Raw genomic sequence first — 57671 nt, 5'->3', positions numbered from 1 at the left:
TTTCTGAGAGGGCTTTTGGAGAAGAATGAACCCTCTCCTTCCTCATCTGCAGTCTCACCGTACATTTTCACAGAGCCACCAATGGGCAGCGCTTTTAAAGAATACAAGGTATTCTTACCTTGCTTCTTGAAGATCCTGGGACCCATACCTACAGAAAACTCTTCCACGGTGACACCATTGAGTCTGGCAACAATAAAATGACCGAATTCATGCCCAAGGACCAGAAGACCAAAGGCAAATATTGATAATACTAAATACATGTTCTCACCTCTTCATTTTGTTACGGACAAACATTTTAACTTCATCATGGGCAGAAATCACTTTTTCAAGCGAAATCTCACCAAGATTTCTATAGGCATCCATGGCCTGTTCCACTACTTCTACAATTTCATGGTAGTGTATCTGGTTCTCCAGAAATAACGCTACCGCTTCTTCATTGGCACTGTTCATTACTGCGGTCTGTAGACCTCCCCTTTTACCAGCTGTATATGCCAAGTCCAACGCTCTGAACGTTTCCCTATCCGGAGCTTCAAAAGTCAGCTTTGATATTTCTAAAAGGTTCAAGGGTTTTGCCACGGAACGTGTTCTGTGTGGATAATTGAGTGCATACTGTATGGGCAGCCTCATATCAGGCGCCCCAAGCTGAGCAATGACACTGTTGTCCACAAACTCCACCATGGAATGGATGATGCTTTCAGGATGGACCAGTACCTCAATCTGATCATAGTCCACATCAAAGAGCCATTTAGCCTCGATGACCTCGAGCCCTTTGTTCATAAGGGTGGAGGAGTCAATGGTTATTTTCGCTCCCATCACCCAGTTCGGATGTTTTAAGGCCATCTGGCGAGTGACGGTTTTTAAAAATGCCTGATCTTTCCCTCTAAAAGGGCCCCCTGAAGCAGTCAGGATAATCTTTTGTATTTCTTCGTGCTTTGATCCCTGAAGACTCTGAAAAACTGCAGAGTGTTCAGAATCCACCGGTAGAATATGCACATTGTGCTTCTTTGCTAGAGGCATAACAAGTTCTCCCGCAGCTACCAGTGTTTCTTTATTTGCAAGCGCAATGTTCTTTCCATTCTCAATGGCAGCTATGGTTGGCTTAAGGCCCACCATTCCCACAAGTGAAGTCACGACAGTATCTGTATCTGGAAGTGTCGAAATGTGGATGAGACCCTCAGAACCAAACGAGATTTCTCCCTGAAAGCCGATGGATTTCAACAGCTCTTCCGCTTCCACCATGATCGATTCATCTGTCACTGCCACAGCAGATGGATGGAACTCTTCAATAATATCTTTCAACACCGAAAGATTTCTATGTACCGTAACCCCTGAGAGCACAATATCTTTTTCTTTTCTCAAAACATCCAGAGTTTGCGTTCCAATGGATCCGGATGCGCCTATAATCGCAATATTCTTCAAATGGGATAACCCCTTTCCTTTTCTAATCTGGTTGAACTTTATTATACTAGAGAATTATTAAGAAATTCCTACAAAAAAATGATACTTCAGTTCAGCTCACCTAGAAACTGACTCCAGATGCTCTATTATTCTAACACAAATCTTCACTACACTCCATGAGGATACTCTGAAGGATAGATCGTTCTGTCCTTCCAGTTCTATGAAATCAAAAAAGCCCGAAGATAACTTCGGACTCTTTACACGTCATACAAAAATGTCATTACTTGGTTCTTTTCAGAAGAAGGGTCAGAATATAGTTGTTCAGCGAGCGGTTTTCTTTTTCAGCTTCCTTCAACAGTTCTTCCTTCAGTTCGACAGGTAATGTAAACAGTATCTTGGTTTTAGGCTCTTTTTTCATAAGCTCCCTCCTCTTTGTACATATGACAAATTTACTGTTGTATATAATATACCTCTAACCTCGGGACAATACAATATATATTATTTAAAATTCTTATGAACATCTTTAATTTTTTGGTATCAAAATGAGAAAAGAGCCATGCCAAAGGAATGACTCTTTTTTATAGATGGATGTGTAGCCATGAAATAACGGCATCACGTCATGTTCTATAAAACATATGTTGTATAGACATACACAATGAGGGCGACAAATAAGATTGAATCAAACCTGTCAAGCACTCCACCGTGCCCTGGGATTAGCTTGGGATAATCCTTCTCCCCTGCATATCTTTTGATAGCAGAAGCTGCCAGATCTCCGATTTGTCCAAAAAACGCCCCCATTAAGCCAATGATGGCAAAATGAGCAATATTCGCTCCGGATTCTGCAGAAATAAAATATCCGAGAATCAAAGCGCCAATGGTTCCCCCAAGTAAACCTCCAACTGCTCCTTCTACAGTCTTTTTGGGGCTCACTCGCTCATTGAGCTTATGTTTCCCAAACAGTCTTCCAGAATAGTAGGCCAAAGTATCACAGACCCATGAAATTACAAAAACAAGAGGAACGTAGTACATCCCCTGTTCTTTATCACCCAGCAAAATCAGAAAACTGAACAAAACTCCTGTATATACAAATCCTGAGACAGTAATCCCTACGTCCGCAATATTGATCTTTTCATCAAAGACCATATAGATAAACAGAACCGCTGTCATAAGCGCTATAAGAACACCCACATGCGCCAACGGATCGGGAACAAACAGCACAACCGCATAATAGGAGAGCAGCACACTGTATCCTATGAAGGATACCGGACTATGACCTTTCTTACGGACCACATGAAAATACTCAAAGAGTCCACGAAAAGACAGAAATAGTACAGCTGCTTTCAAATACCATCCACCCAAAAAAATCAGAAGTAGAAATGGAGCCAGAATCAGTGCTCCTATATATCGATTATTCACCCTTTACTCCCCCAAATCGGCGGTCTCGTTTCTGATAATCTGAAATCGCCTGTCTCAGATGTGCTTCTGTGAAATCCGGCCAAAAAATCTGATTGAACCATAATTCGCTGTATGCGCCCTGATAAAGCAGAAAATTTGACAACCGGAGTTCCCCGCTGGGTCTTATGATCAGTTCCGGGTCCGGCTGACCTTTTGTATACAGAAATTCTTTGAAAGACTCCTCTGTGAGGTCCTCCATGGAAAATCTGTGCTCTTCCACAGCCACAACAAGTTCTCTGATGCCATGAAGAATCTCCTCACGTCCACCATAGTTTAATGCGAGATTCATCTGTACCCCAGTATTATTTTTCGTAAGTTCCCAGGCTTCTTTCAGTGCTTCTTGAGCCTTCAAGGGAAGTCTTTCTGTATTCCCCACATAGTTCACCACGACGTTGTTGTCATGAAGCTCTTTCAGCTCATTTTTCAAATATTCGATCAGAAGAGACATCAGGGCATTCACTTCCTCTTTTGGCCGTTTCCAGTTTTCAGTGGAAAAAGCATAGAGGGTCAGGAACCTGACCCCTAAGCGATTGCATTCTTTTAGTATTCTTCTTATAGTCTCTACTCCCGCCTTGTGACCCATGGTTCTTGGCAGATTTCTCTTCTTCGCCCACCGGCCATTGCCATCCATAATAATGCCGATATGCTTCGGGATTCTTTCCATATCCAGTACTGCATCAATTGCTTCCACTGTACCCGTCTTCTTAAAAATACCAAACATGTCTTACCTTCTTTCAAATGGAAACTATACAGTCATGATCTCTTTTTCTTTATTCTGCAGAATCTTGTCTACTTTCTTGATGAACTCATCCACTTTCTTCTGAACGTCTTCTTCGCCCTTCTTCACTTCATCTTCAGAGACTTCTTTTTTCATTCCCTTGATCTTTTCAATGACATCTCTTCTAATGGATCTGATGGCAATCTTTGCCTCTTCTCCTTTTTTATGTACCACCTTTACCAGATTCTTTCTGGTTTCTTCTGTCAGTTCAGGCACAATTAGGCGAATGACGGATCCGTCATTGTTCGGATTGATGTTCAGCTCAGACATATTGATGGCTTTTTCGATGGCCTTCAAAGCAGATTTTTCCCAAGGTGTAATCATAAGCACTCGTGGTTCTGGTGCTGAGATGTTCCCCACCTGACTGATTGGTACCATGCTTCCATAATACTCAACTTCGATCCGGTCCAGCATGGTAGGATTGGCCCGTCCAGCTTTTAATGTGGCAAGTTCAGCCTCCAGATTACTGATGGACTTCCCCATCTTTTCTTCCATGGTTTTCATTAAATCTTTAAACATAGTCGATCCTCCTATTATTTATTATTCAGCTTATTCATTACAGTCGATAATAGTACCATTGGCTTCACCCATTATGGCTTTTAAAATATTTCCTTCACCATCAAGACCAAAGACAATGATTGGAATTTCGTTGTCTTTGCACAGTGTGATTGCTGTAATGTCCATGACTTTCAGATCTTTTTCAATGACATCGCGGTATGTTAACTTGTCAAACTTCACCGCTTCCGGATAAACATTGGGATCCATATCATAAACTCCGTCCACTTTCTTAGCGAGCAGTATACATTCTGCATCAATCTCCGCTGCACGAAGTGCTGCTGCAGTATCTGTTGTGAAGTAGGGGTTCCCTGAACCTGCCGCAAAAATTACTACCCGGCCTTTTTCCAGATGCCTGACAGCACGCCTTCTGATGAAAGGCTCCGCAATCTCCCGCATTTCAATGGCAGACTGCACTCTTGTTTCAATACCGAGGTCTTCTAATGAGTTCTGCAATGCAAGTGCATTGATACAAGTGGCAAGCATTCCCATGTTGTCCGCTGTCACCCGGTCCATTCCACTTCCTTCGCGTCCTCTCCAAATGTTTCCTGCACCAATGACTGCTCCCACTTCAACGCCCATGTCCACAAGACCTTTGATTTCTTCGGCAATTCTCTTGGCTACAGTAAAATCTATGCCAAATCCATTTTTACCAGCCAATGATTCGCCAGATAGTTTCAGCATGACTCTTTTGTATTTCGGTTCACTCATAATAACCTCCGTATATTGCATTATAGTACCATTCTAACAATTATTTCAAAAAAAGAGAACACCAAGGTGTTCTCTTTTTCATTCTTTCGAATCCTTGTTTTGCTTTTTACTTGTTTTGTCCCATCTGAGCAGCTACTTCAGCAGCAAAATCTACTTCTTCTTTTTCGATTCCTTCGCCCTTCTCAAATCTTACAAACTTTACAAGCTTGATGTTTCCATACTTCTTGGACTCTTCCTTAACAAATGCCTCAATGGAGAGATCAGGGTTCTTAACGAACATCTGATTCACAAGACATACTTCCTTGAAGAACTTGTTGATTCTTCCATCAACCATCTTGTCAACAATCTTTTCTGGCTTGCCTTCATTCAGAGCCTGCACACGATAGATTTCTCTTTCTCTTTCAATGGTTTCTGCATCTACAGAAGAGTTGTCAAGGAACTGAGGATTCAGCGCAGCCACATGCATTGCTACATCCTTTGCCACAGCAGAAACTTCCTGTGTAGCATTTTCAGCATCAACCTGAACCAGAACACCAATCTTTCCACCCATATGAATGTAAGAGGATACAAGTCCTGCTGGAGCTTCCATCTTCTCATATCTTCTCAGATTCATGTTCTCACCAAGCTTAGCAATGAGAGCGGTGATCGCATCTTGGATGGTAGCTTCGCCGTATGGAAGTGCTTTTACAGCATCCAGACTGTCCACGTTGTTTTCAGCTACAGCCTTGGCAATATCATTGGCAAGAGCTACAAAAGCTTCGTTAGCGGAAACGAAGTCTGTTTCACAGTTCAGTTCTATAATAGAAGCATTCTTCAGATCATCGGATACATATGTTGCAATGACACCTTCAGCAGCAACTCTTCCAGACTTCTTAGCAGCGGAAGCAAGCCCCTTTTCTCTCAGGATATCAATAGCCTTTTCTAAATCTCCTTCAGCCTGGGTCAGAGCCTTCTTACAGTCCATCATACCAGCGCCGGTCTTTTCTCTTAATTCTTTAACAGCTTGTGCACTAATCACAGTTTATTCCTCCTAAATTTCATTTCAAACATTGGTCACTCTATAAGAAAAGGTAAATGGAAAACCACCTACCTTTTACTTTTTACTCTGCTATTTCTTCACCCTGTCTAGCTTCAAGAATGGCATCTCCCAGTCTTGCTGTAATCAGCTTAACCGCTCTGATGGCATCATCGTTTCCAGGAATGATATAATCAATTTCGTCTGGATCGCAGTTTGTATCAACAATAGCAACGATTGGAATATTCAGCGCTTTTGCTTCTGCAATTGCAATTCTTTCTTTTCTTGGGTCAACGATGAAGATTGCTCCGATGTTGTTGACATCAAGATTCTTGATACCGCCAAGGTTTCTTTCTAGTTTTTCAAGCTCGTTCATAAGAGCTGCTACTTCCTTCTTTGGAAGAACGTCGAAAGTACCATCTTCCTGCATAGCACGGATTTCTTCCATTCTAGCAATTCTCTTCTTGATGGTGCCGAAGTTTGTCAGCATACCGCCAAGCCATCTGTTGTTTACAAAGTGCATGTTTGCTCTGATTGCTTCTTCCTGAATTGCTTCCTGAGCCTGCTTCTTTGTTCCAACAAAAAGAATATCCTTACCTTCTGCTGCGACTTCTCTAATGAAATCATACGCTACGTCGATAAGCTTCACAGTTTTCTGAAGATCGATGATATAGATCCCGTTTCTCTCTGTGAAAATGTATGGAGCCATCTTAGGGTTCCATCTTCTGGTCTGGTGACCAAAGTGAACACCAGCTTCTAAAAGCTGTTTCATTGAAATTACTGCCATTTTTTTACCTCCTGGTTTTTAACCTTCCATCCACTTCATTTCTCAGAGAAACCCTTCCGGGCAACCTCTCTGAAATCAGTGCATGTGATTATTTTTATCCTAAAGTAGTATACCATAAGCTTCTCTCAGAAGCAACAAAAACCAGTTTAAAACTGGTTTTTGTCTGAAAATCATTATTTCATCATAACATCTACTTAATTATTTACGGATATCCAGTTTTTCAAGAAGTTTATCATTTAGAATTGTGATTCTGGTACCTTTCATTCCTAGAGATCTGGATTTGATTACACCAGCGCTTTCCAGCTTTCTCAGGGCATTGACAATAACAGACCTGGTGATGCCAACTTTGTCCGCAATTCTGGAAGCAACGAGAAGTCCCTCATCTCCATCCAGTTCTCTGAAAATATGGTTCACAGCTTCTTTCTCACTGTATGAGAGAGTCTGAATCGCCAAATCCACCACATCATTCTTCCTCTGGTCTTCTTCGCTTTCCAGTTGTTTTGATCTGAGAATCTCAAGACCAATGATTGTTGCGGAATACTCAGCAAGAACGATATCCTCATCCGTATATTCTCCTTCAAGAGATACAAGAATCAGTGTACCCAACCGTTCACGGTTTCCGTTGATTGGCACGATGGTCGTAATCTTATCCTTGCCTTCATATTCCTTCTCAATGTTCAGCACATACCGCTCATCTGCACTTAGATTCACCAATGTTTCACCGATTTTGAGTAGTGTATCATTATAATCATCACTGTATTTCATTTCTTCCAATACAGATGAATACTCATCTTTTGTTGTGAATGGATATGTGAACTTATGACCTAAGATCTTACCTCTTCGGCTGACCACATACACATCGGAATGGAGCTCCTCGCTTAAGATTTCGCAGATATCATCAAAAACAACAGGTTCAGTTCCTGATTTTTGAAGGATCTTATTGAGTTTTCTAGTCTTATTTAATAATGACATCGTTATCCCCCTTACTCCTATGCTAATATTGTGAATATTTTGAATTGTTATCGGTCCATCAAGATGATATCACAAATTAAAGGATTATTCAATAATTTTGCACAATTCAAAATCCTTTTTTCTTTACACAAACATTTATAAAAATGATTTAATTTTCGATTTCCCGATGAACATATAACAATTTCTTACCAATACCTTGCTTGGATATCAGATTGGTTTGGTGAATAAATTCAAAATGCGCCGAAATTAAGATGATTTTCTATAGTGCAATGAATTATATAAACATTTCTACGAAACCAAAAAAAACAGAATCCTAAATAAATTCACAAATTTTCAAAAAACACAGACTTGTAGAGTATATACTCTTTTTCAGCCGAATGCAATGAAAAAAGGAAAAGACGCACCGCTGGATCTTTTCCTTTCCCTTTCCCGTTCCCTTTCAGATATTGTGAAGACTTCATTAGTCTTCTTCGTTCGCTTTTTCAACCTTTTTCTTAAATCCGCATCCTTCTGTATCACAAGCCAAGTAAGTTCCATCTTTCTTGGAATACTTCTTGTAAAGAAGACCATTACACTGAGGACACGGTTCTTTCACGGGTTCATACCAGCTGACATAATTACATTCAGGATATCTGGAACACCCAAAGAACTTCTTTCCTTTTCTGGATTTCCTCTGCAGAACGTCACCTTCATTGCAGAGTGGACATTTAACATCCAGCTTCTCTACGATGGCTTTTGTGTTTTTGCAGTCTGGATATCCAGAACATGCAAGAAATTTTCCAAACCTTCCATTCTTAATGACAAAATGTTTCCCGCACTTATCGCAGATTTCATCAGAAATCTCATCCTCAATGGTAATCTTGGAGACGGAGCTCTCTGCATGATCAATATCTTTTTTCAGTGGAGTATAGAAACTCCCAACAACCTCTTTCCATGTTTCCTTGCCTTCTTCAATCAGATCCAGTCTGGATTCCATATCAGCAGTGAACTCCACATCCACAATATCTTTAAAGTAAGAGCTCATAAGATCATTAACAATCTTCCCTAAATCTGTAGGTAGGAGACTCTTTTTATCTCTTTCCACATAAAGCCTGTTCAGAAGTGTTGAGATTGTAGGTGCATATGTGGAAGGTCGACCAATACCAAGTTCTTCTAAGGTCTTTACAAAACTAGCTTCCGTATACCGCGCTGGAGGCTGTGTAAAGTGCTGATTGAGCTTAATTTCCTTGCTGTTAAGAACTTCATTCTCATCAAGTTCCGGTATTGCCGTATTCTCCTCTTCCTCTTCACTTTGGTAATCATAAAGCTTCATAAAACCATCAAAAGCTACTGAAGAACCACTGGCTCTAAACTTATAATCTCCATTAAGGACTTCAAGAGATATGGTATTCAGTTTGCAGCTGGCCATCTGACTGGCTACAAATCTTTCCCAAATGAGCTTGTAGAGCTTGTACTCTTCTGATTTGAGGCTGTCTTTCACCTGTTCTGGTGTTAAATGCACATTGGAGGGTCTGATGGCTTCATGAGCATCCTGTGCATTCTTTTTCCCTTTATACACCCTTGGTGTAGCGGGGTAATAGTTCTTGCCAAAATTCATTTCAATGAACTCTTTTGCTGCAGTCTGAGCCTCATCTGATACCCTAGTGGAATCTGTTCTCATATAGGTGATAAGACCGACGGATCCATGCCCCTTCACCTCCATACCTTCATAGAGCTTCTGAGCAACACTCATGGTCCTTCGGGTTTGATAATTCAGCCGTTTAGATGCTTCCTGCTGCAGGGTTGACGTTATAAATGGCGCCAATGGATTCTTAAGTTTGGTGCTCTTCTTTATGCTGGAAACGACAAAAGACCCACTCTTCAGATCATTTTCAATCTTCTTTGCCTCTTTCTCAGTTTCGATTTCTACCTTCTTATTCTTATACTGAGTAAGTTTTGTTCGAATGGTCTTCTTTCCCTTTAGGAGGTCTGCCTCAATACTCCAATACTCTTTGGAGACGAACTTCTCAATTTCCTTTTCTCTGTCACAGATGAGTTTTAGCGCAACAGACTGAACTCTGCCAGCACTGAGTCCCCATTTGACGTTTCTCCATAGAATGGGACTGATTTCATAACCCACAAGTCTATCCACAACCCGTCTCGCCTGTTGGGCATCAAAAACCTTCTGGTTGATGGGCCTCGCATTCTTGATGGATTTCTTCACCGCATCTTTCGTGATCTCATTGAATTCAATTCGAATATTTTCTTCTGGATTGAGCTTCAATATTTGAGCAAGGTGGAAACTAATGGCTTCCCCTTCACGGTCAGGGTCAGTTGCAAGATAGACTTTATCTGCTTTTTTGGCTTCTTTTCTGAGCTTAGCGAGCAGATCCCCCTTGCCCCTGATGGTGATGTATTTGGGCTCAAAATTATCCTCCACATTTACGCCAAGCTGGCTTTTAGGAAGATCTCGAATATGTCCCATGGATGCTTCCACAGTATATCCCGCTCCCAAATACTTCTTGATGGTTTTTGCTTTAGCTGGTGACTCAACGATTACTAATTTCTGACTCATACATTCTCCCTTAAAGGTATATTCAAACACTACATCAATGGAATATCAAAGTTTTTCATTCATATTCCAATTATTCACCTTACTGGTGAACTTTGTGAATTAATTCCATATTCTATACCATGAAATTTGAAATGTCAAAAGAATATTTATCTGAATATCATGAGTACCCTCTTAAACCCCATAAAAAACCACACTCCCCCTTTAGGCTTCCATCAGGAATTTACCTGCCAGTAAGGCGCTTTCTGAAGTCCTCAGAAAAATCCCTACTATTATATAGTATACCGGCTCCCAGTTCTATGAGATGGTTACACCCCTGTCCCCATGGGGATAAAGCTTCGTGGGGAACTGCATGAACATCTCTATTGATCTCCACGCCATAGGTTGCTGTATGTAAAGAACCACTCTTCATCGAAGCTTCTGTGACAACTATAGCATCCGATAACGCGGCTATGATTCTGTTTCTCATGGGAAATGTCCATTTTTCCGGTTTAAAACTAGGAGGATATTCAGACAACATCAGTCCGCTCCTTGAAACCATTCTAAAAAGTTCTGCATTTTCTTTCGGATAGTCCACCCCAAGTCCACAGCCCAAAACACATATGGTACTGTTTCCAGCTTGAAGAGCCGCTCTGTGGGCTGTTGTATCTATCCCTCTGGCTCCACCACTGATTATTGAGATATTATAAAGAGAAAGCTCGTTTACGATGTTCCTAGTCATCTTCACACCATAGGAAGAAGGCGTTCTAGATCCTACAACTGATACAGCGGCATCTTTCAGCAGCTTCTTCTCTCCTCGATAATAAAGCAGTAACGGTGGATTCGATAAATCATATAGCTTGTCTGGATAATCTTCATCTCCGATGAGGAGAAACGCCTCAGTCCCAGTATGTATCGCTCCAGAAGATACCGAATCTCCAAACATCATTTTTCTTTTCTCCACATAGGTGCCGAAGGAAAACGCTGCAAAGAGCCGCTGCTTCCTAGGTAGAGACTTATAAAGTTCACGTTCCACAATAAAACCTCCACATTGATATAGTCGCAAGTACTTCTATTATCAGGGAGGTTCGATGTTTTATTCAGTTTACTTTCGCGCGGTCATTTCAGGATATTAGAAAGGAAGGAGATTCTGTGTATAGGGGTTGCTCCAATTTCCTGCAACGCTTCCAAATGATCTTTGCTTCCATAACCTGCATTATGTTCAAATCCATACTGCGGATAGTATAAGGCATAATTTTCCATCAGCCTGTCCCGATGCACCTTGGCAATGATGGATGCGCAGGCAATCGAGGCGCTGATTGTATCCCCTTTCACAAGAGCAATATTCTCCCCCTGATAGTCCTTGATCTTATAACCATCTGAAAGAACCAGCTCCGGATTCACCGATAAGGTACGAACCGCTCCGCGAAAGACTTCATGATTGCAGTATGAGATCCCAAGGCGGTCAATATCAAGATTGCTCATTTCATAAACACTGTACGATAAGGCTTTCTCTTTAATCATCTCCGCAAGGATTTCCCTGTTCTTTTTTGATATTTTTTTTGAGTCGTCTATCCCCAAAATCATTTCTGTAAAACTATCATCCATAGGCAGAATTACAGCTGCAGCCACAATCGGCCCTGCCAGAGGTCCTCTTCCCACTTCATCCACGCCGCAGACAATTTTCCCGTATGAAAGATCATGCTGGTACAGCGCTTTTACACGAAGGATCTCTTTCTCTTCAGCTTCCTTGGATTTTTTCAAACTTTGTCCTATCCCTTGAACTGCTTTCCTATGGTCTTCAAGAAGAGCTGAGATCCATTCTTCTCTATTTTCTAAAACCAAATCCGCGTGATCTTTGATGTATCTTTTTATGGCCGCTGCGCTCTCTTTCAATATCTCTTGCTTATTCATGTTCTGGCCACTCCAAAGAGATCTTGCCAAGCTTGCCACTTCTGAACTCATCCAGCAGCATCACCGCTACACGTGTATAATCAATTTCTCCGCCTTTGATGATGCAGCCTCTTTTTCTCGCAATCATTTCCAGATTCTCTAGGGACTCTTCACTAACAGACTCCAGTCCATACCGGTCCATGAGCCTCTTCCCATAGTGATTTGAAAGTCTTTCCACCAGTCGCAAAGCAAGGGTTTCAATATCCATGATCTCATCCTTGATTGCTCCTGTGAAAGCCAGATTCAGTGATGTTTCTTCCTCAAACTTAGGCCATAGAATTCCAGGGGTATCCAAAAGCTCGATTCCATCCTTAGTCTTGATCCACTGCTTGTTCTTCGTCACACCTGGTCGGTCTCCGACCTTGGCAATGGAGTTCTTCGCCATGCGGTTGATGAAAGAGCTCTTTCCCACATTAGGAATCCCGACCACCATAACTCTGATGTGGTAATTCACAATCCCACGTTCCCTGCTTCTCTCCAGCTTTTCTTTCAGAAGCTCATTCAGTGCGGGCTTGATATTGTTCAGCCCTTTTCCGGTGAGAGAATTGACTTCAAGTACCATGGTGGAGTTGTTTTCAAGCTCCTTTTTCCATTTCCTTGTCACTTGGTCTTCCGCCATATCCGATTTATTGAGCAGAATAATTCTGGGTTTTCCTTCCACGAGTTTTTCTATTTCCGGATTGGAGGATGAAGAAACAATTCGCGCATCACGAATCTCTATCACCGCATCCACCAGCTTCAGATTAGCAGAAATTTCCCGACGGGTTTTCACCATATGGCCGGGGAACCAGTTGATTTTTTTCATGTCCATAAAGATCACTTCCTTTACTGGAGATGAAACCAGTATCTTGCAACCTGGTTCTCTCCGTCTTCCATTATATTTTCAAGGATTCCACCGCACTTTTCTATGGTCTTTTCAGACGCGGTATTTCCTACAGAGCAAGTGACTAGAATCTTTCTTAGTCCTCTTTTCTTAGCATAGTATAGCATTTCTTTGAGCATATATGTGGCATATCCCTTTTCTCTCTCGTCTGGATGAACACCATAACCAATCTGGCCACCAACAGCAAAGAGATATGCATTCAAAGAATGTCTCAAGGTGCAGGCACCAACAATGGTGTCGTCTCTATAAAGAAACCACACTTCCTGAGTGACAAAAGGCTCTTCCGCAACTGTTTCAAGTTCTCTTGTATCTTTCAGCCAGTCCTCGAAAGACAAAGTCCCAAGCCTTGCTGCTTGAGGGACAAGTTTAAGGTTTCTCTTTCCCCAGGCATCGTTATATCTCAGAATCTCTTCCTTCATAGTCTCATCGGGTTTTAATAACCGCAGCATGGTCTACTCCTCCACATACATTTACTTCTATTATATGCGATTTTCTTCCGATAAAACAAAAAAGAGACTAAAAGCCTCTTTTTTATCATCTTATCTAGCGTTTTTAACCTTTGCAGCCTTACCAACTCTGTCTCTTAGGTAGAACAGCTTAGCTCTTCTTACTCTACCCTTTCTGACAACTTCAAGCTTGTCTACAGATGGTGAATTTACAGGGAAAGTTCTTTCTACGCCAACACCATAAGCAAGTCTTCTCACTGTGAAAGTCTCACGTACTCCACCGTTCTGAACCTTGATTACTGCGCCTTCGAATACCTGGATTCTTTCCTTGTCGCCTTCCTTGATTTTAACGTGGACCTTAACGGTGTCTCCTACGTTAAACTTAGGTAGTGCAGTCTCTCTCAACTGCTCTGCTTCAATCGCTCTGATTAATTCGTTCATGTGCATTCCCTCCTAAAGATAAATTGACGTTCATACAGAAGCATTTCTTCCCAGTGGAACGCCCGTACTAGCACAAACTATATATTACCACAAACAACAATACCGTTACAAGTAAAAATCATCATTTTTCATGATCTTTAGAGAATTTTTTTATGATTTTCAGGTCATCTTTAGACAGCTGATGTCTTGCATACAGATCGGGTCTTTTCTCTCTTGTAATCATCAGCATCTGGTATCTTCTCCACTGTCTGATGTTCTCATGATGCCCCGAAAGCAGGATCTCCGGAACCTGCTCGCCTTCATACACTTCGGGTCGTGTATACTGCGGATACTCCAGAAGGTTCTCTGAAAAACTTTCTTCCACAGAACTTTCGTCTCTGCCAAGAACACCTTCCCGAAGTCTCAGAATGCTGTCAATGATAGGAATGGCTGCCATCTCTCCTCCAGTGAGAATGAAATCCCCCAAGGAGATTTCCTCATCTATGTCCTCATACAGCCTTTCATCAATCCCTTCATAATGACCACAGAGAAAAATAAGCTGATCCTTTTCGGCCAGCCGTCTTGCTGTATTCTGATCAAATGTCTTGCCCTTAGGTCCAAGAAAAATTACAGGTCCGCCATTGGCCTTTTTGATCTCCTTCAGTGCGTCCCGTATGGGCTGAACACTCATCACAAGACCGCTTCCCCCACCATAAGGGTAATCGTCCACTTTCCTGTGCTTGTCTTTTGAAAAATCTCTGATGTTCACAGGATTTATTTCGAAAAGACCCTTCTCTTTGGCGCGTCCTATGATACTTTCATTGAAGAGAGAAAACATTTCAGGAAACAACGTCAGAATATCAATCTTCATCGGACCATACCCTGATTGGCTTAATGATGATCTTCTCCGCTTCCACATCCACAGACAAAACCACATCCCTTATGGCAGGAATGAGCAGCTCCTTAGGCTTCTTGATCCAATACACATCATTGGCTCCAGTCTGAATCACATCCGCTACTTTGCCAAGTTCCAGCCCTTCTTCGTCATATACTGTGCAGTCTTTGAGGTCCTCAATGAAATACGAATCCTCTTCAAGTTTTACAGCTTCCTCACGGGGAACAACAAGAAGCTTCTTCCTCAGCTTCTCTGCCTCCTCCACGCTGTCCACACCTTCCAGCCTTAGAATTGCACGATCATGACCTACCGTCACATACGAAACTTTGACTTCCTGTCCGTCAATAAACACTCTCTTCAATTTTTTAAAACGCTGAATGTCATCTGTTAGAGGAAATACTTTGACTTCACCCTTGATGCCATGCGGCTTTGTGATTTCTCCTATGGTTAGAAACTTCTTCATAGACACCTCATTATGTTTACATGAATGATGCAGAAATAGTGCAAAAGCCTACTTATTTCTAAGCAGGCTAAAAAGCAATAGCTGTTATACTATTTCTACATGAACTTTTTTGTTTTCCTTCATAGAAGCCGCTTTCACGACAGTTCGGATGGCTTTGGCAATCTTACCTTGCTTGCCGATGACCTTCCCCATGTCCTCTGGATGGACACGGAGCTCCATGGTAAGCGTACCATCTTTCTCCACTTCAGTGACGGAAACTTCTTCGGGGTGATTCACTAATTCCTTAGCGATGAACAGAACTAATTCTTTCACGTCATTCCCTCCGATTACTTCTTGATTCCAGCCTTGTCAAATAGTTTAGCTACAACATCTGTAGGTTGCGCACCTTTGTTTAACCATTCTGTTGCCTTTTCAGCATCAATCTTGATTTCCTTTGGTTCACTTACTGGATTGTAGAAACCGATCTCCTCGATGAACTTACCATCTCTTGGGCTCTTGGAATCTGCAACTACCAGTCTGTAGAAAGGAGCCTTCTTGCTTCCCATTCTTCTTAATCTAATCTTTACTGCCATTATATATTCACCTCCAAATTTTATGGTTGTTAAAAGGGTAATTTACCAAAAAGACCTTTTTTACCGCCTTTTTGCATACCGCCCATTTGTTTCATCATTTTCTTCATATTGTCGAAGCCTTTGATGACTTTATTGACATCTTGTATGGTTACACCAGCACCTTTAGCAATTCGCTTCTTCCTGGATGCATGCTCCAGAAGCTTCGGGTTACGTCTTTCTTTCTGAGTCATGGATTGAATGATGCTTTTAGTTTTCAGCATTTCTTTCTCTCCTTCCTCCAGATTGACTCCCTTCATTTCCTTGCTGTTCATTCCTGGAAGCATTTCCATGATTTTATTCAAAGGTCCAAGTTTTTGCATTTGCTCAAAGGCTTTGAGATAGTCTTCATAGTTGAATTCCTTGCTCATCATCTTCGAACCAAGTTCCCTAGCCTCTTTTTCATCAATGGAGGACTGAGCCTGCTCAATAAGAGTCAGAACATCACCCATACCAAGGATACGGCTGGCCATACGTTCCGGATGGAACACTTCCAAATCGCTCATTTTTTCGCCGACACCGGAGAACTTGATCGGCTTCCCAGTCACTTCCCGGATGGAAAGAGCTGCACCGCCTCGCGTATCACCATCAAGCTTGGTCAGAATCACACCTGTGAGATTCAGCGCATCATCAAAACTCTGCGCTACATTCACAGCATCCTGTCCAGTCATGGCATCCACTACAAGGAGCGTCTCCATAGGTCTTACAGCGGTTTTAATGCCTTTCAGCTCATCCATGAGGGTCTCGTCAATATGCAGTCGGCCTGCTGTATCTATGAGCACCACATCACAGCCTTCTTTACGGGCATATTCCATGGACGCTTTGGCAATGTCCACAGGGCTTACTTTATCGCCCATGGCAAATACCGGGATATCAATTTGTTTTCCTACAATCTGCAGCTGTTTGATGGCCGCAGGTCTGTAGATATCTGCTGCTACAAGAAGTGGCTTTCTGTTCCTCTTTCGAAGATGAAGTGCAAGTTTTCCCGCCATCGTGGTTTTACCTGCACCCTGGAGTCCAACCAGCATGAATGCTGTGATGGATGAGTCAAAACTAAGTTTTGCCTCACTGCCTCCCATGAGCGCGGTCAGTTCCTCGTTGACAATTTTGACAACCTGCTGTCCTGGTGTAAGGCTCTCAAGAACCTCTGCACCAGTAGCCTTTTCACTGACATTCTTCACAAAGGTTTTTACAACCTTGAAGTTTACGTCCGCTTCCAGAAGGGCTAGCCTTACTTCTCTCATGGCTTCTTTGATGTCATTTTCTGTCAGCTTGCCTTTTCCACGGAGCTTTTTGAACGCTTCCTGGAGCCTATCCGCTAAACTGTCGAAGGCCATGTAATTCCCTCCTTATAACTCCACAAGGAGTTTCTCAATTTCACTGCAATAACAATTCTTCTCTTTTAAAAGTGTCCTCAACTGATCTTTGACTTCCTCATCCTTTACAGAATTGGCTAGAAGATTAAGCTTCTCTTCATAGTCTGTCAAAGTTCTATAACACCTTTTGATCAGGTCATGTATCGCTTGTCTGCTGGTATTCTGATTTTCCGCAATCTCTGACAAAGACAAATCCATATTATAGTACTGTTCTAAAATAAGTCTTTGCTTTTCTGTCAGAAGCTTTCCATAAAAATCCATCAACAAGGATATTTCAATACGATCGTCCATAACCTCACCTACCACATGGACTAGTTTACCGAAAAAGATTTTAGCTGTCAAGTACTTTTACTTAACAGCCAGAAATTTATTTTATGTGCCTTTATTTTATGTGTTAATGTTTCGGTTCCCGATATCCACATCCAGAATGGAGACTAAATCAGTGCGTCCGCAAATGCTTTCGCATCAAAGTCCTGAAGATCTTCAATAGCCTCACCAACACCAATATAGACAACTGGTATTTTTAAGCTTTCTTTGATGGACAGAACAACACCACCCTTTGCTGTGCCATCAAGCTTTGTCAGGATAATTCCGTCAAGCTGGGCCACCTTCTGAAACTCCTTCGCCTGAATCACCGCATTTTGGCCACTGGTGCCATCCAGCACCAGCAGGGAATAAATGTTCGCATCTCCAAATTCCCTATCGATGACTCTTCTGATTTTTTCAAGTTCATTCATGAGATTTTTCTTGTTATGCAGTCGGCCTGCGGTGTCACATAGAAGAACATCCGCATTTCTTGCTTTAAATGCCTCCAGCGCATCATAGACAACAGCCGCTGGATCTGAGCCTTCCTGATGTCTCACAATGTCAACCTCTGCACGCTTTGCCCAAACTTCAAGCTGGTCGATGGCTGCTGCTCTAAATGTATCCGCTGCAGCCAGAATCACTTTTTTCCCCTCGTTCTTGTACTTGAAAGCAAGCTTTCCTATGGAAGTAGTCTTCCCTACACCATTGACTCCGATAATAAGAAGAATTGTAGGCTTCTTCACCTCAAAAGTTTTCTCCTCATCTTCCATGAACTCTGAAATCACTTCTTTCAGCACATCTCTGACCTTATCCACTTCTGTGACTTTCTGAAGCCTTATTTTCTTTCGAAGCCTCTCAATGAGCTCCATGGAAGTTTCATATCCCACATCTGATGTGATAAGAACTTCCTCCAGCTCCTCAAAAAGATCCTCATCTATGGTCATAGCAAGACCTAGAACCTCATTCATTTTTCCTGTGATATTCTCACGTGTCTTCGTGAGTCCATTTTTTAGTTTTTCAAAAAAATTAGCCATTTTCCCTCCTTGCAGCTGACAGGTCCATCGAAACGATCTTCGAAATCCCCTTCTCTTCCATGGTGACGCCGTACAGTGCATCGGCAGACTCCATGGTTCCTTTTCTATGTGTGATCAGTATGAACTGAGTTTCCCTGGCAAACTCACTTAAGAATTCAGCAAATCGGTATACATTCGCATCATCCAGCGCAGCTTCAATCTCATCCAAAATACAGAAAGGTGTGGGCTTCATTCTCAAAATCGCAAATGTCAGGGCGATGGCAGAGAGCACTTTTTCTCCACCGCTCATGAGTGTAATGTTCTGAAGCTTTTTCCCCGGCGGCTGAACACTGATCTCAATAGGCGCCTCCAGAATATCCCCTTCGCCCAGAATAAGTTTCGCATTTCCTCCCTGAAAGAGTCTTCTGAAGGTATCATTAAAATTCTCATTCATCACTTTGAAGTTCTCAGTGAACAACGTTCTCATCCTAAGTGTCATATCCATGATGATTTCCTTCAGTTCCAGTTTGGCTTTTTCCAGGTCTTCCTTCTGGCTGGATAAGAAGGTGCGATGCTCACTGACCTCTCTGAACTCTTCAATGGCCGCCACATTCACATGTCCCAGCGAGGAAATTTCTTTACGGAGAGTATTCATCCGCTTTCTGAAAAGATCTTTGTCTTCCATGGGAACTCTTTCTTCCTTCGCTTCTGCCAGAGTAAGATTCAGCTCATCATTGATTTTATTAAGGAGATTCTGATTTTCTTTCTCCAGTTTCTCCAATGCATCTTTCACTTTGAAAAGTTCCTTGTCAATGACATGATACTCTTCATCCAAAGTCCTGACCGTGGCGCTGAGATCCTTCATTTCAGCTTTGTCCCGAACTTCCTCCATGGCCATTTCATCCAGGATTTTCTCCATGCACTGAAGCTCATTCTTTACTGCTTCCACAGTTTTTTTCATAAGAGCTATGGCATTCTGTCCCTCTTCAATCTCTATGAGAAGTCCCTCATTTTCTTTTTCCAGTTCTGATTTGGAGGACTCCAGGGTCTCAAGGCTGACTTTCAGTTTATCTATCGCCTCCCGCTTCCCCTTATATGCCTCTATCAGCGTCGCTTCCTGGACAGAGGCTTCCATTACTTCCTGCTTGAGGAGGTCATATTCGCTGTATTCTTTTGTACGTTTGTCTTTCAGCTCTTTCAGGTAATCTTTGCTTTTCAGTCTTTGGGTCAGATGTTCCTTGATTTTCCCCTCAATTCTTTCAAGCTCTCCATCGAGAAGAACAAGCTCTTCTTTTTGTGAAGCCAAGCTTCGCTCTGCTTCTTTTAAAATGCCAGCAAGACGGTTAAGATCCTTCACAAACCCTTCTCGTCTTTCCTGGAGCTTTGTTTTCTCCATTTGAAGATCCTGAATCACATAAGAGGCTTCACGTTCTGCCTTGAGCTTTTCCTGGTAGATTTTTTCAAAACCCTGCTTTTCAGCAAGTTCTTCCAGACGCTTTTCCTTCAGTTCCGAATTTGCTGCCAGGAGATCCTCAAGATCTTTCTTCCTGGAAAAAATCCCTGAAGATTTTTTATAGATACTGCCTCCGGTCATGGAACCGCCGGCATTGATGATATCTCCTTCCAAGGTGACAATTCTGTGGGTATACCCCATCTCCTTAGCAGATGCCAATGCCTCTTCCATATTACGTGCAACAAAAATCCGTCCAAGAAGATTCGCTGCGATCCCCATAAATCCAGCATCAAATTCTACGAGATCCAAAAGATTGCCCAGAAGTTTTCCTTTTTTCAGGACAGGATCCTTGGCCTTCGTCCCTTTAATTACATTCAGCGGAAAAAACGTAGCCCGGCCAAAGGATCTTGCCCGAAGCAGATCAATAAGCACCTTGGCATCCTGGTCCGTTGGCGTGATGATGTTATTGACCTGAGATCCCAAAGCCACTTCCAGAGCTTGTGCATATCCATCCTTCGGTTTTATGACTTCGCCAACAAGATGCACTTTTGTGGCCAGTCTATGGGAAGACCCTTTCAAAAAGGTCATAAGAGACTTCACGGATTTTGTATAGCCTTCATAATGCTCCTCTAAGTTCTTGAGAAGATTCATCTGAGACTCTTGTCCCTTCAGCTCATACTCCATGTTTTTAATGACAGACTCCAGTTTTGTCATCTCTTCTGTCACTTTCTTCGTATCATCTTTTCGTGCAACCAGGTCTTTCTCATACAGTTCAATCTTTTGCTTCAGCTCGAATATCTCAGCTTCTGTCTCTGACTTCGCCATTTCATTCATCACTTTTGAAGCCTCGTAGCTCTCCATGACAGACTCTGTATGTTCAATTCTTCCCTGCAGCATATCTCTCTGACGATACTGTTCTTTGGACTCCTCCTGAAGCGTTCGGATTTTTTCCTCAGCATCCTCTTCCTCTTCGCGAAGACCTCGCTGTGCATCCTCGCTAAGCTTCAGACTCTCTTCCAGCACCCGGATTTTTCTTTGCTGCTCATCCAGTCTCAAGCGCACTTCTTCTTTGAGGTTTTTACTGCCGTCAAGCTCCTGGTGCAGCTCTTCCATCTGGGAAGTTTCTACAGAGATTCTCTCCTTAGCCAGCTCAATAGCTTTCTCATTTTTCATCAGAAGAGATTTTTTATCCTCAATACGCTGTGACAGCAGGGAGATCTCTTTCTCCGAGGAATCCATTTGCTCTCTTTTTTGATAAAACACTTCTTTCTTTTCTGTTTCTAAAGCTTTTTTCTCATCCATGGATGATTCCAGCGCATTTTGCTTCTCTACCGCTTCTTCACGTTTTCTGCTGATCTCTGAGAAGTTCTTCTCTGCAAGGAGAGACCTCTCCTCAAGGACTTTCTTTTCATTCTCAAATTCTTCCAGGTCTGACAGAATCAGCGAAATCTGTATACTCCTCTGCTCTTTGCTAAGGACGAGAAATTTTTCAGCTTTTACCTTTTCTCGTTCCAGGGGACCGATTCTCTCTTCATAGGTATTGAGAATATCCTGAACCCGAAGAAGGTTTTGTTCTGTATTCTCGAGCTTCTTCTCTGACTCCTCTTTCCTGCTCTTATACTTCACTATACCTGCTGCTTCTTCAAGAAGAGCTCTTCGGTCATCCATTTTGCCGCTTAGAATGGCTTCGATCTTTCCTTGTCCAATGAGAGAGTACCCCTCTTTACCGATTCCCGTATCCATGAAGAGTTCATGGATGTCTTTGAGCCTGCAGGTGGTATTATTGATCAAATACTCACTTTCACCAGACCGGAAGAGTTTTCTTGTGACACTGACTTCAGAGAAAGGAATAGGCAGCTTTCGCTCACTATTGTCAAGAAGAAGTGTGACTTCTGCAAAACCAAGTGGCTTTCTGTAGTCTGTGCCTGCAAAAATAACATCCTCCATTTTTCCGCCGCGTAGAGACTTCACTTTCTGCTCTCCAAGCACCCATCTGACAGCATCAGAAATATTAGATTTTCCTGAACCATTGGGTCCTACGACGGCAGTAATCCCGTTATTGAAGTTGAGGAGTGTTCGGTCCGCAAAAGACTTGAATCCCCGGATTTCTATAGACTTTAAATACACGTGCTACACCCCTTTCCAAGCTGTCTGATTTGTATGATGTCTTCGACTTTATCAGGAACTATGGTCACTTTCACGTTTTTCTTTTCCTGAACCATTCTGAAATACTTCTTTTTTCCAGCATAGAGCTTTGACAGATCCCGCTCACCTATGATTACTTCCAAGGATTCCTCTGACGTTTCTAAAATTCTTTTCATGAGAAGATACGATTCACAGAGTTCTCTAAAGGCAGGATGGAAAGGTCCTGCAAGGATTTCTCCTCCCTCATTGATCTCCTCTGTCGTCTGAAGCCCTGCGCGGATCACAAGAACCCCTTCTTCCCTGCACCTCTTCATCATCAGTGCTGCAGTTTCCACAGCCTCGTCCAGCGTATAGGGTACATAGAGGCCTTGGTTGTACATATCCGCCATCTCTGTATCTTTCAGTACCAGTGCTGGATAAATGCGCATCAGGTCAGGTTTCAGTAAAAGAACCTCCTCCAATGATCGGATATCCTTCTCTTTTGAGTCGGAAGGCAGTCCTAACATGAGCTGATGCCCCAGGATCATTCCAAACTTTTTCACAAGTTCTGATGCAAGTTTCACACTTTTTTTAGGATAGGATCTATTGGAGGCTAGAAGCACCTCTTCATCCATGGACTGAACTCCCAGTTCCACAACATCTACAGTATAACTGGCGAGATGCTTCATCGTCGCAAGATCAATATAGTCCGGTCTGGTGGACAATCTGATTTTATCCACCTTGCCACACATCTTAGCATTTTTTGCCGCTTCAAGAAGCTCCTGCTGTTTTCTGAGATCAATGGCAGTAAATGTACCACCGAAAAAAGAAACCTCAACAGTCGTTTGATCCCTGTCTATGGTTTCCAGATAAGCATCTATCGTCTCTTTCACATATTTACCAGTAATTTTATTGTAGTCTTCTCTTAGCTGACCTGTGATTTTTGCCTGATTGCAGAAAATGCAATCATGAGGACATCCCACATGAGGAATAAAAATCGGAATGATTCGATGTCTATTCATGGCTTTCCTCAGCACGTACATATTTCTTCAGTGCATCTTTAGCTGCCAGCTGTTCTGATTCTTTCTTGGAATAGCCTTCGCCTTTTCCCATGGTGATGCTGTCAATGACCACTTTTGAATAGAATTTTCTGCGGTGTGGGGGACCCTCATAGCGAATCAGCTCATATTTGATCTCAATCTCTCCATTTTCCTGCAGTATCTCCTGAAGACTTGTTTTGTAATCCAGAACAATCTCATTCTTGTTGGCCAAATCAACAATCTCCATGAAGTGCCTAAGCACAAAACTCTTCGCCTCATCCATCCCCTGATCCAGATAGACCGCAGCGATCACCGCTTCCACCGCATCCGCTAGCAGTGCTGCCCGTTCTCTTCCTCCGGTGATCTCCTCACCTTTACTCATTCTGATATGCTCGCCTAAATGCCATTTTACCGCAACTAAATGAAGTGAAGCTTCACAGACAATGAGTGCCCGGAGCTTGGTCAGTTCTCCTTCTGTTTTGTTCGTAAAGTTTTTATAGATATACTCCGTTATGGCAAGCTGCAGCACTGCATCTCCAAGAAATTCCAATTTTTCATTATACTGCATATTTTTATGCTGATTGGCATAGGATGAATGTGTCAAAGCTGTTTCCAACAGATCCTTCTTGTGGAAAAACACACCAATTCTCTTCTCAAATTCCATCTCAAACTCCTTTAATAGAAGTTCATTCGTCAAGCTTCATAAAGCCTCACGAATAAACTTGTAATCCTTATTATTATACAAAAAAATTAAAGTCCCGTATATAGGCGAAGCCTCTATACAGGACCCGGTAAACAGGATGATTAGTCTTCACCGACTACTGTTACGAGATAGTTTACAACGTCTCCAACAGTCTTTGCCTGTTCTGCCTCATCATCAGAAATTTCAATGTCAAACTCTTCTTCCAGAGCCATTACGATCTCAACGATATCCAGGGAGTCTGCGCCAAGATCCTCAAATGTTGCTTCCATAGTTACTTCGTTTTCATCAACACTTAGTTTATCCACAACGATTGCTTTAAGCTTTTCAAAAATCATATCAATTCACCTCCATCAATTTGTATAATAGTAGAAATGCACGCTCGATGCAACATAAAAATGGATTATTTCAGATTTCCCTTGAACTTTTCCAAGTAATCTCTATCATAGAAGTTTTTCGCCTGCCTGATGGCATTCTTGAAAGCCCTTGCATCTGAAGTGCCATGAGCCTTGATCACAATCCCGTCAACACCCAAAAGACTTGCCCCGCCTTCTTCTTTGTAATCATTCTTCCGCATGAATTCTTTTAAGCTGGGTTTCACGAGAGCTCCTCCAATTTTCCCTCTGGTTGTACTCATCATGGCGCCTTTAATCATGGACATGAGGTTTTTCACAACACCCTCATACATTTTCAGCACTACATTTCCTGTAAATCCGTCGCAGACAAGAATCTCAACATCACCATCTGTGATCTCTCTTGGTTCAACGTTGCCAACGAAACGAATTCCTTCTTCCGCCTTAAGCAGCTGATAAGCGGCTTTCGTCAGTTCATTTCCCTTCTCTTCCTCTCCACCAATGTTGATAAGGCCGACCTTTGGATTCTTGATTCCTTTCAGAGACTCAAAGTACGCAGTTCCCATCTTTGCGAATTCCACGAGATTATAAGGCTTCACCTCTGCGTTGGCTCCCAGGTCAATAACCATGAACGGACCATTTTTGCCAGGCATCAACGCTGCAAGTGCAGCACGGTCCACTCCTTTGATTCTTCCAATGACAAGGAGGCCACCAGCCAGAATAGCGCCTGTAGAACCAGCAGAAACTACCGCATCTGCTTTTCCCTCTTTCACAAGATCCATGGCCCTTCGTAAAGAGGAGTCTTTCTTTCGTCGGATACCAAGGACAGGTGATTCATTCAATGTGATTACTTCTCTGGCATCCAGAATTTCAATTTTTTCTTTATCATACTCGTACTTCTTAAGTTCTTCTTCAAGCACTTCTTTGGGACCAGTCAGAATAATGCTGACACCATACTCCTTTACCGCTTCCACTGCTCCCTTAACAGGCTCCTGTGGTGCAAAGTCTCCACCCATTCCATCTAAAGCAATAATCAAACAAACCACTCCTTCAATTACTGGTATCACCCAGTATTACCGTATTATACTTTTATCTTACTATTCTCGACAGTATACTGAATCATAACAGCATTCTCTTAAGAAAAATTTAAACTCTTTGAGAATCAAAATGCTAAAACACAAGAAAACCCGTCTTCTTCAAAAAGAAAACGGGTATAAAAAAAGGAAAGTCAAAGACTTTCCTATTCAACTTCAGTTGCCACAACTTCCTTACCGTTGTAGTATCCGCAATGTTTGCAGACTCTGTGTCCAAGTTTCATTTCATGACACTGTGGACATTCAACAATACCAGGTGCACCTACTTTGAATGTTGAAGCTCTTCTACGGTCTCTTCTACCTTTAGAAAATTTTCTAGCTGGATTTGCCATTATTACACCTCCTTAAACATGTCCTTGAGGGCTGATAATCGAGGATCCACCTCTTCATGGGTACAGTTGCACTGACCCTCATTCAGGTTTTTTCCACAATCCTGACAGAGTCCTTTACAGTCTTCTTTACATAGAACTTTTAAAGGCAATGCCAAATAGATGTTATTCATGACAACATCTCTTATATCGAGAACATCTCCTTCCTCTAAGGTGATGACGTTCTCGTCTTCTTGTTCATCTTTAGAAACTTTTTCATCCACCATAAGGTCCAAGTCCACCTCAAAAGGTTCGAGGCATCTGGAACAGACATGCCTAAGACGTGTTGATACAGACAGCTTAAGTTCTGCAACACCCTGTAGCACATTTACTTTCCCTTTGATCTGGATGGGTTTCAGAATTTCAATGGTCTCGTTGTTATAAACAAGATTCTCTTTGTGGTAGGCAAAATCGATATCCTTGTTTATGGATTTCACGCTTGAATCCTGCAGTATTATTTCCATTTTGAATTCTCCTGTCATCCGCGCTTTACAGATGTTCATTTGTTTGAGTTATACTTCTCAAGCAAACACATATAATTATATAAAGTCAAATTTCAAAAGTCAAGGTTTTTCTCAATCCACCCCGACAGATGACCTTTGATTTCTCAAGTATACGATAATTATTTCAAGAAGTAAACAGCTCCATCTCGGGTTCTGTCCAAAAAACCATATTCAATGAGATATCTTCGAAGGAGAACATGGTCCTCATATACTCTTGAAAGAATCCTGTTCACCTCTTTTTCAGAGTATGTCACCCCTTCTTTGAAATACGTGCTGATTCTTCGAAGGACAATAATCTTCTTTTTCTCTCTGGCTGGAAAAGACAAGAGAGCACCTTCATCGGTAAAATAGGTTTTTAGTATTTTTTCCTGCTCCTGCAGATTTGTCTGGTAGCGGTCATCTAGCATTGTAGCGCCTTTATGAGGCATAACTTCATCACCGTGCTTCAGCTGGAGCTTTTCCATGACTGTAAGGAACATTCTTGCCTGCTTCTCTTTTTCTCTCAGACGGAACCGATGGTTTCTCACCGTGCTTTGAGAAATACTCATCCTGGATGCAATCTCTTCATCTTTCATCCCTGCATAAAGCAAGGGAATCAGAGTTTCCTGAACTTCTGTGAGACCTGTGGCAGTCCTTGGAAGTTTCAGAATCTCTTCTACGATATCATGCTCATCTTTGTGCAGTTTAAAAGCCCATTCTGCAGTATAGAATTTCTCTCCAATCGGATAGACCTGACCTTTGTGGTATCTCTTGTTGCAAAAACCACAGACCCATTCTGTTTCAGTTTCCATATCTTCAAACATATTGATCATCTCCATCATATATTTCAAACAACAATTATTTTTGTTTGTTTTGAACTAGATATTACAGGTCTTGTTTGGAAATGTCAATGAAAATTAAAAGACGCAGGTAAATCCTGCGCCTTCTCATTCAGATCTTATTTCAGCAGAGTCAGTGTATCTCTTGCAATCATCAGTTCCTCGTTGGTAGGAATAATAATGATCTTCACTTTAGAATCATCTGTAGAGACAATTCTCTCCTGGCCTCTTACTTTGTTCTTTTCTTTGTCCATCTTGATCCCGAACCATTCCATGTCCGCTATGATTTCTTCTCTGGTTTCTGCCGCATTTTCACCAAGTCCTGCAGTGAAAATAATCGCATCCACACCATTCATTGCTGCCATGAAATACCCGATATATTTCTTTACTCTGTAATGGAACACATCCAGAGCAAGTTTCGCTCTTTCATTGCCTTCAGCTGCTGCATCTTCAATATCTCTGAAATCGGAGGAAACGCCTGACAGACCTAAAACACCAGATTTTTTGTTCATGATGTTATTCACTTCTTCATAGCTGTATCCCTTCACATCCATCAGGTATGGGATGATGGCTGGGTCAATGTCTCCACATCTTGTTCCCATTAGAAGTCCTTCCAGTGGGGTGAATCCCATGGAAGTATCCACAGAAATTCCGCCATTTACAGCAGCGACGGATGAACCGTTTCCAAGATGACATGTAACAAGCTTCAGACCCTTGATATCCTCACCTAGAATTTCAGCGGCTCTCTGTGACACGTACTTATGGCTGGTGCCATGGAAACCATACTTTCTGATGTGGTTCTCTTTGTAGAGTTCATAAGGAAGACCATATAAGAATGCTTTTTCTGGCATGGTCTGATGGAATGCTGTATCAAATACTGCAACCATTGGTGTATTTGGCATCAGTTCCTTACACGCATTGATACCAATGATGTTTGGTGGATTGTGAAGTGGTGCAAGCTGTGAGAACTCTTCCAGGTCCTTCATCACTTCATCAGTGATGATTACAGATGCGGAATACTTTTCTCCACCATGAACTACTCTATGTCCAACTGCACTGATTTCATCCGAAGATTTGATCACTCCCTGAACATCATCCAGCAAAGTATTGATCACATGAGAAATCGCTTCCTTATGGTTCTTCATTGGAACAGTCAGTACGTACTTTTCCCGTCCATCCACTTTCTGGGTCAGCTTTGATCCTTCAATGGCAATTCTTTCCACAAGACCAGTGGCCAGAGAAGCTTCGTTCTCCATATTGATTAACTGGTACTTCAGTGATGAACTACCACAATTGATTACTAATACTTTCATCTAATTAACTCCATCCTTATCATCTTTATTTTATTATTGGTTTTGTGCCTGAACTGCCGTTATTGCAACGACATTCACAATGTCTTCTACACTGCACCCTCTGGAAAGGTCATTGATTGGTTTCGCAAACCCTTGGCAAATCGGTCCGATGGCATCCGCACCCGCGATTCTCTCCACCAGTTTGTAACCGATATTTCCTGCCTGAAGATCTGGGAATACCAGTACATTAGCTTTACCAGCCACCGGTGATGCAGCCGCTTTCTTTTTCCCTACAGACTCAACAATAGCCGCATCCAGCTGAAGTTCTCCGTCAATGGAAAGGTCAGGTCTCAGTTCCTGGGCTTTCTTTGTTGCTTCCTGTACTTTGCTTACCAGTTCATGCTTCGCACTTCCGTAAGATGAGAAAGAAAGCATGGCAACTTTAGGCTCAAATTTCATGAGCTTTTTCGCTGATTCAGCAGTAGCTATGGCAATGGCTGCCAGTTCATCCGCATTTGGATTAGGATTCACAGCACAGTCTGCAAAAAGCATCTGTCCATCCTCTCCAAAGGTCTTATCTTTCAGAATCATGATAAAGAAAGAGGATACAACGCTGATTCCAGGTGCTGTTTTAATGATCTGAAGGCCTGGTCTCAAAAGGTCTCCTGTGGTGTGCACCGCTCCAGACACCATACCGTGTGCATCATCATTTTTCACCATCATGGTTGCATAGTACATGGGATCAAGAATGATGTTCTCAGCCATGGTCTGTGTAACACCCTTCTTCTTTCTCAGTTCGTAAAGCTCATTGGCGTAGGCCTTGGTTCTCTCGGACGTCTGAGGATCTTCAATGGTGATGCCTTCAATATTCACGCCAAACTTCTTCGCATTTTCCTCAATTTCATTTCTGCTGCCCACAAGAATCACATCCGCAATTTTCTCATTGTGAAGGATTTCTGCAGCTTTTAGATTTCTCTCTTCATTCCCTTCTGGAAGTACAATCTTCTTCAAGTCACTTTTTGCAAGTTCCTTCATTTGGGATACAAAATCCATAATAATCTCCTTTCAATTTATACATTACTTTTTAAACAACATACCTTATAATATAATACATCTTTTAAGGTATCCTTTTCAAGGCAAACGACCTAAAATGAAGTAAAAATACAGTGAGGAGACAATCTATGAATATTGCCGCCATCATCTCAGAGTATAATCCATTCCACAAAGGCCACGCCTATCAGATTGAAAAAACACGGGAAGCGGCTGGTGCTACCCATATCATCGCACTGATGTCAGGGAATTTTGTCCAAAGAGGTCTCCCTGCCATCGTTGATAAGTACAGAAGAGCAGAAATGGCACTGCTCGGAGGAGCAGATCTCGTTCTGGAACTCCCGGTGGTCTATGCTTTATCCTCTGCGGAATTTTTCGCAGAAGGTTCCGTCAGGATTCTCAACAGTCTACATGGCGTAGATCTTCTGTCCTTTGGATCAGAAGAAGGTGAATTGTCAAAACTGGAGAGAATTGCAAAAATCTTAGCAATGGAGCCCTATGAATACCAGAACATTCTAAAAAAGCATCTTTCTGAAGGCTATTCATTTCCGAAAGCCCGTAATGAAGCGCTGATGGAGCTTCTGCCAGACATCTCCATGGACTTTATCCAAAGTCCTAATAATATTTTAGGCATTGAATATATCAAAGCGATTTATCGGACAGACTCAGCCGTCAAGCCCTTTACCGTAAAGCGAATGGGAAAGGGTTACCATGATGAGGACCTGGAGGATCAGGTATTCGCTTCCGCTACAGCACTTCGGAAAACCATCTACCAGAATATTCCTCTACAGGGTCATGTGCCTGAACCAGTAGACCAGTATATGAAGCAGCTTTCCCAAGAGAGGTATCCCTATGTCGCATTAGATGATTTTATTGATCTCGTTAAATACAGACTGATCACCAATGGCCATACCCTTTCCAATATCCCTGAAGCCAATGAAGGCCTGGATCAGAGAATACGAGAAGTCTTCAGACGATGCACCTTTGATTCTATGGATCAGTATATAGATGAAATCAAAACTAAAAGATACACACGAACGAGAATTTCAAGAATTCTACTGCAGTTTCTCTTGGGAATGGATTCATATGCACTGCAGTCACTGCGCAAAGAAACACCACCATCTGTAAAAATACTTGCCAGTAATGAGTTGGGCAAGGAAATTCTTGCAAGTCTTCGGAAGAAAAAAGAGATCGAGCTACAGCATAATTTCGGACGCACTCTGAATCCATACCAAGAACTTGACCTTAAAGCATCTGAAGTATATGGACTACGAAACACAAGCTATTCCTTTTCATGGGATTTCAAAGGATACCCCTTTTAAAGGTTTATTTTTACCTTTAAATATGGTATAATCAACCGCATAATAACAATAATAAGGGGGATTCCTATGTCATACCAGAACACTTACAACCGATGGCTCCAGCTCACTGAGGAAAAGAAAGTAGTAGAGCAGAAATTGAAAAACACCACAGAAGAACAGCAAGAAAAAGACAGTCAGCTGCATACCTTTCTTTCCACGATGAAGAAGGAATTGAAGGATGTGGAGAATTTAGAGACATCTACCTTATCCACACTATTTACTAAAGTTACAGGAAAGTTTGAAGAAAGACTGATCAAGGAACAGGAAGAATATCTACAAGCAAAGCTCCACTATGATGACAAAAAAAATGAACTGGATCATCTGAATGAGAAGGAGAAACGTCTTCAGTACGAACTTTCAAAACTCAATCAGGAGATTTCCGCTATAAAGGAGAGTCTCCTTCAGGACTATCCGGAAGGAGTTCAATTTTCCAAAGAACTGGAGAAAAGAAAAGAGCACCTATTTCATCTTCAAAGGGAGCTCGAAGAAGCTCTGGATGCCGTTCATCGTGTGATGGAATATGCAGAGATGGCCATTCAGGAATTTTTAAGCGCCAGAGGATGGTCCACTTACGATACCTTCTTCGGTGGTGGGCTCCTTGCTGACCTCGCTAAATACAATAGACTTGATGAGGCAAATAAAGCCATATCGAAGATCTCTGCAGCATCCAAAGAGATGAAAAAAGAACTTCGGGATGTGGAGATGACTCTGGAACACAATCTGGAAACCGTAAGTGGAAGCGATCAGTTCTTTGATATTGCTTTCGACAACATCTTCAGTGACTGGAGTATACGAGGTAAAATCGAAACAAACCTCAGCGCCATGAACCAGTATCTCGACGAGTTGAAAAAGATAGAACTGCAGCTCAAGAACGCTTTAATGGATATTCACGAGAAAGTTCAGATGCTCTAATTGACATTTTTGAGTATTTTAAAAAACAAAAGGAACCATTTACGGTTCCTTTTTGCATTTTATTCTTAGAATCCTACTTATCTTACCAAGGAGGATTGCTCTGCTAACATGGAGATGACCTCTTCCTCGTTCATGCCCAAGGAAACAGCAAGTTCCTCACACACGAGATTCCAAGCATTCTTGAAGACCTGTTCATCTGACATGGAAACTTTTTTGCCTAGAGTTTTCTTTTTTTCTTTTTCCTGCCAAATGATGCTGCTTAGGAGCAGCCACTGATAGAATGAACCAGATTTCAATCTCTCCTGGAACATTTTTCCGCGTTCCTTCATATCAGATTCCCAAATATCCTCACTTTCTCTCATATCTTCCATGAACTTCATCAATTCAGATTTATTGACAAGTGATCTCATCCTGGCTGCTCCTCTTGAAACAGGTATCATTATTTTTGAATACTCATCCCTCACAGGATGCAAAATGAAATACTCTTCTCCACGTTGACTCCCCTCCGATTCCTTCCTGATATCGGCTACTTTGCAGACCCCAGTCAATCCATACATGACATAGTCATTTTTTGAAAACATATTCACCCTCCTCACACCATTTAGCAAACGTACACATTCTACAGAGTGCCATGAACGTCAAACAAGATGAACATATACTATGTATTTGCACACCACTATCTATTAATCCATATATTAACGCTTGTTATTTAACTCATATATTATTATATCACAAAACTGATTAAATGTCCAAAATTCAAGCGCCTGATTGTTTTCATTTTAAAATCAAACATGAATATCTAAAGAGTATTGGAAGAAAATCCCAGCCTGCTCCGATAAACAAAGCCTCCAGAACACTGGTTCTGGAGGCTTCCGGCGCTATTTCATTTCTCTCAGCTCTTTGATATTTTCTTTGATTGTTGTAGATGTAGTATGAAAACTCTTGTTGTACTCCTGTACGAATCCTTCAAAGAGATTCTTGAAGTTCAACATCATCTGCTGGTTTCTCTCTTTGATTTCCGAATCCAAGTCTGAAAGCAGGGAATCAGCATAATCCCGCGCAGATAGTTTTACAAGTTTAGCTTCTGTCTGAGCCTTGTTCAGAATCTCTTGAGCCTTTATTGTGGCTTCCTTGACGATGTCATGGTTGTTCACTTTTTCCTGCATCATCCGGTCCACTTCAGCTTTTGTTCTTTCATACTCCGTCTTGGCTTCGGTCAGAATACGGTCTTTTTCAGCAAGAACCCATTGGGCAGTCCGCAGATCTTCAGGAATGACCTGTACAATCTCATCCAGAATATTGACAACCTCATCTCGATCCACAAGAACTTTCTTTGAAAATGGCACTTTAGAACCATCTTCAATGATTTCCTGGAGTACTTCCACAAGACCTGTGATCTCAATTCTTCTTGATGTCACCTCATAATTTTCTTTCATTACACATTCCCTCCAAAACAATTCCGACTTTTTGATATATATCCTCTATAATCTCTTCAGGCACAAACCCTCTGATATCACCTTTAAAATGAAGAATCTCTCTTACCGATGATGAACTGATGTAGGAGTATTCAGTGCTTGCCATCATCAAAACAGTTTCCACTCTTTCTTGAGAAAGTCTCCTGTTCATATGGGCCATCTGAAGCTCGTAATCGAAATCAAGTCCAACCCTCAGTCCTTTTACAATTACATGAGCATCGATGGACTTCATAAAGTCAACCAAAAGCCCCTGGAAACTCACTACTTCAATATTATCATACTTCTGAACGAGTTTCCGGATCATCGCAACTCTTTCTTCGATAGAAAATAATCCTTTCTTGTCAACATTTTTAAGCACTGCCACCACAACCTTATCAAAAACAGCGGCAGACCTCAGGATTACATCCATATGTCCTAAGGTGATAGGGTCAAAGCTCCCAGGGTATACAGCTACTTTCATTTATAACTCCTTAAACTCTAGACTGATAGAAGGCAATGATGGTATTGCCATACTTGCGTTCATCTACCAGCTCATATTTTTCTTCAGGTCGATAGATCGGCTCTTCTCTGTCATACTTGGTGACAATGACTCCATCTGTATTCAATAAATCAAACTCTGCAATCATCTTCACTGCCTTATCCACCATATGATTCAGATAAGGCGGGTCTACAAATATTATATCGAATTTTTCTCCTTGAGAAGCTAAACTTTTTATGAATTCATATGAATCTTTCATATAAACTTTAGAAACACTGTCAAATCCTAAAATGCGCACATTTTCTAAAAGTATATCATAAGTTTCTTTAAATCTCTCGAGAAAAACCACTTTATTTGCGCCTCTGCTTGCACATTCAAGCCCAAGACTCCCTGTTCCCGCAAACATATCAAGCACTACCGCACTATACACCCTATGTCCTAAAATATTGAACATGGATTCCTTCACTCTATCCAGTGTCGGTCTAGTTGCCTTGACCTCCCCCTTTTCCGTGATTCTTCCTTCATTTTTAGGTGACAGTATTTTTCTGCCTTTGGCAGTTCCTGAAATAATTCTCATATCGTGCTCCTTAATTCAAACAAATATAATTTAGATTCTGAGACAGTTTATGAAGAAACTGCTCCTTCATCTGCTGATCTTCTTCTGTACTACCGAGATATACGGTCTTGGCATAGGCATTTGCTTTGAGAAAGAGTTCATAGTCACTGGCCAGATCAGAAAGCATCAAACCGGAATGACCACTTTGATGAACACCAAAAAGCTGACCTGTCCCTCTTTGCTTCAAATCCTCTTCAGCGATATAGAATCCGTCGTTGCTCTTCACCATGATCTCCAGTCTTTCTCTTGTGGACTGGCTTTTCATCTGTGCAATCATTATACAGTAGGACTGATACTCTCCCCTTCCCACTCGGCCACGAAGCTGATGAAGCTGCGCAAGGCCAAAACGCTCCGCATTTTCTATAACCATCATGCTGGCATTCGGCACATTGATTCCCACCTCTATCACCGTGGTGGAAATAAGCACCTTTATGTCTCCAGCCTTAAAAGACTCCATTACTTGCTCTTTTTCTTTTGATGTCATTTTACCATGGAGATAGGCCATTGGGATACCTTTTAGTGGTCCCTTCGACAATTCATCTAAGAGACCCATCACTGAATTTAGATCGCTCTCCTCATCCAGATCAATCAAGGGTGTCACAATGTAAGCTTGCCTTCCTTTCTGAACTTCTTCCAGGACTTTTTTATAACAGGCAGTTCTCTTGGAATGATCCATAAGAACTGTTTTAATCTCTTTTCTTCCACGGGGCAGTTCATCAATGACAGAAAGATCCAGATCAGAATAGATGGTCAGCGCCATGGTTCTTGGTATAGGCGTAGCACTCATCACAAGGACCTCTGACATCTGATTCTTATGAATTAGTTTTGCCCTCTGATTGACACCGAATCGATGCTGCTCATCTGTAATGATCATACCAAGCTTCTCAAACTGGACCTTCTCCTCAATAAGTGCATGAGTGCCAATCATGAGCAGAGGCTTCCCTTCTTTAAGCTGAGCCATAATTTCATCACGGGCTTTCTTTTTGGTAGATCCGGTCAATAGGCGGACTGCTACCCCAAAGGGAGACAGCAGTTTTTCCGCTTCCAGAAAATGCTGTTTTGCAAGAATCTCCGTAGGAGCCATAAAGGCAGCCTGGTATCCATTCTCCAAGACGTTGAACAGTGCAATAAGAGCAACAATAGTTTTACCGGAACCAACATCCCCTTGAAGCAGACGGTTCATAGGAACTGATTTTTTCTGGTCTAGCAGAATCTCACGAATCACTCTATTCTGTGCATTGGTCATGTCAAATGGAATCGACTCTTTCAGAAGCTTCAGTCTTGGACTCATTGAAAAACGAATCCCACGCTCTTCCTCCTGCCTCCGGCTTCTGGATATCATGATTTTCAGGGAGTAGGCAAACATCTCCTGAAATTTCATGCGTTTCAGTGATTTGGACAAAAGCTCCTCATTTTGGGGAAAATGAAGATTGCGCACGGCTGAATCAAGATCCATCAGATCTTCTTGCTTCAGAACGACCTCTGGAAAATTCTCATTGATATGCACTTTTTCAAGAATTTGACGGACAAGTTTCTTAATAAGAGTTCCTGTCACTTTTCCCTCTAATGGATAGACCGGAACAATCTCTTCTGTGTCTCGGTTCTGAATGGGATTGACGGACTCAATAAACTTGTTCTTTTTCTCAAACTTTCCTTTCAGCTGATACGTTTCACCAATCTTATACTGGCTTGTGATGTAAGGCATGTTAAAATAGGTTGCCTTCAATGCACCAAATTCAGTATTGAACCAAATGGTTGCCATGGTCTTTCCTGTTCTAGTTCGGAAAGGTTTGGAGATTTTAGTCACTTCAGCTTCTATTCTGATCTTATCCATTCCGTTCAGATACATCTCATCTGCATTTCTGTATGTATCATATCCTTTTGGAAAATAGAGGAGCAAATCAAGCAGTGTGTGAATCCCCATATTTTCCAGCTGTTCTCTGGTTTTTTCTCCAACCCCTTTCAAGGTAGATACAGAATCGTAGATCAAAAGTATTTCCTCCTTGTAAAAAAAGAAGGCCTTCGCCTTCTTTTCATTTCTATTCTACTGCAATGATGAAGTAGTAAAGAGGCTGTTTTCCAGCTACACTCATCACGTCAAGATCTTCATACTTTTCTTCCAGTTCGGAAAGGAACTGTGTGAACTCTTCTTCATTTACATCTTCACCATAGAAGAGTGTGATAGAGGAACTGTCCTCATCCACCATGGTATCGATGAGCTCATCCACCAAAGGATAGAGGTCTCTTTTCACTACTTTTATTTTACTTTCGAGAAGTCCCAGGTAATCCCCCTGCTTCACAGCCATGCCTTCAATTTCAGTATCACGTACCGCATAGGTCACGGAACCTGATTTAACTGTGCTGATGCTTTCAAGAAGCGCATCGTAGTTTGTCTCTACGCTTGCTTCCGGATTAAATGCTGTCAGTGCTGCAACGCCCTGAGGAATTGTCTTTGTCGGAATCACATAGACATCTTTACCGGAAATATCCTTGGCCTGATTTGCTGCCATGATAATGTTCTTATTGTTCGGCAGAATAAAGACATGCTCTGCATTGGCCTCTTCCACAGCCTTCACAATATCCTGTGTGGAAGGATTCATGGTCTGGCCACCAGAAATGACATAACTTACGCCAAGATCTTCAAATACTTCTCGAATGCCTTCTCCCATGGATACAGAAATGAATGCATACTTTTCCTTCACTGTTTCCTTTACAGGCTCAGCTTTAGGTGCTTCCATATGCACATCAGATGTGTCCTGAAGATTCCTATGCTGCTCTCTCATATTCTCAATCTTGATCTTTGTCAGCTCACCCATTTTAGCAGCTTCCGCCAGAACAAGACCAGGATTGTCTGTATGTACATGCACTTTCAGAATATCGTCGAATGCCACATACACAATGGAGTCTCCCATGGATTCAAGATAATCTCTAAATGAGTCATTCTCCGGTTTTGCAAGGACAATAAACTCTGTGCAGTATCCGAAGGTGATCTCCGTGTGGGTATCTCTTGCAGCAACATATTCTTCAAAAGATTTCTGCTCCACTTTCTCTGCCATCTTAAATCCGCTCTTCAGCGCTTCATACATCCCTTTCAGGATCACAAGAAGACCCATACCGCCGGAATCTACAACATTCGCCGCTTTCAGCTGTGGAAGAAGCTCTGGAGTCTTCTCAAGAGATTCATCTGCAAAGCTTACAACTTTTTCCATGAGATCAGTCACATCATCTGTATGGTATTCTGTGGTCTTTTCCCCTACTTCGCGGATCACTGTCAGAATCGTTCCTTCTGTAGGTCTCATGACAGCACGATACGCTGACTTTGACCCTTCAAGAAGGCTGAGGGCAAACTCATAAGCGTTAACTTCTTCTTTTCCTTCCAGTCCTTTTGCAATTCCTCTGAAAATCTGGGAAAGAATTACACCAGAGTTTCCTCTAGCCCCCATAAGAGCTCCCTTAGCAAGAACCTTAGAGACTTCGCCTATGGAGGTGGATTTGGAATTTCTCACCTCATCTACTGCAGCGGTAAAGGTCATGGACATATTTGTGCCTGTATCTCCATCTGGAACAGGGAAAACATTTAATGAATCCACATATGCTTTTTCATTTTCCAAACGGATGGATGCATTTATCACCATGCTCAGAAAATGCTGTCCATTAATTTTGTTATATTTCATATAATATTCCTCCTGCAAAATATGGACAATACACTTTATGTCCATGCCACTTCTCATTATCCTACTAAAAGTATAAGAAAACCCTACTGCTAGGGTTTTATAATAAAATATACCATCTGCTATTATACTAAAGGTTGCCTGCTGAAATCAAATTATAAAGGTAATTTCTTAAAAAATCTTAAGATTTGATTTTAGAAACGCACACCTTCAATATTTACAACAATACTGTTCACCTTGAGTCCTAGATAATTTTCCACATTGTATCGAACTTTTTGGATAATATTATTGGCAATGACAGAAATCTTAGTTCCATATTCCACCACCACAAAGAGGTCAATGGACAGCTCATTGTTCTTCGCATTGATCTTGACACCCTTGTTCAGATGCTCAACGCGAATCAGTTCCCATAGTCCATCTTTGGTATTCTTTGCAGCCATACCGACAACTCCATAGCACTCCATGGTAGATAGTCCAACCACATTGGCGATGACATCCTCAGAGTAAGAAATATGTCCGAGTTCATTTGTTAATCCAATCATGAAACTTCCTCCTCAATCCAGGCAGTACGTTCAGCACTCCCGGTAAACCTTCAGTGCGTGCGCTTATGGCAAAAGCCTTGATAAGCACACGTGTTATCCCTATAATGATATTATATTTTGATCAAGACTTCAATATAAAGAAATTTTGGTCTAAAATTATGTTGCATTCTCTTCGTATATTATGATAGAATGGTATCTGTTCAAAACAAATAATAATATAAGCTTTTGAGAAGAGTAGTATCTCTCAGGAGGAGGTGTATTTTAATGGCAAGAAAATGCGATATCTGTAATAAAGGTGTAGTTGCTGGTGTACAGTATTCTCATTCACACAGACAATCTAAGAGAACATGGGCACCAAACCTAAAAAGAGTACGTGCTGTTGTTAACGGAACTCCCCAGAGAGTTAACGTTTGTACTAGATGCCTACGTTCAGGTAAGGTTGAAAGAGCGGTATAGCAGAGTAAGAAATTGTAGCTGATCCTTTATGGGGTCGGCTATTTTACTTTTATGCAGATTTAATAAAGGAAGTATGGAAAAGTGATGTTTCACATTCTATACTTCCTTTTTTATTAATCTTCCGTCATAAAAACCAAGAGTGCTCCTTCTGTAAATGTGACAGAAATCTTATCTTGTATAAACTCATTGGAAATGGTTCTAGGATCGCCGAATTTGAGGTCATAGTTCCATAAAGGATACTTTACCCCTTTTACACCAAACCCCCTTACAGGGCCTCTAAACCCCTGAAAAGAGATATACCTGCCGAAATCCCTCTCGATGACTCCCGGAGATTTCATGAGATAGATTTTATTATGATCATCATACATGTAAGCTTTGACACCTTTATCAAGACTCTGGTCCAGCAGGGCTAAATTTCCGGCGAAATGATCCAATCTGTTGCCTGTACATCCTAAGAAATCAATCTCATCCACCCCTAGGATAATCGCCTCATGGAGCGCCGCTTCCGTGTCTGTGAAGTCTTTCTCTTCATCATAGGATTTAACGATGGTCTTATCCTGAAAAAATGAAAGGGTTTCCTTCGAAATAGAGTCAAAGTCCCCGACAAGAAGATCCGGGACAATGTTCTCTTCTCGGAAAAACTCAGCTCCTTTATCCACCGCTATCAGATATGTGTTCTCATTGAGAAGCTTGTCAAAAAGTGACCGGCTCGGTTTTTTCCCACCAGATACAATAATAGCCTTACTCATAACTGGCCCTTCGGAGTGCACTGATATTGTTCTCAATCTCTCCATTCTTATACACTGCAGATCCTGCAACTACTACATCACATCCTGCTTCCACCGCCATTTTGATTGTATGGACATCAATTCCACCATCAATTTCAATCAGAAGCTCCGGATTCAAGATTTCCGCCATTTTCTTCAGTTCCCTTACCTTTTCCAGGGTATACGGAATAAAGCTCTGGCCACCAAACCCAGGATTCACAGACATGATAAGCACAAGATCCAGTTTATGAAGCACCGGTTTCAGCACATCCACAGGGGTTGCCGGATTTAGCGTGATTCCCGCTTTCAGACCTCTTGACTTGATCTTCTCAATGGCACGGTCCACATGTACTTCAGCTTCATAGTGAAAGTTGATGAGGTCCGCTCCTGCATCCGCAAAAGCATCTATATAACTGCTTGGATTGACAATCATCAGATGAACATCAAAAAGCTTTTCAGTATAAGGACGGATTGCTTTGATTACTGGAAGCCCAAAACTGATATTCGGAACATAAGACCCATCCATCACATCAATGTGGATCCAGTCAGCTCCTGCTTCGTCTGTTCTTTTTATATCTCTGCCCAGATTTGCAAAATCAGCAGATAGGATTGATGGGGCAATTTTTACCATTTTCTTTTATTCTCCTCTAACAGCTCATTATAATATTTGACATAATAATTATATCTCTCCACAGAAATTGATTTCCCGACCTCATCTTTCACCCTGCAGCCTGGCTCCTTATCATGGTTGCAGCCCTGAAAGCGGCAATGACCTTCATAGGCATGGAACTCCGGAAAATAATCCTTCAGCTCCTTCGCTTCCATGGTCATCTCCATGGTGGAAAAACCAGGTGTATCCACAAGAAGAGCATCATCGACAGCAATCAGCTCGCTGTGCCTTGTAGTATGTTTTCCTCTTTTCACTTTCTCGGAAATAATACCCGTCTCCATTTTTTCGGATCCTGCCAGTTTATTGAGCAGTGTGGATTTCCCTGCACCCGATGGACCGCATAACACGGTAATCTGATCCTTCAGCCCCTTGAGGAGCTCCTCCAAACCCGTGCCATCCTTTGCAGTGATAAAATGAATTTGGTATCCGGTTCCTTTGAACAGTTCTTTCAACTGTATCTTCTCATTCTCCGTGGCAAGATCACTCTTATTGAAAACAAGCACCGGTTCAATGCCATTCTTTTCCAAGGAAATGATGAACTTATTCAAAAGCTCAAAATTGATGTCTGGATTTCTCAAAGCAAAAACTACATACGCCTGGCTGACATTGGCCACAAAAGGCCGAACAAGTTCCGAAGTTCTTTCGTGGATCTCATCCACCACATTTCCTTCTGGCGTTGAAACCACAGAAACCCGGTCTCCAACCATCGGTGTAATATTATTTTTTCTGAATACACCTCGTGCTTTGCATTCTAAAACTCCCTGTACAGTTTTCACATAGTAGAATCCTGCAATCCCTTTAACAATAATCCCTTCCATTGCATCAGTCCTTTCCGCTCTATTCTTTACGTTCTATTATAATCTATTTCTTCCTGTTTGTTACCAAAGAATCAGCAAAAACAAACAACCAGCTCAAATTAATGAGCTGGCTGTTCACTTACAGTTCTACTTAACCCGCTGGTGTTTCAGTAGGTTCTTCTTCTACCGGTTCAGGTTCACCCAGGACTTCCACCGTACTTCCATAGGCCACGGGGCCTCTTCCTGGATTCAGCTCTACCACAAGATCACTGTTGACCGTTCCATCAACGAGCACAGGATTTAATCCCAACGCTTTCAGAGCAGTCACAGCTTCTCCGGCAGTCTTTCCGATGAGATTGCTTGGAATATTCACTTCTGTGTACTCATAAAGAGTAATATTGACTTTAGTTCCTTCCTTCACTTCTGTAGCAGCAGGAAGACTCTGTTCTACAATACGTCCGCTTTGGGCTTCATCTCCAGTAGGTACAGTTTTCACTTCCCCAATGGTAAGACCAACCGCTTCAAGAAGAGCTTGCGCCTCTCTTTGTGTGCGTCCCTTCATGTCAGGAACAATAGATAAAACAATCTCCGGACCTTTAGAAACCACTACATTTACAGCACTTCCCTTTGGCATGGAAGTGTTGACCAGTGGATCCTGCCCGATGATTTCTCCAGCTGGAACAGTTTCACTGAACTCTTCTTTGGTAGTTCCAAGAATAAACCCGTTATTGCCCAGAATAATTTCTGCAGACTCAACGGTACTTCCTGTGATATCAGGGACATAAAGCTTTTCCTCTCCTGCGCTCAGTACAACAGAAACGGTTACTCCCTTCTTCACCGTGGTTCCTTCTTCAGGAATCACTTTGATCACAGTGTTCTCAGGCTGCTCCGATGTCTCGGTTCCAGTAACCTCAAGAACAAGACCCACCATTTCCAGCGCATCCTCTGCTTCTTCCTTGGTAAGCCCCATGATTTCAGGGATATCCACTTCTTCTTCCGAAACCTCTCCTGGCTGATTTCCATTGCCGCGGCTGAATACCGCATCCCCAATGAGTGCACCGAGTACCACTACCAGGATCATGGCAAGGCCAATAATCAGTGTCTTTTTCTTATTGTTTGATGGCTTTTCATCATCATAAATGTCGTTTCTCATAGTTTTCCTTTCCGGTACTACCGCGTTCATGACTTGTGTGTGATCTGTATTAATATTTTCTTTAGATTCTAATCTTTCACCATTCATCAGCGCACGAAGATCCATCATCATGTCTTCGATTCTCTGGTATCGGTCTATGGGATTCTTCTCCGTGGCTTTGAGAATCACTTTCTCTAACCCAGCACTCACAGAAGGATTCAGCGCTCTTGGTGATGGGAGAGGTTCTTGCATATGCTTCAAGGCGATGGTGATTGGACTTTCAGCATCAAAGGGCACTTGGCCGGTGACCATCTCATACATCACGATGCCAAGGGAGTATATGTCAGATCTTCCATCTGTCATGTTCCCTCTAGCCTGCTCCGGTGAGAAATAATGAGCTGAACCGATGATCTTACCAGAATTGGTAATGGTCACAGAATCTGAGTGTTTTGCAATACCAAAGTCTGTCACTTTAATCAGCCCGTCTTTGGTGAGCATGATATTCTGAGGCTTAATATCACGGTGAATGATATTGCTGTTATGTGCGGACTCCAATGCGCGAGCAATCTGATAGGAATAATTCAGTGTTTCTTCCACAGACAGTTTTCCCTGAGCTTTTATGACTTCTTTCAGAGTTTTTCCCTTCACATACTCCATGACAATATAATGGATCTGATCCTCACTGCCAACATTATAAATATTGACGATATTAGGATGAGATAAAAAAGCGACAGCATTGGCTTCCTGCTTGAATTTATCCAGAATATCCTTATTGGATGAAAACTCTGGCTTCAGCACTTTGACTGCATCATAGCGGTTCAAGTTCAGATCCAGTGCTTTATATACAACGGACATGCCTCCCTGGGCAATTTTTTCAGTGATTTCATAACGGTTCCCTAATATTTTTCCTATCATTTCAACGCTTCTCCTCCAAAAATTACTAGCGTGATGTTATCTCTTCCACCTCTTTCTTTGGCCATTTCCACAAGTTCCATCATGGACTTATGCATATCCTGGCTACCGGAAAGCTTTTCTAAGATCTCTTGTGCAGAGAGATAATCTGAAAGACCATCCGTGCAAAGCAAATATATTTCCTTATGATCCGTCTGCCGCGTATAAGCTTCAATCTCCACATGAAGATTGGTTCCTACAGCTCTTGTGATGATGTTTTTATTCGGATGATGCTTCGCATCCTCCTCGGTGACTTTCCCAAGATCAACAAGTTCTTGAACATAACTATGGTCTTTTGTGATTTTCTTAATCTCATTATTGTACACCACATAGAGCGAGCTGTCTCCTACATGTGCGATATCAAGTCTTCCATGATGGCTCAGCGCCGCTGTCATGGTTGTTCCCATACCGCTCATGGTTTTCTCTTTAGAAGATAACGCATAAATCTCATGGTTTGCTTTTGTGATTGCTTTCATCAGCGAGGGCAGAAGCAGTTCTTCCTGCTGGATTCCTTTCATGAAATCAAGCACAGTTTCTTTAGCAAGGGCACTTGCAACTTCACCTGCATTATGTCCCCCCATGCCATCGCATATCAGAAAAAGGTTGAACACTTCATCCTCCAGGATGCCATAGGTGTCTTCATTCAGTTGTCGGATATTGCCAATATCTGATATCCTTTCTATCATATGTTTCTCCTCACAGGTCAGCTCTATTTTCCAAATAGCTTCTTCTCAGCTGCCCACAAGCAGCGTCAATATCTCCACCCATCTCTCTGCGGATTGTAGCTTCAATCCCAGACTGAAGCAGAACATCCTTAAAGCCTTGGATGGATTCATTGGTTGACGGTAAATACAGCATTTCCTTTATTGCATTGACCGGAATCAGGTTCACATGAACCTTCATTCCTTCAAGAAGCTTTGCAAGAGCATATGCATTTTCTCTGGTGTCATTGGAACCTCGAACCAATGCATACTCAAATGAAACTCTTCTTCCAGTTTTGCTCATATAATATTCTACACTATTTAATATCTCCTGAATACTATATTTGTTAGCAATTGGCATGATCTTCTTTCTGGCTTCGTCTGTAGTCTCATGAAGCGAAATCGCAAGGGTGATCTGAAGCTTCTGATCCGCAAGTTCAATGATTCTGTTCACAAGGCCGCAGGTAGATACTGTAATGTTTCTATGGGACAGATGAAGACCTTCCTTCGCATTCACGAGACTTAAAAACTTGAGCACTGCATCAAAATTATCAAGGGGTTCTCCAGATCCCATGAGTACCACATGGGAGATTCTTTCTCCTACCACTAAAGATGCTGCGATGATCTGAGACAGAATTTCTCCTGGTGTCAGATTTCTTACCATACCATCTTTTGTAGACGCACAGAAGGTGCACCCCATTTTACAGCCGATTTGGGAAGATACACACACTGAATAGCCATAATGGTACTTCATGATTACGGTCTCGATGATATTTTTATCCTCCAGCACCATAAGCATTTTTATGGTGCCATCCTTTGATACCCGTTTCTCAAGAACTTGAGGCAGCGCCATGTGGAAATGCTCGTTCAGCTTGTCTTTCGTGCTCCTGTTGAGGGTTTTCATCAGATCTGGATCCGTAATCCCTTTATATAAATAATCATAAACTTGCTTCGCTCTAAAAGCACTTTCTCCCTGACTCACGAGCCAGGCTTTCAGTTCTTCCAGAGAATAATCGTAAATATTCGTCATGCTAACATCCTTTTCCAGAATACTTCTGGACTTCATTCATAAACATGGACATTTTATCATAAATTATGTTAAATTTCTTTAAATTATTCTTAGATTTTCAGAAGAAAACCTCTGGAACGGTTTTCTCAGACCGTCGCAGAGGTTATGACATTCTCTTCAGTTTGCTGATAAAGAACCCATCCATGGTTTTACCGGGCAAGATGGTGAGAAATCCTTCCGGAGCGTATTGAAGATGATCTCCTTCTCCAACATTGATGGGAACAGCTTCGAAATCATTGTGCCGCTCCAGAAACCATCTGACATTCTCTTCATTCTCCGCTTGATTCAGCGTACAGGTGGAGTACACCAGTGTACCGCCAGGTGGAATATAGTTCATAGCCGTCTCCAGAAGATCTCTCTGGATTTTCACAAGATCCAGAAGCTCTTCTGGTGTCTTTGTATATTTGATCTCAGGCTTTTTCCTGATGATTCCAAGTCCTGAACAGGGAGCATCCAGAAGCACATGGGCTTTACCCACATACTCGGGTAAAAGGTGAAGACCATTGTTTTTCCTGATGGTTACAGAGGTTAATCCCAACCTGTCCCGGTTTTCTCGGATCAGGCGAAGCTTGCTTTCATAGATATCGAAAGCATGAACCGGCACCTGATCATGAAGGAGCTCCGCTAGATGCATTGTTTTTCCACCAGGTGCAGAACAAAGATCCAGATATTCCTCCCCTTCGCTCACTACAAGAGGAGCTACCAGCATAGAACTTTCATCCTGCACCGTAAGGACCCCTTCTCTGAACAGCGGGTTCTGCATCACACTCTTTCCACCAGTGACTTCAATTCCATAAGGCGAAATGGCTGTCTTTTCAGCACTGTAACCAAGCTGCCTTAGCTCTTCAAGAGCCGCATCCCTTGACATCTTTAGCGTATTCACCCGATAGGTGATCACGGGTCTTTCATTCAGTCCGCTCAATATTTCCAGGTACTTGTCTCCATACTGATTTTTAAACAGCTGAATCATCCAGGCTGGAAAGGAATACTCGTAGATCTCTTCATCTATCTTTTTATTGAACGTATACAGCTCGTCTTTTTTTCGGAGATATCCACGAAGAACACCATTGACAAACCCGGAGGCTTTCGGCGCTTTTTTCTTTGTTAGATTCACAGCTTCATTGATGACGGCATAGGGTGGTATGCGATCCAGGAAATGCATCTGGTAAACCGAGATGCGAAGAACATCCAAAACATAACGCTCTGTTTTTGATAAAGAGATCTTTGTATTTCTTTTTAAGATCTCATCAATTGTAAGAAGATATTTCAGTGTGCCATATACAATTTCTGTGAGCAGTCCAACATCCTCTTCTTTCACCTGTCCGGACTGAATCGCACGGTCCAGAAGAAGATTGGAGAAAGCTCCCTGATAAAGGACTTTCCCTAAAATCTCCACGGCTGTTTCTCTGACATTCATCATAGTATTTCCTTAATCCCTTCTTCGATCACGGATTACGAGAAGCCGGACCAGTGTCATTATAGAGGAGAACGCAGCTGCTACGTAGGTGAGTGCTGCAGCATCCAGAACCTTCTTCGCTTTAGGCACCTCGTCCTCTGCCAGAATATGATAATCTCCAAGAACTGCAAGGGCTCTGCTGGAGGCATTAAACTCTACTGGCAACGTAAACAACTGAAAAAGGACCACCAGAGAAAAGAGAACGATGCCCAAATCCACAAGGCTGAACATTTCAAAAAGAAGTCCCGCCAAGATGATGATCATGGAAAATCTGGAACCGATGGAGGCAAAAGGCACCATAAAAGCACGAACTCTCAGCGGACCATAGTCCTCCTGATCTTGTATGGCGTGACCCGCTTCATGGGCAGCTACTCCAGCTGAAGCGATGGACGGCCTGGAATAGACCTCTTCACTGAGTCTCAGAACCTTCGTTCTTGGGTCATAGTGGTCGGTGAGATTTCCTCTTACCATCTCTATTGCAACATTCTGAAGACCTGAGCGGTCCAGAACGATTCTAGCCACCTGAGCTCCCGTCATTCCGCTTCTAAGGCCTTCCCGTCTGTAAATGTTGTAGGTGCTCTGTATCTTGCTTTGAGCAAATATGGTCAGTATCATCGCTGGAATCAGCAGTAAAAATGTAGGGTCAAATCCAAACGTAAATGGTAACATCACCCTTCACTCCTTTTAAAATATTTTTCGGAAACTGTATTTCCATTTAAAAAATCACGAACCTTCATGGGTTTCTTTCCAGGGTACTGCAGCCTTAAAATTCTGATCTGTCCTTCTCCCGTTGCCACGATGATTCCCTCTTTGGAAACATTCAGGATTTCTCCAGGTGCACCTCCTGGCCCCTTTGGATCCTCCACCACTTCGGTTTCCAGTATTTTCACCTTCTGTCCATCCAGATAGGAGAAAGCACCCGGAACCGGGGACAGCCCTCTTACAAGATTGTGAACCGCAAAAGATGAACTGTCCCACTGGATCAGCTGAAACTCCTTATCAATGAGCGGCGCGTAAGTGGATTCCTCATGGTTTTGAGGCTGTGGCTTCACAGAACCACTTATGAGTCCTTCCATGGTCTCTACAAGCAGTTCTCCACCCATCTCAGAAATCCTGTCATGGAGTTCTTCCACATTCATCTGCTCTCTCAGCTCAATTTTTCGGACGAGCAGCATATCTCCAGTATCCAGTCCTTTATCCATGAGCATGGTTGTGGCCCCGCTTTCTTTGTGTCCTTCAATAAGAGCAAAATTCAAGGGAGCTGCTCCTCTTAGCTTTGGCAATAGACTCGCATGAAGATTGATGCATCCATATTTGGGAATCGCCAGAATCTCTTCACTGAGGATTTGTCCATAAGCCACCACGATGATAAAATCCGGTGCGATGCTTTTCATTTCCTCTATAAGATCTCTGTCATTTCTCAGCCTTACAGGCTGCTTCACAGGAATGTTTCTTCTTAGCGCTTCTTCCTTCACAGGAGGAAAAGTGACCTTTTTGCCTCTGCCTTTTTCCTTGTCCGGCTGTGTCACCACCAGTGAGACCCCATACCTGTCGTCGAGCACTTTCAAAGATGGGACCGAAAAGTCTGGTGTGCCCATAAATATGATCTTCATCATGTTATTCACCATCAGGATAGGTCAGGGAAATCAGAAGATCCTCAACCTGTTCTTCAGGTTCAAAGTCTTCCCCTACCTCTTCCAGCTTATCTGTAAAGAGCACACCATTCAGATGATCCAGTTCATGAAGAATACACCGCGCAAGAAGATACTTCGCTTCGATGATAAAATTCTTCCCTTCTTCATTCATGGCTTTCACCTTCACATAGGTGGGTCTCTTCACTACCCCATTTTCACCTGGTATGGAAAGACATCCCTCCACATCCAGATACTCCCCTTCTGTCTCGAGGACTTCAGGATTCACAAAAGCCAACCGAATGTCGCCAATGCCCACGGTGAAGATTCTCTTGAGGATCCCCACCTGTGGTGCTGCCAATCCGATTCCGTCCTCATAATCCATCGTATTATACATATCTTTAATCAGTGTCTTCATTCTTGGAGTCACTTCCGTAACTGGCTTTGCCACCTTTCTCAACACACTGTCTGGTACGTGTCTTACTTCTCGTAATGCCATCTTTTTTCTCCTTTTTCACATCATACTGTTGGGATTGATATCCAAACTGACTTTAATAGCTTTATAGACAGATTTCATCTCATTCTGAACGAAAAGCCTGATGCTTTCCTGACTGTCTGGTGAAAAATCACCTTTCAGAATTATTTGCCATCTGTAGCTGTTTTTGATCTTTGATATCATACAGGGACTAGGTCCCAGTAAAATGATAGTATCATACTTCTTCAAATAATTTCTTAAATGTTCGCCGATCTCCATGACTTTCTCTCTCAGGAGTTTTTCATCTTCAGAGGTGAACACCATATGAAAAATCTTCGTAAATGGCGGATTTTTCAGTGCTTCCCTCATGAGAATCTCTTTCTCATAGAATCCTTCATAATCATGGGTTTTCGCATATTCCACCGCAAAATGTTCCGGACTGTACGTCTGAATCACCACTTCTCCTTTCTTATCCCCTCTTCCCGCTCGTCCCGCCACCTGAGTAATCAGTTGGAACGTTTTTTCGGAGGACCGGAAATCCGGAAGATTCAGCGAAAGGTCTGCAGCCAGTATCCCCACAAGAGTGACATCCTTGAAATCCAGTCCTTTACTGATCATCTGGGTTCCTATGAGGATGTCACAATCGTTGTTTTTAAAATTCTGGTACATGTTTTCATAGGCTGCTTTGTGTTTTGTTGTATCCCGGTCCATTCTCATCACCTTGGCCTCTGGAAACATTTTCCGAATGGCTTCTTCGACTTTTTCTGTTCCTGTGCCAAACTGCTTGATATACTTGGACTGACAGCTGGGGCATGTTTTGGGAAGATACTTCCTGGCACCGCACTGATGGCAGATGAGGGAGTTGTCTTTATGATAGGTCATGCTGATATCGCAGTTGCCGCACTTGAACACATAGCCGCAGGATCTGCAGGACACAAAGGTTGAAAACCCTCTTCTATTTAGAAATAGAATCATCTGTTCCTTTCTCTCCAGAACCTCTTCCATTTTTTTCATCAGCGCTCGGGAGAAAATCGTGCGGTTTCCACTGAGAAGCTCTTCCCGCATATCCACAACTTCCATCTTTGGAAGCTCACCTTCGGTGGCACGTCTGGTCAACCTGACCAGGGACAGTTTCTTTTCTTTTGCCTGATAATAGGATTCGACAGAAGGGGTGGCTGATGCCAGCACAAGCCGTCCTCCATTCTTTTCCATCATGAGTCTTGCCACTTCTTTCGCATTGTACTTGGGACTCATTTCAGATTTATAAGTGGTTTCATGTTCCTCATCCACAATGACCATTTTGAGGTTCTTGAAGGGAAGAAACAGCGCAGATCTTGCTCCTATGGCAATTTTCACCTTCCCAGCCCTCACCCGGTGCCATTCATCATACCGTTCCCCATCACTGAGTCTGGAGTGAAAGATGGTGATCTCTTTTCCAAATCTCCCCTTAAATCTTTCAATCATTTGAGGTGTCAGGCTGATTTCCGGCAACAAGACAATGGCATCCTCTCCTCTTTGAAGACCTCTTCGGATAAGTTCCATAAACACTTCCGTCTTACCAGATCCGGTGATGCCATGAAGAAGATAGGTTCCATCTTTTTTGTCTATGGTTTCCACTGCAGTCCTCTGCTCTTCATTGAGGGTTCTTTCTTCATAATTCTCATATTCCTCGACATTGTACCTGTAGTCTTTTTCACTGAGAACTGCCATATAACCATGACGGATGAGCGTATTCACGGAGCTCAAGGAGAACCCTTGCCGAACCAGATCTGCCTTGATAAACTTTCCTGGATGCTGATCCACTTTTGTGTAAATCTCCATATAGGGGCTTTTCTGATGCTTTGGTGCCAAAGTAGCAATTGTATAAAGATTCTCACTCATTTTATGCTTCATTCCCTGAAGAATTCCTTTGGGAATCATCAGTTTAATCACATCCAGATAAGTGGCCATATAACTCTTCCTGATTTTATCCATGAGTGGAAGATCTTTTTCCTCAAAGTACACCTCAGGATCTGCAGAAAAAATCTCTTTCATTTTCGTCATGTCATAGGCCAAATTTTCATCATCATAGAGTGCTACAACGAATCCATCCAGCTTCCTGTTGCCTGATCCAAAGGGAATACGTACTTTCTGGCCTATTTTCAAATTCATTTTTTCAGGTATCCCATAAGTATAGATCCGATCTGTGGCCAGCGCCTCATGATTGATGATAATTCCTGCTGCTTTCATCTTCTCACCCCCTTATTCAACCCATCTATTATAACACTTTTCACTTCACCCTTCCAAGACTGCTGGAGTGCTTCCTCTTCTTTTCCTCTTCTTTTCTCTCAGTCCTTTTCTCTCTGTAAGGAATCTGTTACTCCATCTCTTCTTTTTTATGATTATAATGAAGTACCATCTGAAAGGAGAGTTTTTATGAAAAAAAACACAAAAAAATATATGATTCTTTCTCTTCTTCTTCTCCTTGGTACACTTTATGCCGTTTCGAGAGCTCTGGGATCTGATGATTCCATTCTATACAGGGGCATGATCATCCATACCCATAATGATGGATTCATGACACTTCTGGTGGATGGACAGTTTGAAACCTCGCAAACATCTTCACCTACTGTGACAGAATTCTCCCTTGGGGATGACATCCGAATACTTCAAAATAACCAAAGGATCGACCCCGTAGAACTGAAACGTGGCATGTATGTGGATATTAAAAGCAGCCCCGAAATCAGAACCAGTTATCCTGCCCAAGCCACTGCACTGGAAGTGAAGATTCTAGAAAACCAGGATTCTCCCTTGTACATGGAAGCAGAAGTGGTGGATGTTCTCGATCAAGGCCAAGGCATCATCAGCACTGTGCATCTCAAAGGCAATCTGCAAGGATACGGTGAGGATACGGAAATCTATGTTTCTGTTCCAGAAGGCTCCTACTATCCCTTCGGCCTGGAAAGCAGCAAGGATCTTCTGAAAAGCGGTGACCGTGTATTTGTCGTCTTTACCGGTCCCATCCGGGAAAGCTATCCTTTGCAAGGCACTTCAAGCTCGATCATCATCGTAACTCCAGCTACTTATTGATAAAGTCCTGGGAAACCAGGACTTTTATTTCTGTATTATTTTCAAAAACTTTATAAAACACTTCTTTTTTTCAGCTTCGAAGAAACGCAGCATTTCCTCCAGGTATTCCTGAATTTCTCCATTCTTTCTCCTCTTCCACAGCACCATACGGATTTCTTCCAGATCGTGCAATTTTCCGGTGACATCATGAAGTTTTTTCAATCTTTCCGCTTCTTTCATTTTCTCTAGGGGGAGAAGGCTTTTACAGAAAATCAGATTATAATAGAGGATTTTCCCCTCTAATCTCAACTTATGGATTTTATCATCCTCTCCGCTATACGCTTGTTTCTCAAGCTTTCTGTGTTTTTTCAGAAGACGATCAAAACGCTTCACGATAAACTCATTCCCGGGGTCCTCCATGGATCCTTTTTTGTCTTTTACGAGGGACTCTGAATCAAAATAATACCATGAGACCGTTCTGTACAACAGCATTCTGAACTGAAAAGTATCCTCATATAGTTCTTTCTTCCTTCGATCATTCTGTAAAACAGAATGAAGTACCCTATTCTTTTCTTCCTCACTTCCGATGGTTTTGCCGCTTTCTTCCCAGTACACCTCAAACTCGTGAAAGAGCTTCCTAAACACATCTGCTTTTCTTCTGGGACCCAGAGACCTCAGTAAAAGCTGGTAGTTATTCTTGATTTTTTTATTGGTTTTCAACCGAAGCAGCGGTTCGTAAAACTCATGGATGGACAGGAGCTGCCGGAAGATCACCCGCAGATCATGTATCTTTTCCTCCTCTTCCGTCCAATGATCCCCTTCCAGACACAGCAGGAGCTGCACATGGGCATCTTGAGACAGTTTTCTTGCTTGATAGAAGAACAGTTCCACTGACTGATTTTGAATCAAAACCTTACACCTCCTTATGGTGTTTCATTGTTTCGGACCAGTTCGTCACCAAAATAACAATCTATCTACTTCTTTGTTGCGAAGCTGAATAGTGGTTTGAGCAAAATATGTGATATTATTAATATTTCATTCATAATTCTTAATTGTTTTTAATTTGGAGAAAAATGAAAAGGTTTGTACTCCCGGTTTTGAAATGCAAACCGATTACACCCACTATCATTATATCGTTAAAAATCATCTAGTTCTTTAAAATATTTGAAATTATATTTGACTTGTTGTTATCAGAATGTTAATATCCTTACAAGTTCACAAAAAAATCAATAATTTAAAAATATTGAGGAAGACTGCACTATAGAAATTGTCACAGAGAGTCGGGGATGCTGAAAACCGATACAAACCTCTATTGCTGCTTATCACTTCTGAATTTCATTACCGAACAGCAAGCTTACTAAGTAATGACGCATACCAGCGTTAAAGGGTTAGGGTTTACTAGAACCTGATGAGGCAGATTCTGTGAGGAATCTGCAAAAGTAAAGTGGTACCGTGCTAAAGCACCTTTATTATGTCAAAGGACATGATAGAGGTTTTTTTATACAATTTATTATGATTTCGGAGGGAAACAAATGAAAAAAGAACTGAAGCTATTCACCGCATCGCTCTTATCCGTATTATTTTTATCCGGCTGTGCCGCCAGTGGATCATCCAGTGATGGAGACACCGTAAAACTGGGTCTTAACTATGAACTCTCTGGTAATGTGTCCACCTATGGAACAAGCCTCGTGGAGGGAATCGAATTTGCCGTAAAGGAAATCAACGCCAATGGCGGAGTTCTTGGAAAACAAATTGAACTTGTCAAAGCAGACAATAAGTCATCAGGGGAAGAAGCTGCCAATGTCTCTTCAAGACTTGCCACCCGTGACAAGGTTGTGGCCATTTTAGGACCTGCTACTTCAGGTAATGTGAAATCTGCACTGCCTGCTGCAGAGGAAAACAAAGTGCCTCTCATCTCTGCATCTTCTACCGCAGATGATGTGACACTGAATGCAGAAGGCGGTGTGCGCCAGTATGTGTTTAAAACCTGTTTCAGCGACTCCTTCCAGGGAGTTACCATGGCAAACTTTGCTGCAAAGGAACTGGGTCTTTTAAAGGCTGCTGTATTAAGAGACAACACCTCTGATTATAGCCAAGGTCTCACCGATGCTTTCAGTGAAACCTATGCCGCCTTAGGTGGAGAGATTCTGAAAGAAGAAGCCTATCAGGCAAAAGAAACTGATTTTAAATCTCTGCTCACCAACATCAAAGCTGCAGACCCGGATGTGCTTTTTGTTCCTGGATATTATGAAGAAGTAGGTCTTATCATCAAACAGGCACGAGAATTAGACCTTGATGTTCCTGTCCTTGGTGCAGATGGTTTTGACTCACCAAAACTAGTTGAGATTGCCGGTGCGGAAAACTTAAATGGAACCTACTATTCAAACCACTACTCCTCCGGTGACACTTCTCCAGAAGTCGTTACTTTCAAGACTGCCTTCAACAAGGAGTTCAGCAAAGATCCAGATGCATTCAACGCCCTTGGATATGACATGGCTTATATGGTAGCAGATGCACTGGAAAGAGCTGGTGAGGCAGACCGTGAGAAACTTACAGCTGCTTTGGCATCCACAAAGGACTTCAAAGGCATCACTGGTACACTCAGCATGGATGAGTTCCATAACCCAATCAAAGCAGTTACAATCCTAGAAGTCAAAGATGGCGTCCCAACCTATTTGATGAAACAGGAACCATAAAAAAAGATTCAGATGCCGAAGCTGCCTTTTTAGGCAGCTTGCGTCTTTTCATTAAGGGGGAAATATTTTGGAACAATTACTACAACAGGCTGTCAATGGCATTTCTCTTGGAAGCATCTATGCTTTGATTGCCTTAGGATATACCATGGTGTATGGAATCATCAACCTGATCAACTTTGCTCACGGTGAAGTGCTGATGGTCGGTGCATATATTGGACTCTATCTCACCAGCGTTTTGGGTCTACCCTTTCTACCAGCACTGCTTTTGGCCATGATCTTAAGCGGAGTGCTGGGTATGGTCATTGAAAAGGTAGCTTACAAACCACTACGAAACGGCACAAGAATTTCAGCACTCATTACAGCCATTGCTGTATCCTTATTCATGCAATATGGCATGATGTATTTTGTGGGTCCTGAAAGCAGAACCTATAAAGACCTTCTTCCATCCAAGCAAATCGATGTTTTCTCCACAGGAGCACTGATTGATATTAAAAGTTTTTACATCATTTTTATCACCCTCATTATGATGCTTCTGCTGATGTACCTGACGAAGTTCACAAAGATGGGGAAATCCATGCGTGCACTTTCTCAGGATCGAGATGCAGCAGAACTGATGGGCATCAATGTGAATCAGACCATATCCTATACCTTTTTCATCGGTTCAGCTCTGGCAGGTGCTGCTGGTGTTCTCATCGGCGTATACTATAGTACAATCAACCCCCTCATGGGTGCCACTCCTGGACTGAAAGCCTTTGTATCTGCAGTAATCGGCGGAATCGGCATAATTCCCGGAGCTGTGTTTGGCGGATTTTTCCTCGGAATCGTTGAAACTGCCGTGAGCGCCTTGGGCGGTTCCTTATATAAGGATGCAGTGGCATTCTTCATTCTTATAGTCTTCTTGCTGGTAAAGCCATCAGGACTTCTTGGCAAAAACACACAAGAGAAAGTATAGGTGATAATATGAGAAAAATCATGACGAAAAAAAATATGATCACTGCAGCCTCTATTGCCGCAGGGTATCTTCTGGTGGATCTTTTAATGAAAGCGGGAATCATTGACTCCTATATCTTTCTAAACCTTGTCAGTATCGGTCTCAACATCATCCTGGCGGTGAGCTTGAACCTCATCACAGGGTTCACTGGTCAGTTCTCACTGGGTCATGCGGCATTCATGTCCATAGGCGCATATGCATCAGGAATCCTTACGGTGAAGTTTGATCTTCCTTTTTCTCTGGGAATCCTTGGAGCAGCTCTTTCAGCGGCAGCAGCGGGACTTTTCATCGGCATCCCAACCTTACGACTGAAAGGCGATTATCTCGCCATTGCAACTCTCGGATTTGGAGAAATTGTGCGTATTGTGGGACTAAACTCAGATTATATCGGAGGTGCCATGGGTCTTAATGACATCCCTAGATACACCAACTGGCCCTGGCTCTACAGTATGGTTCTTTTTACCATCATTGTGATTCATAACTTCATTCATTCCTATCATGGACGTGCTGTGCTCTCCATCAAAGAGGATGAACTTGCATCCACCGCCATGGGTGTTCCGGTGAGCCGTTATAAGATTCTGGTGTTCTCTATGGGTGCTTTCTTCGCAGGTATTGCAGGTGCTCTTTACGCAAACTATTTCTACTTCATCAGACCCGATTCATTTGGCTTCATGAAGTCCATTGATATACTGGTCATCGTTGTATTGGGAGGGCTTGGCAGCATCAAGGGTTCCGTGATCAGCGCTGTGGTCTTATCTCTCCTCTCCTTGTCTTTACAAGGAATTCCTGAACTCAGAATGGTGATTTATGCTGTGATTCTGTTTATTATGATGGTCTACAAGCCTCAGAACATCCTAAAAAAACTGATCCGAAAAGTATGGAAGGAGGCATAATATGGAAATTTTGGAAGTAAAAGGTCTTACGAAAGAGTTTGGCGGCATCAAGGCTGTGAAAAATGTGAATCTATCGGTCCGTAAAGACAGCATTACTGGAATCATTGGACCGAATGGAGCAGGGAAAACAACTTTTTTCAATCTGCTCACAGGCATCTATATCCCCTCGTCAGGAGAGATTGTGTATCATCTGAAGGATACTGTTTCCGGGAAATCCATCCAGCCTCAGAAGATGCCTTCTCATGGGATTGCAAGGACTTTCCAGAACATCAGGCTTTTTAAGGAAATGACTGTACTGGAAAATGTTCTGCTTGGCAATCATCCCAACTTGAAATACAGCGTTTTTTCTGCACTATTCAGACTTGCTCCATTTTTTACTGGGGAAGAAAAAGCTGTAGAAGAAGCAATGGCTCTTCTTAAAATTTTCAATTTGTCAGACAAATGTGATGAAAAAGCTAAAAATCTGCCCTATGGAGATCAGAGAAGACTGGAAATCGCCCGTGCCATGGCTTCGAAACCAAGTCTTTTGCTTCTTGACGAACCTGCTGCAGGCATGAATCCTCAAGAGACAAAAGAACTTACCCAGCTTATCAAATGGGTGAAAGAAACTTTCCATCTGTCCGTCATCCTCATTGAACATGACATGTCACTTGTGATGAATCTTTGCGATGATCTGTTTGTCTTTGACTATGGGAATCTCATTGCTCAAGGAACCCCTGCAGAAATACAGGTCCATCCCGAAGTGATCAAGGCCTATCTTGGAGGTGAGAATATTGCTTAAGCTGGAAAATCTCTCAGTGCATTATGGTGCCATAGAAGCACTGAAAAATCTGTCTCTTGAAGTCCACAAAGGCGAGATTGTTTCTCTCATAGGTGCCAATGGTGCAGGGAAAACCACAACGCTTCGAACCATATCCGGACTAGAAAGAAAGACTTCCGGAAATATACTGTTTCTGGGTGAAGATCTTTCCAAAGTATCTTCCTCTGCCATTGTCAAGAAAGGCATCTCTCATATTCCAGAAGGAAGACGCATCTTCCCCAAAATGACCGTGGAAGAAAACCTGGAACTGGGAGCCATCACCCGAAAAGACAAGGCACAGGTTCAGAAGGATTTTGAGAAAGCGTATCTCCTGTTTCCAAGACTTCTCGAAAGAAAGCACCAAATTGCTGGAACCCTGTCAGGAGGAGAACAGCAGATGCTTGCCATCGCAAGAGGTCTCCTTTCAAAACCTCAACTGCTTATTCTGGATGAACCATCCATGGGGCTTGCCCCAATCATTGTTCATGAAATCTTCGAAATTATAAAAAATATCAATGAAGAAGGCACTACCATCCTTTTGGTGGAACAAAATGCGAATCTTGCACTGAAAATATCCAAACGAAGTTACATCATAAAAACAGGCACCGTAGAGACAGAAGGATTCTCTAAAGATCTTCTGGCTATGGATGAGATCCGGAAAGCATACTTGGGTGGATAAAAAAGCACCCTCTGATTCAATCAGTGATATGCTCCCCTTATAGTAG

61 protein-coding genes and 1 other annotated feature (1 of these 62 running past the window's edge) are annotated in these 57671 nt (G+C 42.3%); of the genes, 9 read left to right on the top strand and 52 right to left on the bottom strand.

The features are described from left to right. The 33 genes from rseP to pta form a co-directional block, all read right to left on the bottom strand. Nucleotides 1–260, bottom strand: the 5' portion of a protein-coding gene (gene rseP, locus DEF30_RS01520) for an RIP metalloprotease RseP (protein ID WP_294095728.1). Its footprint begins 745 nt before the window's first position; the window shows 260 of its 1005 coding nt (coding positions 1–260); the start codon lies at nucleotides 258–260; its stop codon lies off the left edge, out of view. 4 nt (nucleotides 261–264) lie between these two features. After that, a complete protein-coding gene (locus DEF30_RS01515) occupies nucleotides 265–1419 on the bottom strand; it encodes a 1-deoxy-D-xylulose-5-phosphate reductoisomerase (RefSeq protein ID WP_294095726.1) in 1155 nt (384 codons plus the stop codon). A 259-nt stretch (nucleotides 1420–1678) separates the two neighbouring features. Further along, the gene (locus DEF30_RS01510) at nucleotides 1679–1816 is read right to left on the bottom strand and encodes a hypothetical protein (protein WP_169738433.1); all 138 of its coding nucleotides are present in this window, start codon (nucleotides 1814–1816) and stop codon (nucleotides 1679–1681) included. A gap of 206 nt (nucleotides 1817–2022) precedes the next feature. Beyond that, on the bottom strand, nucleotides 2023–2814 hold the full coding sequence (locus DEF30_RS01505) for a phosphatidate cytidylyltransferase (RefSeq protein ID WP_294095712.1): 792 nt from the start codon (nucleotides 2812–2814) through the stop codon (nucleotides 2023–2025). After that, nucleotides 2807–3574 carry an isoprenyl transferase gene (locus DEF30_RS01500; protein WP_294095710.1) on the bottom strand — a complete coding sequence of 256 codons (768 nt, stop codon included), beginning with the start codon at nucleotides 3572–3574 and terminating at the stop codon, nucleotides 2807–2809. The genes DEF30_RS01505 and DEF30_RS01500 overlap by 8 nt, the downstream gene beginning before the upstream one ends. Nucleotides 3575–3598: 24 nt before the next feature. Further along, the gene (gene frr / locus DEF30_RS01495; protein ID WP_294095707.1) at nucleotides 3599–4150 is read right to left on the bottom strand and encodes a ribosome recycling factor; all 552 of its coding nucleotides are present in this window, start codon (nucleotides 4148–4150) and stop codon (nucleotides 3599–3601) included. Between the two features lie 30 nt (nucleotides 4151–4180). Continuing rightward, complete coding sequence (pyrH, locus tag DEF30_RS01490; protein ID WP_294095702.1) at nucleotides 4181–4897, bottom strand: UMP kinase; 717 nt, start codon at nucleotides 4895–4897, stop codon at nucleotides 4181–4183. A gap of 106 nt (nucleotides 4898–5003) precedes the next feature. After that, nucleotides 5004–5915 (bottom strand): translation elongation factor Ts, encoded by a 912-nt coding sequence (gene tsf / locus DEF30_RS01485; RefSeq protein WP_294095699.1) that lies wholly within the window; start codon nucleotides 5913–5915, stop codon nucleotides 5004–5006. An 82-nt stretch (nucleotides 5916–5997) separates the two neighbouring features. Continuing rightward, nucleotides 5998–6699: a 30S ribosomal protein S2 gene (gene rpsB / locus DEF30_RS01480; RefSeq protein ID WP_074909972.1), complete on the bottom strand. Its 702-nt coding sequence runs from the start codon at nucleotides 6697–6699 to the stop codon at nucleotides 5998–6000. 198 nt (nucleotides 6700–6897) lie between these two features. Beyond that, nucleotides 6898–7671, bottom strand: coding sequence for a GTP-sensing pleiotropic transcriptional regulator CodY (gene codY / locus DEF30_RS01475; RefSeq protein ID WP_031572736.1), 774 nt, complete (start codon nucleotides 7669–7671; stop codon nucleotides 6898–6900). A gap of 460 nt (nucleotides 7672–8131) precedes the next feature. Continuing rightward, entirely contained in the window at nucleotides 8132–10225 is a 2094-nt protein-coding gene (gene topA, locus DEF30_RS01470; RefSeq protein ID WP_294095690.1) for a type I DNA topoisomerase, read from the bottom strand. Nucleotides 10226–10445: 220 nt separating this feature from the next. Next, nucleotides 10446–11237, bottom strand: a complete 792-nt coding sequence (gene dprA / locus DEF30_RS01465) for a DNA-processing protein DprA (protein ID WP_294095687.1) — start codon at nucleotides 11235–11237, stop codon at nucleotides 10446–10448. Nucleotides 11238–11320: 83 nt separating this feature from the next. Further along, nucleotides 11321–12115, bottom strand: coding sequence for a ribonuclease HII (locus DEF30_RS01460; RefSeq protein ID WP_294095684.1), 795 nt, complete (start codon nucleotides 12113–12115; stop codon nucleotides 11321–11323). Next, on the bottom strand, nucleotides 12108–12959 hold the full coding sequence (gene ylqF, locus DEF30_RS01455; protein WP_294095893.1) for a ribosome biogenesis GTPase YlqF: 852 nt from the start codon (nucleotides 12957–12959) through the stop codon (nucleotides 12108–12110). The genes DEF30_RS01460 and ylqF overlap by 8 nt, the downstream gene beginning before the upstream one ends. A 20-nt stretch (nucleotides 12960–12979) precedes the next feature. Then, nucleotides 12980–13486, bottom strand: coding sequence for a GNAT family N-acetyltransferase (locus DEF30_RS01450; protein ID WP_294095679.1), 507 nt, complete (start codon nucleotides 13484–13486; stop codon nucleotides 12980–12982). A 90-nt stretch (nucleotides 13487–13576) separates the two neighbouring features. Next, the gene (rplS, locus tag DEF30_RS01445) at nucleotides 13577–13924 is read right to left on the bottom strand and encodes a 50S ribosomal protein L19 (protein WP_074909987.1); all 348 of its coding nucleotides are present in this window, start codon (nucleotides 13922–13924) and stop codon (nucleotides 13577–13579) included. A gap of 121 nt (nucleotides 13925–14045) precedes the next feature. After that, complete coding sequence (trmD, locus tag DEF30_RS01440) at nucleotides 14046–14774, bottom strand: tRNA (guanosine(37)-N1)-methyltransferase TrmD (protein WP_294095672.1); 729 nt, start codon at nucleotides 14772–14774, stop codon at nucleotides 14046–14048. Continuing rightward, entirely contained in the window at nucleotides 14764–15261 is a 498-nt protein-coding gene (rimM, locus tag DEF30_RS01435) for a ribosome maturation factor RimM (protein WP_074909993.1), read from the bottom strand. The genes trmD and rimM overlap by 11 nt, the downstream gene beginning before the upstream one ends. A gap of 84 nt (nucleotides 15262–15345) precedes the next feature. Beyond that, complete coding sequence (locus DEF30_RS01430) at nucleotides 15346–15573, bottom strand: KH domain-containing protein (protein ID WP_074909996.1); 228 nt, start codon at nucleotides 15571–15573, stop codon at nucleotides 15346–15348. Between the two features lie 14 nt (nucleotides 15574–15587). Continuing rightward, nucleotides 15588–15833 carry a 30S ribosomal protein S16 gene (gene rpsP, locus DEF30_RS01425; RefSeq protein ID WP_074909998.1) on the bottom strand — a complete coding sequence of 82 codons (246 nt, stop codon included), beginning with the start codon at nucleotides 15831–15833 and terminating at the stop codon, nucleotides 15588–15590. A gap of 29 nt (nucleotides 15834–15862) precedes the next feature. Next, the gene (gene ffh / locus DEF30_RS01420; RefSeq protein ID WP_294095661.1) at nucleotides 15863–17206 is read right to left on the bottom strand and encodes a signal recognition particle protein; all 1344 of its coding nucleotides are present in this window, start codon (nucleotides 17204–17206) and stop codon (nucleotides 15863–15865) included. A 12-nt stretch (nucleotides 17207–17218) separates the two neighbouring features. Further along, on the bottom strand, nucleotides 17219–17536 hold the full coding sequence (locus tag DEF30_RS01415) for a putative DNA-binding protein (protein WP_294095660.1): 318 nt from the start codon (nucleotides 17534–17536) through the stop codon (nucleotides 17219–17221). Between the two features lie 143 nt (nucleotides 17537–17679). Then, entirely contained in the window at nucleotides 17680–18585 is a 906-nt protein-coding gene (gene ftsY, locus DEF30_RS01410; protein WP_294095657.1) for a signal recognition particle-docking protein FtsY, read from the bottom strand. After that, entirely contained in the window at nucleotides 18578–22144 is a 3567-nt protein-coding gene (smc, locus tag DEF30_RS01405; protein ID WP_294095655.1) for a chromosome segregation protein SMC, read from the bottom strand. Before smc ends, ftsY begins: the two co-directional genes overlap by 8 nt. Next, the gene (locus tag DEF30_RS01400; protein ID WP_294095645.1) at nucleotides 22135–23163 is read right to left on the bottom strand and encodes a radical SAM protein; all 1029 of its coding nucleotides are present in this window, start codon (nucleotides 23161–23163) and stop codon (nucleotides 22135–22137) included. The genes smc and DEF30_RS01400 overlap by 10 nt, the downstream gene beginning before the upstream one ends. Beyond that, nucleotides 23156–23845: a ribonuclease III gene (rnc, locus tag DEF30_RS01395; RefSeq protein ID WP_294095642.1), complete on the bottom strand. Its 690-nt coding sequence runs from the start codon at nucleotides 23843–23845 to the stop codon at nucleotides 23156–23158. Before rnc ends, DEF30_RS01400 begins: the two co-directional genes overlap by 8 nt. Before the next feature lie 140 nt (nucleotides 23846–23985). Continuing rightward, complete coding sequence (acpP, locus tag DEF30_RS01390; RefSeq protein WP_031572777.1) at nucleotides 23986–24219, bottom strand: acyl carrier protein; 234 nt, start codon at nucleotides 24217–24219, stop codon at nucleotides 23986–23988. A 65-nt stretch (nucleotides 24220–24284) separates the two neighbouring features. Then, the gene (gene plsX, locus DEF30_RS01385) at nucleotides 24285–25271 is read right to left on the bottom strand and encodes a phosphate acyltransferase PlsX (RefSeq protein WP_294095630.1); all 987 of its coding nucleotides are present in this window, start codon (nucleotides 25269–25271) and stop codon (nucleotides 24285–24287) included. Between the two features lie 203 nt (nucleotides 25272–25474). Continuing rightward, on the bottom strand, nucleotides 25475–25660 hold the full coding sequence (rpmF, locus tag DEF30_RS01380; RefSeq protein ID WP_074910023.1) for a 50S ribosomal protein L32: 186 nt from the start codon (nucleotides 25658–25660) through the stop codon (nucleotides 25475–25477). A gap of 2 nt (nucleotides 25661–25662) precedes the next feature. After that, the gene (locus DEF30_RS01375; RefSeq protein WP_294095625.1) at nucleotides 25663–26160 is read right to left on the bottom strand and encodes a DUF177 domain-containing protein; all 498 of its coding nucleotides are present in this window, start codon (nucleotides 26158–26160) and stop codon (nucleotides 25663–25665) included. Nucleotides 26161–26318: 158 nt separating this feature from the next. Continuing rightward, nucleotides 26319–27020 carry a DUF2087 domain-containing protein gene (locus DEF30_RS01370; RefSeq protein ID WP_294095891.1) on the bottom strand — a complete coding sequence of 234 codons (702 nt, stop codon included), beginning with the start codon at nucleotides 27018–27020 and terminating at the stop codon, nucleotides 26319–26321. Nucleotides 27021–27136: 116 nt separating this feature from the next. Further along, entirely contained in the window at nucleotides 27137–28330 is a 1194-nt protein-coding gene (locus DEF30_RS01365) for an acetate kinase (RefSeq protein WP_074910029.1), read from the bottom strand. Nucleotides 28331–28363: 33 nt separating this feature from the next. Further along, a complete protein-coding gene (gene pta / locus DEF30_RS01360) occupies nucleotides 28364–29362 on the bottom strand; it encodes a phosphate acetyltransferase (protein WP_294095611.1) in 999 nt (332 codons plus the stop codon). 128 nt (nucleotides 29363–29490) lie between these two features. Between pta and DEF30_RS01355 the strand changes: the two genes are divergently transcribed. Next, nucleotides 29491–30681: a nucleotidyltransferase gene (locus DEF30_RS01355; RefSeq protein WP_294095608.1), complete on the top strand. Its 1191-nt coding sequence runs from the start codon at nucleotides 29491–29493 to the stop codon at nucleotides 30679–30681. A gap of 66 nt (nucleotides 30682–30747) precedes the next feature. Then, nucleotides 30748–31632 carry a hypothetical protein gene (locus DEF30_RS01350; protein WP_294095605.1) on the top strand — a complete coding sequence of 295 codons (885 nt, stop codon included), beginning with the start codon at nucleotides 30748–30750 and terminating at the stop codon, nucleotides 31630–31632. 77 nt (nucleotides 31633–31709) lie between these two features. Here the strand turns inward: DEF30_RS01350 and DEF30_RS01345 are convergent, their stop codons facing one another. From DEF30_RS01345 to DEF30_RS01315, 7 genes are all read right to left on the bottom strand, one after another. After that, the gene (locus DEF30_RS01345; protein ID WP_294095597.1) at nucleotides 31710–32213 is read right to left on the bottom strand and encodes a CarD family transcriptional regulator; all 504 of its coding nucleotides are present in this window, start codon (nucleotides 32211–32213) and stop codon (nucleotides 31710–31712) included. 297 nt (nucleotides 32214–32510) lie between these two features. After that, complete coding sequence (locus DEF30_RS01340; protein ID WP_294095593.1) at nucleotides 32511–33068, bottom strand: ATPase; 558 nt, start codon at nucleotides 33066–33068, stop codon at nucleotides 32511–32513. After that, on the bottom strand, nucleotides 33052–33567 hold the full coding sequence (gene coaD / locus DEF30_RS01335) for a pantetheine-phosphate adenylyltransferase (protein ID WP_294095590.1): 516 nt from the start codon (nucleotides 33565–33567) through the stop codon (nucleotides 33052–33054). Before coaD ends, DEF30_RS01340 begins: the two co-directional genes overlap by 17 nt. Nucleotides 33568–33577: 10 nt before the next feature. After that, the gene (rsmD, locus tag DEF30_RS01330) at nucleotides 33578–34162 is read right to left on the bottom strand and encodes a 16S rRNA (guanine(966)-N(2))-methyltransferase RsmD (protein WP_294095586.1); all 585 of its coding nucleotides are present in this window, start codon (nucleotides 34160–34162) and stop codon (nucleotides 33578–33580) included. Nucleotides 34163–34172: 10 nt separating this feature from the next. Beyond that, nucleotides 34173–36191, bottom strand: coding sequence for an ATP-dependent DNA helicase RecG (recG, locus tag DEF30_RS01325; RefSeq protein WP_294095584.1), 2019 nt, complete (start codon nucleotides 36189–36191; stop codon nucleotides 34173–34175). Nucleotides 36192–36240: 49 nt separating this feature from the next. Next, nucleotides 36241–37875 carry a DAK2 domain-containing protein gene (locus DEF30_RS01320; RefSeq protein ID WP_294095581.1) on the bottom strand — a complete coding sequence of 545 codons (1635 nt, stop codon included), beginning with the start codon at nucleotides 37873–37875 and terminating at the stop codon, nucleotides 36241–36243. Nucleotides 37876–38066: 191 nt separating this feature from the next. Then, the gene (locus DEF30_RS01315; protein ID WP_031572809.1) at nucleotides 38067–38414 is read right to left on the bottom strand and encodes an Asp23/Gls24 family envelope stress response protein; all 348 of its coding nucleotides are present in this window, start codon (nucleotides 38412–38414) and stop codon (nucleotides 38067–38069) included. 264 nt (nucleotides 38415–38678) lie between these two features. Between DEF30_RS01315 and rpmB the strand changes: the two genes are divergently transcribed. Continuing rightward, the gene (rpmB, locus tag DEF30_RS01310) at nucleotides 38679–38870 is read left to right on the top strand and encodes a 50S ribosomal protein L28 (RefSeq protein ID WP_031572812.1); all 192 of its coding nucleotides are present in this window, start codon (nucleotides 38679–38681) and stop codon (nucleotides 38868–38870) included. 113 nt (nucleotides 38871–38983) lie between these two features. Here rpmB and DEF30_RS01305 read toward each other — a convergent pair whose 3' ends face one another. From DEF30_RS01305 to priA, 11 genes are all read right to left on the bottom strand, one after another. Next, nucleotides 38984–39619: a thiamine diphosphokinase gene (locus tag DEF30_RS01305; protein WP_294095564.1), complete on the bottom strand. Its 636-nt coding sequence runs from the start codon at nucleotides 39617–39619 to the stop codon at nucleotides 38984–38986. Next, nucleotides 39612–40268 (bottom strand): ribulose-phosphate 3-epimerase, encoded by a 657-nt coding sequence (rpe, locus tag DEF30_RS01300; RefSeq protein WP_294095561.1) that lies wholly within the window; start codon nucleotides 40266–40268, stop codon nucleotides 39612–39614. Before rpe ends, DEF30_RS01305 begins: the two co-directional genes overlap by 8 nt. Then, complete coding sequence (rsgA, locus tag DEF30_RS01295) at nucleotides 40262–41125, bottom strand: ribosome small subunit-dependent GTPase A (protein ID WP_294095559.1); 864 nt, start codon at nucleotides 41123–41125, stop codon at nucleotides 40262–40264. The genes rpe and rsgA overlap by 7 nt, the downstream gene beginning before the upstream one ends. Nucleotides 41126–41255: 130 nt before the next feature. After that, nucleotides 41256–43151, bottom strand: coding sequence for a Stk1 family PASTA domain-containing Ser/Thr kinase (gene pknB / locus DEF30_RS01290; RefSeq protein WP_294095556.1), 1896 nt, complete (start codon nucleotides 43149–43151; stop codon nucleotides 41256–41258). After that, nucleotides 43148–43873 (bottom strand): Stp1/IreP family PP2C-type Ser/Thr phosphatase, encoded by a 726-nt coding sequence (locus DEF30_RS01285; protein ID WP_294095553.1) that lies wholly within the window; start codon nucleotides 43871–43873, stop codon nucleotides 43148–43150. The genes pknB and DEF30_RS01285 overlap by 4 nt, the downstream gene beginning before the upstream one ends. A 10-nt stretch (nucleotides 43874–43883) precedes the next feature. After that, on the bottom strand, nucleotides 43884–44918 hold the full coding sequence (gene rlmN / locus DEF30_RS01280) for a 23S rRNA (adenine(2503)-C(2))-methyltransferase RlmN (RefSeq protein ID WP_294095550.1): 1035 nt from the start codon (nucleotides 44916–44918) through the stop codon (nucleotides 43884–43886). 142 nt (nucleotides 44919–45060) lie between these two features. Then, nucleotides 45061–46377, bottom strand: a complete 1317-nt coding sequence (gene rsmB / locus DEF30_RS01275) for a 16S rRNA (cytosine(967)-C(5))-methyltransferase RsmB (protein WP_294095547.1) — start codon at nucleotides 46375–46377, stop codon at nucleotides 45061–45063. Nucleotides 46378–46386: 9 nt separating this feature from the next. After that, nucleotides 46387–47082 carry a zinc metallopeptidase gene (locus DEF30_RS01270; RefSeq protein WP_294095542.1) on the bottom strand — a complete coding sequence of 232 codons (696 nt, stop codon included), beginning with the start codon at nucleotides 47080–47082 and terminating at the stop codon, nucleotides 46387–46389. Continuing rightward, on the bottom strand, nucleotides 47082–48026 hold the full coding sequence (gene fmt, locus DEF30_RS01265; RefSeq protein WP_294095889.1) for a methionyl-tRNA formyltransferase: 945 nt from the start codon (nucleotides 48024–48026) through the stop codon (nucleotides 47082–47084). The genes DEF30_RS01270 and fmt overlap by 1 nt, the downstream gene beginning before the upstream one ends. Nucleotides 48027–48030: 4 nt before the next feature. Then, entirely contained in the window at nucleotides 48031–48543 is a 513-nt protein-coding gene (gene def, locus DEF30_RS01260; protein ID WP_294095540.1) for a peptide deformylase, read from the bottom strand. Nucleotides 48544–48558: 15 nt separating this feature from the next. Then, nucleotides 48559–50748, bottom strand: a complete 2190-nt coding sequence (priA, locus tag DEF30_RS01255; RefSeq protein WP_294095538.1) for a primosomal protein N' — start codon at nucleotides 50746–50748, stop codon at nucleotides 48559–48561. A 186-nt stretch (nucleotides 50749–50934) separates the two neighbouring features. Here priA and DEF30_RS01250 point away from each other — a divergent pair, with 186 nt between their 5' ends. After that, nucleotides 50935–51588: a hypothetical protein gene (locus DEF30_RS01250; RefSeq protein ID WP_294095536.1), complete on the top strand. Its 654-nt coding sequence runs from the start codon at nucleotides 50935–50937 to the stop codon at nucleotides 51586–51588. Nucleotides 51589–51612: 24 nt separating this feature from the next. Here the strand turns inward: DEF30_RS01250 and DEF30_RS01245 are convergent, their stop codons facing one another. Then, on the bottom strand, nucleotides 51613–52476 hold the full coding sequence (locus DEF30_RS01245) for a CHAD domain-containing protein (protein ID WP_294095534.1): 864 nt from the start codon (nucleotides 52474–52476) through the stop codon (nucleotides 51613–51615). 325 nt (nucleotides 52477–52801) lie between these two features. Continuing rightward, nucleotides 52802–53038: a binding site (T-box leader), on the top strand. Nucleotides 53039–53099: 61 nt separating this feature from the next. Here DEF30_RS01245 and DEF30_RS01240 point away from each other — a divergent pair. The 5 genes from DEF30_RS01240 (at nucleotide 53100) to DEF30_RS01220 (ending at nucleotide 57625) form a co-directional block, all read left to right on the top strand. After that, nucleotides 53100–54263, top strand: a complete 1164-nt coding sequence (locus tag DEF30_RS01240) for an ABC transporter substrate-binding protein (RefSeq protein WP_294095532.1) — start codon at nucleotides 53100–53102, stop codon at nucleotides 54261–54263. Between the two features lie 67 nt (nucleotides 54264–54330). Continuing rightward, nucleotides 54331–55215 (top strand): branched-chain amino acid ABC transporter permease, encoded by an 885-nt coding sequence (locus tag DEF30_RS01235; protein ID WP_294095530.1) that lies wholly within the window; start codon nucleotides 54331–54333, stop codon nucleotides 55213–55215. A gap of 20 nt (nucleotides 55216–55235) precedes the next feature. Further along, nucleotides 55236–56147, top strand: a complete 912-nt coding sequence (locus tag DEF30_RS01230; RefSeq protein WP_294095528.1) for a branched-chain amino acid ABC transporter permease — start codon at nucleotides 55236–55238, stop codon at nucleotides 56145–56147. Nucleotide 56148: 1 nt separating this feature from the next. Continuing rightward, entirely contained in the window at nucleotides 56149–56928 is a 780-nt protein-coding gene (locus tag DEF30_RS01225) for an ABC transporter ATP-binding protein (RefSeq protein WP_294095526.1), read from the top strand. After that, nucleotides 56921–57625 carry an ABC transporter ATP-binding protein gene (locus tag DEF30_RS01220; RefSeq protein WP_294095525.1) on the top strand — a complete coding sequence of 235 codons (705 nt, stop codon included), beginning with the start codon at nucleotides 56921–56923 and terminating at the stop codon, nucleotides 57623–57625. The genes DEF30_RS01225 and DEF30_RS01220 overlap by 8 nt, the downstream gene beginning before the upstream one ends. Nucleotides 57626–57671 lie beyond the last annotated feature (46 nt).

It is taken from the genome of Proteiniclasticum sp., from assembly GCF_003514505.1.
GTDB lineage: Bacteria > Bacillota > Clostridia > Clostridiales > Clostridiaceae > Proteiniclasticum.
The sequence above is the reverse complement of the archived record's forward strand: the minus strand, read 5'-3'. Positions and strand labels throughout refer to the sequence as shown.

Excerpts from the sequence above, each read along its gene's own strand:
- coaD (WP_294095590.1), bottom strand. The coding sequence starts at position 33,567 with ATGAAAGTAGCTGTATACCCTGGGAGCTTTGACCCTATCACCTTAGGA.
- DEF30_RS01510 (WP_169738433.1), bottom strand. The coding sequence starts at position 1,816 with ATGAAAAAAGAGCCTAAAACCAAGATACTGTTTACATTACCTGTCGAA.
- DEF30_RS01225 (WP_294095526.1), top strand. The coding sequence starts at position 56,149 with ATGGAAATTTTGGAAGTAAAAGGTCTTACGAAAGAGTTTGGCGGCATC.
- codY (WP_031572736.1), bottom strand. The coding sequence starts at position 7,671 with ATGTCATTATTAAATAAGACTAGAAAACTCAATAAGATCCTTCAAAAA.
- rsgA (WP_294095559.1), bottom strand. The coding sequence starts at position 41,125 with ATGGAAGGGATTATTGTTAAAGGGATTGCAGGATTCTACTATGTGAAA.
- DEF30_RS01315 (WP_031572809.1), bottom strand. The coding sequence starts at position 38,414 with ATGATTGGATTAACAAATGAACTCGGACATATTTCTTACTCTGAGGAT.
- DEF30_RS01350 (WP_294095605.1), top strand. The coding sequence starts at position 30,748 with ATGTCATACCAGAACACTTACAACCGATGGCTCCAGCTCACTGAGGAA.
- DEF30_RS01285 (WP_294095553.1), bottom strand. The coding sequence starts at position 43,873 with ATGATAGAAAGGATATCAGATATTGGCAATATCCGACAACTGAATGAA.
- DEF30_RS01375 (WP_294095625.1), bottom strand. The coding sequence starts at position 26,160 with ATGGAAATAATACTGCAGGATTCAAGCGTGAAATCCATAAACAAGGAT.
- trmD (WP_294095672.1), bottom strand. The coding sequence starts at position 14,774 with ATGAAGATTGATATTCTGACGTTGTTTCCTGAAATGTTTTCTCTCTTC.
- DEF30_RS01230 (WP_294095528.1), top strand. The coding sequence starts at position 55,236 with ATGACGAAAAAAAATATGATCACTGCAGCCTCTATTGCCGCAGGGTAT.
- ftsY (WP_294095657.1), bottom strand. The coding sequence starts at position 18,585 with ATGGCTAATTTTTTTGAAAAACTAAAAAATGGACTCACGAAGACACGT.
- DEF30_RS01415 (WP_294095660.1), bottom strand. The coding sequence starts at position 17,536 with ATGGACGATCGTATTGAAATATCCTTGTTGATGGATTTTTATGGAAAG.
- ffh (WP_294095661.1), bottom strand. The coding sequence starts at position 17,206 with ATGGCCTTCGACAGTTTAGCGGATAGGCTCCAGGAAGCGTTCAAAAAG.
- DEF30_RS01345 (WP_294095597.1), bottom strand. The coding sequence starts at position 32,213 with ATGTTTTCAAAAAATGACTATGTCATGTATGGATTGACTGGGGTCTGC.
- DEF30_RS01250 (WP_294095536.1), top strand. The coding sequence starts at position 50,935 with ATGAAAAAAAACACAAAAAAATATATGATTCTTTCTCTTCTTCTTCTC.
- DEF30_RS01320 (WP_294095581.1), bottom strand. The coding sequence starts at position 37,875 with ATGAAATATAACAAAATTAATGGACAGCATTTTCTGAGCATGGTGATA.
- DEF30_RS01340 (WP_294095593.1), bottom strand. The coding sequence starts at position 33,068 with ATGAAAGAAAATTATGAGGTGACATCAAGAAGAATTGAGATCACAGGT.
- DEF30_RS01305 (WP_294095564.1), bottom strand. The coding sequence starts at position 39,619 with ATGAGTAAGGCTATTATTGTATCTGGTGGGAAAAAACCGAGCCGGTCA.
- priA (WP_294095538.1), bottom strand. The coding sequence starts at position 50,748 with ATGAAAGCAGCAGGAATTATCATCAATCATGAGGCGCTGGCCACAGAT.
- def (WP_294095540.1), bottom strand. The coding sequence starts at position 48,543 with ATGGCATTACGAGAAGTAAGACACGTACCAGACAGTGTGTTGAGAAAG.
- rsmD (WP_294095586.1), bottom strand. The coding sequence starts at position 34,162 with ATGAGAATTATTTCAGGAACTGCCAAAGGCAGAAAAATACTGTCACCT.
- rpmB (WP_031572812.1), top strand. The coding sequence starts at position 38,679 with ATGGCAAGAAAATGCGATATCTGTAATAAAGGTGTAGTTGCTGGTGTA.
- rplS (WP_074909987.1), bottom strand. The coding sequence starts at position 13,924 with ATGAACGAATTAATCAGAGCGATTGAAGCAGAGCAGTTGAGAGAGACT.
- DEF30_RS01400 (WP_294095645.1), bottom strand. The coding sequence starts at position 23,163 with ATGAATAGACATCGAATCATTCCGATTTTTATTCCTCATGTGGGATGT.
- DEF30_RS01460 (WP_294095684.1), bottom strand. The coding sequence starts at position 12,115 with ATGAATAAGCAAGAGATATTGAAAGAGAGCGCAGCGGCCATAAAAAGA.
- rpsP (WP_074909998.1), bottom strand. The coding sequence starts at position 15,833 with ATGGCAGTAAAGATTAGATTAAGAAGAATGGGAAGCAAGAAGGCTCCT.
- rnc (WP_294095642.1), bottom strand. The coding sequence starts at position 23,845 with ATGGAATTTGAGAAGAGAATTGGTGTGTTTTTCCACAAGAAGGATCTG.
- pknB (WP_294095556.1), bottom strand. The coding sequence starts at position 43,151 with ATGATAGGAAAAATATTAGGGAACCGTTATGAAATCACTGAAAAAATT.
- DEF30_RS01365 (WP_074910029.1), bottom strand. The coding sequence starts at position 28,330 with ATGAAAGTATTAGTAATCAATTGTGGTAGTTCATCACTGAAGTACCAG.
- rimM (WP_074909993.1), bottom strand. The coding sequence starts at position 15,261 with ATGAAGAAGTTTCTAACCATAGGAGAAATCACAAAGCCGCATGGCATC.
- rpmF (WP_074910023.1), bottom strand. The coding sequence starts at position 25,660 with ATGGCAAATCCAGCTAGAAAATTTTCTAAAGGTAGAAGAGACCGTAGA.
- DEF30_RS01270 (WP_294095542.1), bottom strand. The coding sequence starts at position 47,082 with ATGTTACCATTTACGTTTGGATTTGACCCTACATTTTTACTGCTGATT.
- pyrH (WP_294095702.1), bottom strand. The coding sequence starts at position 4,897 with ATGAGTGAACCGAAATACAAAAGAGTCATGCTGAAACTATCTGGCGAA.
- DEF30_RS01355 (WP_294095608.1), top strand. The coding sequence starts at position 29,491 with ATGAATATTGCCGCCATCATCTCAGAGTATAATCCATTCCACAAAGGC.
- DEF30_RS01240 (WP_294095532.1), top strand. The coding sequence starts at position 53,100 with ATGAAAAAAGAACTGAAGCTATTCACCGCATCGCTCTTATCCGTATTA.
- rlmN (WP_294095550.1), bottom strand. The coding sequence starts at position 44,918 with ATGACGAATATTTACGATTATTCTCTGGAAGAACTGAAAGCCTGGCTC.
- DEF30_RS01370 (WP_294095891.1), bottom strand. The coding sequence starts at position 27,020 with ATGATGGAGATGATCAATATGTTTGAAGATATGGAAACTGAAACAGAA.
- fmt (WP_294095889.1), bottom strand. The coding sequence starts at position 48,026 with ATGAAGATCATATTTATGGGCACACCAGACTTTTCGGTCCCATCTTTG.
- DEF30_RS01450 (WP_294095679.1), bottom strand. The coding sequence starts at position 13,486 with ATGCTGCGGTTATTAAAACCCGATGAGACTATGAAGGAAGAGATTCTG.
- pta (WP_294095611.1), bottom strand. The coding sequence starts at position 29,362 with ATGGATTTTGTATCCCAAATGAAGGAACTTGCAAAAAGTGACTTGAAG.
- rpsB (WP_074909972.1), bottom strand. The coding sequence starts at position 6,699 with ATGGCAGTAATTTCAATGAAACAGCTTTTAGAAGCTGGTGTTCACTTT.
- rsmB (WP_294095547.1), bottom strand. The coding sequence starts at position 46,377 with ATGATGAATGTCAGAGAAACAGCCGTGGAGATTTTAGGGAAAGTCCTT.
- acpP (WP_031572777.1), bottom strand. The coding sequence starts at position 24,219 with ATGATTTTTGAAAAGCTTAAAGCAATCGTTGTGGATAAACTAAGTGTT.
- topA (WP_294095690.1), bottom strand. The coding sequence starts at position 10,225 with ATGAGTCAGAAATTAGTAATCGTTGAGTCACCAGCTAAAGCAAAAACC.
- rpe (WP_294095561.1), bottom strand. The coding sequence starts at position 40,268 with ATGGTAAAAATTGCCCCATCAATCCTATCTGCTGATTTTGCAAATCTG.
- frr (WP_294095707.1), bottom strand. The coding sequence starts at position 4,150 with ATGTTTAAAGATTTAATGAAAACCATGGAAGAAAAGATGGGGAAGTCC.
- ylqF (WP_294095893.1), bottom strand. The coding sequence starts at position 12,959 with ATGAAAAAAATCAACTGGTTCCCCGGCCATATGGTGAAAACCCGTCGG.
- DEF30_RS01500 (WP_294095710.1), bottom strand. The coding sequence starts at position 3,574 with ATGTTTGGTATTTTTAAGAAGACGGGTACAGTGGAAGCAATTGATGCA.